51 protein-coding genes (1 of these 51 running past the window's edge) are annotated in these 56,798 nt (G+C 62.0%); 25 read left to right on the top strand and 26 right to left on the bottom strand.

The features are described 5' to 3' along the window. A protein-coding gene (minC, locus tag F6S08_RS21970; RefSeq protein WP_027603909.1) for a septum site-determining protein MinC crosses the window boundary here: on the bottom strand, window positions 1–375 show its 5' portion. 363 nt of this gene lie to the left of the window's left edge; the window shows 375 of its 738 coding nt (coding positions 1–375); the start codon lies at window positions 373–375; its stop codon lies beyond the left edge, outside the window. Between the two features lie 119 nt (window positions 376–494). On the opposite strand from minC, the gene F6S08_RS21965 reads away from it, so the two are divergent. Together F6S08_RS21965 and F6S08_RS21960 are read left to right on the top strand one after the other, a co-directional pair. Further along, a complete protein-coding gene (locus F6S08_RS21965) occupies window positions 495–1,430 on the top strand; it encodes a lipid A biosynthesis lauroyl acyltransferase (RefSeq protein WP_315872344.1) in 936 nt (311 codons plus the stop codon). 31 nt (window positions 1,431–1,461) lie between these two features. Further along, on the top strand, window positions 1,462–2,604 hold the full coding sequence (locus F6S08_RS21960; protein ID WP_065927235.1) for a patatin-like phospholipase family protein: 1,143 nt from the start codon (window positions 1,462–1,464) through the stop codon (window positions 2,602–2,604). A gap of 109 nt (window positions 2,605–2,713) precedes the next feature. Here the strand turns inward: F6S08_RS21960 and F6S08_RS21955 are convergent, their stop codons facing one another. The 7 genes from F6S08_RS21955 to puuE form a co-directional block, all read right to left on the bottom strand. Beyond that, window positions 2,714–3,499, bottom strand: a complete 786-nt coding sequence (locus F6S08_RS21955; RefSeq protein WP_065927236.1) for an outer membrane protein OmpK — start codon at window positions 3,497–3,499, stop codon at window positions 2,714–2,716. Between the two features lie 230 nt (window positions 3,500–3,729). Further along, on the bottom strand, window positions 3,730–5,079 hold the full coding sequence (locus F6S08_RS21950; protein WP_065948615.1) for a nucleobase:cation symporter-2 family protein: 1,350 nt from the start codon (window positions 5,077–5,079) through the stop codon (window positions 3,730–3,732). Between the two features lie 115 nt (window positions 5,080–5,194). Further along, the gene (locus tag F6S08_RS21945; protein ID WP_065927238.1) at window positions 5,195–6,484 is read right to left on the bottom strand and encodes a urate hydroxylase PuuD; all 1,290 of its coding nucleotides are present in this window, start codon (window positions 6,482–6,484) and stop codon (window positions 5,195–5,197) included. Window positions 6,485–6,535: 51 nt separating this feature from the next. Continuing rightward, window positions 6,536–7,039, bottom strand: a complete 504-nt coding sequence (locus tag F6S08_RS21940) for an ureidoglycolate lyase (RefSeq protein WP_027603915.1) — start codon at window positions 7,037–7,039, stop codon at window positions 6,536–6,538. Window positions 7,040–7,191: 152 nt separating this feature from the next. Beyond that, window positions 7,192–8,187, bottom strand: coding sequence for an allantoicase (gene alc, locus F6S08_RS21935; RefSeq protein WP_315872343.1), 996 nt, complete (start codon window positions 8,185–8,187; stop codon window positions 7,192–7,194). Window positions 8,188–8,228: 41 nt separating this feature from the next. Continuing rightward, on the bottom strand, window positions 8,229–8,744 hold the full coding sequence (gene uraD, locus F6S08_RS21930; RefSeq protein WP_137212758.1) for a 2-oxo-4-hydroxy-4-carboxy-5-ureidoimidazoline decarboxylase: 516 nt from the start codon (window positions 8,742–8,744) through the stop codon (window positions 8,229–8,231). After that, a complete protein-coding gene (gene puuE, locus F6S08_RS21925) occupies window positions 8,741–9,667 on the bottom strand; it encodes an allantoinase PuuE (protein WP_315872342.1) in 927 nt (308 codons plus the stop codon). The genes uraD and puuE overlap by 4 nt, the downstream gene beginning before the upstream one ends. A 379-nt stretch (window positions 9,668–10,046) precedes the next feature. On the opposite strand from puuE, the gene uraH reads away from it, so the two are divergent. Together uraH and F6S08_RS21915 are read left to right on the top strand one after the other, a co-directional pair. Then, window positions 10,047–10,400 (top strand): hydroxyisourate hydrolase, encoded by a 354-nt coding sequence (gene uraH, locus F6S08_RS21920; protein WP_065927242.1) that lies wholly within the window; start codon window positions 10,047–10,049, stop codon window positions 10,398–10,400. A gap of 155 nt (window positions 10,401–10,555) precedes the next feature. Then, the gene (locus tag F6S08_RS21915) at window positions 10,556–15,625 is read left to right on the top strand and encodes a dermonecrotic toxin domain-containing protein (RefSeq protein ID WP_315872341.1); all 5,070 of its coding nucleotides are present in this window, start codon (window positions 10,556–10,558) and stop codon (window positions 15,623–15,625) included. 31 nt (window positions 15,626–15,656) lie between these two features. Here F6S08_RS21915 and F6S08_RS21910 read toward each other — a convergent pair whose 3' ends face one another. From F6S08_RS21910 to F6S08_RS21900, 3 genes are all read right to left on the bottom strand, one after another. Next, window positions 15,657–16,283 (bottom strand): LysE family translocator, encoded by a 627-nt coding sequence (locus F6S08_RS21910; protein ID WP_065926605.1) that lies wholly within the window; start codon window positions 16,281–16,283, stop codon window positions 15,657–15,659. A 14-nt stretch (window positions 16,284–16,297) separates the two neighbouring features. Next, on the bottom strand, window positions 16,298–17,644 hold the full coding sequence (locus F6S08_RS21905) for an NCS2 family permease (RefSeq protein ID WP_253491606.1): 1,347 nt from the start codon (window positions 17,642–17,644) through the stop codon (window positions 16,298–16,300). Window positions 17,645–17,835: 191 nt separating this feature from the next. Next, window positions 17,836–18,270, bottom strand: a complete 435-nt coding sequence (locus tag F6S08_RS21900; protein WP_065926607.1) for a MarR family winged helix-turn-helix transcriptional regulator — start codon at window positions 18,268–18,270, stop codon at window positions 17,836–17,838. An 81-nt stretch (window positions 18,271–18,351) separates the two neighbouring features. Here F6S08_RS21900 and F6S08_RS21895 point away from each other — a divergent pair, with 81 nt between their 5' ends. Further along, window positions 18,352–19,518 carry a PLP-dependent aminotransferase family protein gene (locus F6S08_RS21895; protein WP_315872340.1) on the top strand — a complete coding sequence of 389 codons (1,167 nt, stop codon included), beginning with the start codon at window positions 18,352–18,354 and terminating at the stop codon, window positions 19,516–19,518. A 10-nt stretch (window positions 19,519–19,528) separates the two neighbouring features. Continuing rightward, window positions 19,529–20,131 (top strand): glutathione S-transferase family protein, encoded by a 603-nt coding sequence (locus F6S08_RS21890; RefSeq protein WP_065926609.1) that lies wholly within the window; start codon window positions 19,529–19,531, stop codon window positions 20,129–20,131. Between the two features lie 60 nt (window positions 20,132–20,191). On the opposite strand, the gene F6S08_RS21885 is transcribed toward F6S08_RS21890, so the two are convergent. After that, window positions 20,192–21,088, bottom strand: a complete 897-nt coding sequence (locus F6S08_RS21885) for a LysR family transcriptional regulator (protein WP_065926610.1) — start codon at window positions 21,086–21,088, stop codon at window positions 20,192–20,194. Window positions 21,089–21,218: 130 nt separating this feature from the next. Here F6S08_RS21885 and F6S08_RS21880 point away from each other — a divergent pair, with 130 nt between their 5' ends. From F6S08_RS21880 to F6S08_RS21870, 3 genes are read left to right on the top strand one after another with little or no spacing between them, the layout of a single operon-like run. Next, window positions 21,219–22,511, top strand: coding sequence for a CitMHS family transporter (locus F6S08_RS21880; RefSeq protein WP_065926611.1), 1,293 nt, complete (start codon window positions 21,219–21,221; stop codon window positions 22,509–22,511). A gap of 1 nt (window position 22,512) precedes the next feature. Next, on the top strand, window positions 22,513–23,838 hold the full coding sequence (locus tag F6S08_RS21875) for an acyclic terpene utilization AtuA family protein (RefSeq protein WP_315872339.1): 1,326 nt from the start codon (window positions 22,513–22,515) through the stop codon (window positions 23,836–23,838). Continuing rightward, window positions 23,835–24,161, top strand: coding sequence for a hypothetical protein (locus tag F6S08_RS21870; RefSeq protein ID WP_065926613.1), 327 nt, complete (start codon window positions 23,835–23,837; stop codon window positions 24,159–24,161). The genes F6S08_RS21875 and F6S08_RS21870 overlap by 4 nt, the downstream gene beginning before the upstream one ends. A gap of 47 nt (window positions 24,162–24,208) precedes the next feature. Here F6S08_RS21870 and F6S08_RS21865 read toward each other — a convergent pair whose 3' ends face one another. Together F6S08_RS21865 and folE are read right to left on the bottom strand one after the other, a co-directional pair. Next, window positions 24,209–24,580 (bottom strand): glutathione S-transferase N-terminal domain-containing protein, encoded by a 372-nt coding sequence (locus tag F6S08_RS21865; RefSeq protein ID WP_065926614.1) that lies wholly within the window; start codon window positions 24,578–24,580, stop codon window positions 24,209–24,211. Window positions 24,581–24,681: 101 nt separating this feature from the next. Then, entirely contained in the window at window positions 24,682–25,227 is a 546-nt protein-coding gene (folE, locus tag F6S08_RS21860) for a GTP cyclohydrolase I FolE (RefSeq protein ID WP_019826593.1), read from the bottom strand. Window positions 25,228–25,403: 176 nt separating this feature from the next. Between folE and F6S08_RS21855 the strand changes: the two genes are divergently transcribed. Then, window positions 25,404–25,868, top strand: a complete 465-nt coding sequence (locus tag F6S08_RS21855) for a zeta toxin family protein (RefSeq protein WP_235865604.1) — start codon at window positions 25,404–25,406, stop codon at window positions 25,866–25,868. 156 nt (window positions 25,869–26,024) lie between these two features. Further along, window positions 26,025–26,213, top strand: coding sequence for a hypothetical protein (locus F6S08_RS21850; protein ID WP_065926615.1), 189 nt, complete (start codon window positions 26,025–26,027; stop codon window positions 26,211–26,213). 52 nt (window positions 26,214–26,265) lie between these two features. Here the strand turns inward: F6S08_RS21850 and F6S08_RS21845 are convergent, their stop codons facing one another. The 3 genes from F6S08_RS21845 to F6S08_RS21835 form a co-directional block, all read right to left on the bottom strand. Then, a complete protein-coding gene (locus F6S08_RS21845) occupies window positions 26,266–26,823 on the bottom strand; it encodes a Smr/MutS family protein (protein ID WP_016976371.1) in 558 nt (185 codons plus the stop codon). Between the two features lie 75 nt (window positions 26,824–26,898). Further along, the gene (locus F6S08_RS21840) at window positions 26,899–27,219 is read right to left on the bottom strand and encodes a hypothetical protein (RefSeq protein ID WP_027603931.1); all 321 of its coding nucleotides are present in this window, start codon (window positions 27,217–27,219) and stop codon (window positions 26,899–26,901) included. Window positions 27,220–27,360: 141 nt separating this feature from the next. After that, window positions 27,361–27,951 carry a cysteine hydrolase family protein gene (locus F6S08_RS21835; protein ID WP_315872338.1) on the bottom strand — a complete coding sequence of 197 codons (591 nt, stop codon included), beginning with the start codon at window positions 27,949–27,951 and terminating at the stop codon, window positions 27,361–27,363. Window positions 27,952–28,191: 240 nt separating this feature from the next. Here F6S08_RS21835 and prmB point away from each other — a divergent pair, with 240 nt between their 5' ends. After that, window positions 28,192–29,100 carry a 50S ribosomal protein L3 N(5)-glutamine methyltransferase gene (gene prmB, locus F6S08_RS21830; RefSeq protein WP_065926617.1) on the top strand — a complete coding sequence of 303 codons (909 nt, stop codon included), beginning with the start codon at window positions 28,192–28,194 and terminating at the stop codon, window positions 29,098–29,100. A 234-nt stretch (window positions 29,101–29,334) separates the two neighbouring features. Here prmB and F6S08_RS21825 read toward each other — a convergent pair whose 3' ends face one another. Together F6S08_RS21825 and F6S08_RS21820 are read right to left on the bottom strand one after the other, a co-directional pair. Then, complete coding sequence (locus tag F6S08_RS21825) at window positions 29,335–30,144, bottom strand: hypothetical protein (protein ID WP_027603934.1); 810 nt, start codon at window positions 30,142–30,144, stop codon at window positions 29,335–29,337. Between the two features lie 99 nt (window positions 30,145–30,243). Further along, complete coding sequence (locus tag F6S08_RS21820; protein WP_065948606.1) at window positions 30,244–31,206, bottom strand: alpha/beta hydrolase; 963 nt, start codon at window positions 31,204–31,206, stop codon at window positions 30,244–30,246. A gap of 143 nt (window positions 31,207–31,349) precedes the next feature. Here F6S08_RS21820 and aroC point away from each other — a divergent pair, with 143 nt between their 5' ends. From aroC to F6S08_RS21800, 4 genes are all read left to right on the top strand, one after another. Beyond that, complete coding sequence (gene aroC, locus F6S08_RS21815; protein ID WP_027603936.1) at window positions 31,350–32,441, top strand: chorismate synthase; 1,092 nt, start codon at window positions 31,350–31,352, stop codon at window positions 32,439–32,441. Window positions 32,442–32,451: 10 nt separating this feature from the next. Continuing rightward, window positions 32,452–33,612 (top strand): MFS transporter, encoded by a 1,161-nt coding sequence (locus F6S08_RS21810; protein WP_065926619.1) that lies wholly within the window; start codon window positions 32,452–32,454, stop codon window positions 33,610–33,612. Next, window positions 33,609–34,139 (top strand): 1,2-dihydroxy-3-keto-5-methylthiopentene dioxygenase, encoded by a 531-nt coding sequence (locus F6S08_RS21805; protein ID WP_065926620.1) that lies wholly within the window; start codon window positions 33,609–33,611, stop codon window positions 34,137–34,139. Before F6S08_RS21810 ends, F6S08_RS21805 begins: the two co-directional genes overlap by 4 nt. Before the next feature lie 209 nt (window positions 34,140–34,348). Further along, a complete protein-coding gene (locus F6S08_RS21800; protein ID WP_065926621.1) occupies window positions 34,349–34,618 on the top strand; it encodes a response regulator transcription factor in 270 nt (89 codons plus the stop codon). A gap of 62 nt (window positions 34,619–34,680) precedes the next feature. Here F6S08_RS21800 and F6S08_RS21795 read toward each other — a convergent pair whose 3' ends face one another. Beyond that, the gene (locus F6S08_RS21795; RefSeq protein ID WP_027603943.1) at window positions 34,681–34,959 is read right to left on the bottom strand and encodes a DUF3509 domain-containing protein; all 279 of its coding nucleotides are present in this window, start codon (window positions 34,957–34,959) and stop codon (window positions 34,681–34,683) included. Between the two features lie 395 nt (window positions 34,960–35,354). Here F6S08_RS21795 and F6S08_RS21790 point away from each other — a divergent pair, with 395 nt between their 5' ends. The 5 genes from F6S08_RS21790 to F6S08_RS21770 all read left to right on the top strand — a co-directional run bounded on the left by F6S08_RS21790 (window position 35,355) and on the right by F6S08_RS21770 (window position 41,059). Continuing rightward, window positions 35,355–37,181: a long-chain-acyl-CoA synthetase gene (locus F6S08_RS21790; protein WP_315872337.1), complete on the top strand. Its 1,827-nt coding sequence runs from the start codon at window positions 35,355–35,357 to the stop codon at window positions 37,179–37,181. A gap of 96 nt (window positions 37,182–37,277) precedes the next feature. Beyond that, on the top strand, window positions 37,278–37,793 hold the full coding sequence (locus F6S08_RS21785) for an ankyrin repeat domain-containing protein (protein WP_027603945.1): 516 nt from the start codon (window positions 37,278–37,280) through the stop codon (window positions 37,791–37,793). Between the two features lie 41 nt (window positions 37,794–37,834). Next, window positions 37,835–38,365 (top strand): hypothetical protein, encoded by a 531-nt coding sequence (locus F6S08_RS21780; RefSeq protein WP_065948604.1) that lies wholly within the window; start codon window positions 37,835–37,837, stop codon window positions 38,363–38,365. Between the two features lie 67 nt (window positions 38,366–38,432). Continuing rightward, a complete protein-coding gene (locus tag F6S08_RS21775) occupies window positions 38,433–38,624 on the top strand; it encodes a PLDc N-terminal domain-containing protein (protein WP_003172956.1) in 192 nt (63 codons plus the stop codon). A 347-nt stretch (window positions 38,625–38,971) separates the two neighbouring features. Continuing rightward, window positions 38,972–41,059: an LTA synthase family protein gene (locus tag F6S08_RS21770; protein ID WP_065926624.1), complete on the top strand. Its 2,088-nt coding sequence runs from the start codon at window positions 38,972–38,974 to the stop codon at window positions 41,057–41,059. Window positions 41,060–41,128: 69 nt separating this feature from the next. Here F6S08_RS21770 and F6S08_RS21765 read toward each other — a convergent pair whose 3' ends face one another. Then, the gene (locus F6S08_RS21765; protein WP_015885095.1) at window positions 41,129–41,281 is read right to left on the bottom strand and encodes a DUF3309 family protein; all 153 of its coding nucleotides are present in this window, start codon (window positions 41,279–41,281) and stop codon (window positions 41,129–41,131) included. A 328-nt stretch (window positions 41,282–41,609) separates the two neighbouring features. Here F6S08_RS21765 and F6S08_RS21760 point away from each other — a divergent pair, with 328 nt between their 5' ends. Both F6S08_RS21760 and csrA read left to right on the top strand, forming a co-directional pair. Beyond that, on the top strand, window positions 41,610–42,425 hold the full coding sequence (locus F6S08_RS21760; RefSeq protein WP_065926625.1) for an SDR family oxidoreductase: 816 nt from the start codon (window positions 41,610–41,612) through the stop codon (window positions 42,423–42,425). A 127-nt stretch (window positions 42,426–42,552) separates the two neighbouring features. After that, complete coding sequence (gene csrA / locus F6S08_RS21755) at window positions 42,553–42,750, top strand: carbon storage regulator CsrA (RefSeq protein WP_315872336.1); 198 nt, start codon at window positions 42,553–42,555, stop codon at window positions 42,748–42,750. Window position 42,751: 1 nt separating this feature from the next. On the opposite strand, the gene F6S08_RS21750 is transcribed toward csrA, so the two are convergent. The 4 genes from F6S08_RS21750 to F6S08_RS21735 form a co-directional block, all read right to left on the bottom strand. Further along, complete coding sequence (locus F6S08_RS21750; protein WP_003236706.1) at window positions 42,752–42,979, bottom strand: YheU family protein; 228 nt, start codon at window positions 42,977–42,979, stop codon at window positions 42,752–42,754. Window positions 42,980–43,038: 59 nt separating this feature from the next. Further along, window positions 43,039–44,223, bottom strand: a complete 1,185-nt coding sequence (locus F6S08_RS21745; protein WP_065926627.1) for an osmoprotectant NAGGN system M42 family peptidase — start codon at window positions 44,221–44,223, stop codon at window positions 43,039–43,041. Between the two features lie 110 nt (window positions 44,224–44,333). Further along, window positions 44,334–46,070, bottom strand: a complete 1,737-nt coding sequence (gene ngg, locus F6S08_RS21740; protein WP_315872335.1) for an N-acetylglutaminylglutamine synthetase — start codon at window positions 46,068–46,070, stop codon at window positions 44,334–44,336. A gap of 3 nt (window positions 46,071–46,073) precedes the next feature. Beyond that, window positions 46,074–47,846 (bottom strand): N-acetylglutaminylglutamine amidotransferase, encoded by a 1,773-nt coding sequence (locus F6S08_RS21735; RefSeq protein ID WP_065926629.1) that lies wholly within the window; start codon window positions 47,844–47,846, stop codon window positions 46,074–46,076. Between the two features lie 310 nt (window positions 47,847–48,156). Here F6S08_RS21735 and F6S08_RS21730 point away from each other — a divergent pair, with 310 nt between their 5' ends. Next, window positions 48,157–52,977 (top strand): NEL-type E3 ubiquitin ligase domain-containing protein, encoded by a 4,821-nt coding sequence (locus tag F6S08_RS21730; protein WP_315872334.1) that lies wholly within the window; start codon window positions 48,157–48,159, stop codon window positions 52,975–52,977. A gap of 8 nt (window positions 52,978–52,985) precedes the next feature. On the opposite strand, the gene mnmC is transcribed toward F6S08_RS21730, so the two are convergent. Next, window positions 52,986–54,980 (bottom strand): bifunctional tRNA (5-methylaminomethyl-2-thiouridine)(34)-methyltransferase MnmD/FAD-dependent 5-carboxymethylaminomethyl-2-thiouridine(34) oxidoreductase MnmC, encoded by a 1,995-nt coding sequence (mnmC, locus tag F6S08_RS21725; RefSeq protein ID WP_315872333.1) that lies wholly within the window; start codon window positions 54,978–54,980, stop codon window positions 52,986–52,988. Between the two features lie 141 nt (window positions 54,981–55,121). On the opposite strand from mnmC, the gene pap reads away from it, so the two are divergent. Then, on the top strand, window positions 55,122–56,636 hold the full coding sequence (pap, locus tag F6S08_RS21720; protein ID WP_315872332.1) for a polyphosphate:AMP phosphotransferase: 1,515 nt from the start codon (window positions 55,122–55,124) through the stop codon (window positions 56,634–56,636). Window positions 56,637–56,798: the final 162 nt, after the last annotated feature.

Below are 56,798 nucleotides of genomic sequence, written 5' to 3'. Positions count from 1 at the left end.
CTGCACTTCGCCGACCAAAGGTTCCAGTGGACGCTCACGCGCGCCGGAGGGTGGCAGTACTGGCAGTTCAATGGCGATGGCTGCGGCAATGTCTTCGATGCGGCTGGCACGAATCGCCAGGGTTCGCAGGCCATGGGAGCGGCACACGCGCATCAGGCCGGGCAGGTCGATGCTGCCCTGGCCGGCCGGCAGTTTGTCCAGGGCCAGTACCAGCGGGGCGTTGTTGAAGAAGTTCGGCGCCAGGGCAACCTTGGCGGCGAGCTGGCGGTCCAGGGCGTCGAGGTCGTTGCGGGCCAGTTCCAGCACGGTGATGGCGAGCATGCTGCCTTTCAGCTGGAACACGGGATCTTGGTCTAGCGGTTCGGTTTGGCTCATGGTCGGCAAAAAGCGGCTTGTCACGAAAAGTGTCGAGACTTATAACGAGAACACTCACTGGCCGCAAGCCGAGTCGAACCGTTGTAGAATGCGCGGCCCTGTCTTTCCCGGAATCTGTAATGGATCGCCCGCGTTTTCGAGCTGTATTTTTTCACCCGCGCTTTTGGCTGTTATGGCTGGGACTCGGCCTGCTCTGGCTGGTGACCCAACTGCCGTACCCTGCGCTGCTGACCATTGGTCGCCTGCTGGGTGCAGGCATGTACCGTGTGGCCGGCGAACGTCGCCGCATCGCCGCACGCAACCTGGAACTGTGCTTCCCGGAAAAAACCGCCGCAGAGCGCAAGAAGCTGCTCAAGGAAAACTTTGCCTCCACCGGCATTGCCTTCTTTGAAATGGCCATGAGCTGGTGGTGGTCGCGCCAGCGCCTGGCGCGCCTGGCCCATGTCGAAGGCCTGGAACACCTCAAGCAGGCCCAACTGGATGGCAAGGGCGTGATCCTCATGGCCCTGCACTTCACCACCCTGGAAATCGGTGCGGCCCTGCTGGGGCAGAAGCACACCATCGACGGCATGTACCGCGAGCACGGCAACCCGCTGTTCGACTATATCCAGCGACGTGGCCGCGAGCGGCATAACCTCGACTCCCTGGCGGTCGAGCGCGAAGACGTGCGCGGCATGCTCAAGCTGCTGCGTGCCGGTCGCGCCATCTGGTATGCACCGGACCAGGACTACGGCGCCAAGCAAAGTCTCTTCGTGCCGTTGTTCGGCATCCAGGCCGCCACCGTGCCTGCCACCAGCAAGTTCGCCAAGCTGGGCAAGGCGCTGGTGGTGCCGTTCACCCAGGAGCGCCTGGCGGACGGCAGCGGTTACCGCCTGGTCATCCACCCGCCGTTGACCGACTTCCCCGGCGAAAGCGATGAAGTCGACTGCCTGCGCATCAACCAGTGGGTCGAAGCCTCGGTGCGTGAATGTCCCGAGCAATACCTGTGGACCCATCGCCGCTTCAAGAGCCGGCCACCGGGCGAACCCAAGCTGTACGAAAAACGTCGTCGCTAAGACCGACTTTCCCCCCACGTGGAGTGATGCAATGCGCGCAGCTGAACCGGTTACAGGCTTGATTCTTTCCGGCGGCGGGGCGCGAGCGGCGTATCAGGTGGGGGTATTGGCGGCGATTGCCGAGCTGTTGCCGCCGGGGGCGCCCAATCCGTTTCCGGTGATCGTCGGCACGTCGGCCGGTGCGATCAATGCGGTGAGCCTGGCCAGCGGTGCGATGGACTTCACGGCGGCCATCCAGCGCCTGACCGCGTTCTGGCAGGGGTTTCGCAGCCACCTGGTATTGCGCAGCGATTGGCCGGGGGTGGTGCGCCAGGCGAGTCGCTTCTTTACCCACAGCTTGCTGGGCCTGGGCCGGCAGTTACCGGTGGCGCTGCTCAACAGCTCGCCGCTGCGGGACTTGTTGCAGGACAAACTGCATTTGGCAGGTATCGACGAGGCCATCCGCCAACAGCACCTGCATGCGGTCGCCGTCACGGCCTTCGGCTATGAATCCGGGCAGGCGGTGACCTTCTATCAGGGCGGCGGCACCATCGACGCCTGGTTGCGCCATCGGCGTATCGGTGTGCCGACGCAACTCACGGTTGAACACCTGCTGGCCAGTTCGGCGATCCCCTTGCTGTTTGCCCCGGTGAAGCTCGACCAGGAATACTTCGGCGACGGCGCGGTGCGCCAGTCGGCGCCCATCAGCCCGGCGCTGCACCTGGGGGCGACCCGGGTGCTGGTGGTGGGTGTCAGCGGTAACCCGCGGGGCAATGAACCGATGGCGCAACGCACCTATACCGGCCAGGAGCCGACGTTGGCCCAGATCGGCGGGCATATGCTCAACAGCACGTTCATCGACAGCCTGGAAAGCGATATCGAACTGCTGGAGCGTCTGAACCAGTTCAGCCATCACCAGCCAGCCGACAGTGCGGCCCGTGGCCTGGCGCCGGTGGAAGTACTGGTGATTGCGCCAAGCCAGCCGATCGACGAAATCGCCGCAAGGCATCGGCAGGAATTGCCGGCGGCATTGCGTCTGTTCCTGCGTGGGCCGGGGGCGACCAAGACGAGCGGGGCAGGGGTGCTGAGTTACTTGCTGTTCGAGGCGGGGTATTGCAGCGAGTTGATTGAGTTGGGCAGGAAGGATGCGCTGGCCAAGCGTGAAGAGATCATGCGGTTCCTGGGCTTGGCATGAACCCTTGTAGGAGCGAGCTTGCTCGCGAAGAACCCATAGGCACCGCTTTTGTTCTGAATAAACGCGGTGATCTCTGGTTTTTCGCGAGCAAGCTCGCTCCTACAGGGGGTCAGAAGTGGTACTTGACCAGGAAGCTCGCCGTGTCCTGGGTCGTCTTGAACGCGCCGGAATCCTCGATCCCGTACTTGTTCTTCCAGTAGTCGTATTCAAAGCCCACGTACAACTGCTTGTCGCCCCAATGCAGTGCCTTGCCCAAGTCGTATTTGACCTGCGGGTTGAAGTGCAGGTTGGCGTGGTAAGTGCCACGGGCGTTCTTGTCGTTGTCCACCACCCAATCCATAAAGCCGTCGATCAGGATGTCGGAGTTGCCCACCGGCAGGGTGTACGACCATACCGGGGTGATCTGCCATACACCGTCGCCTGGGCGATTGCCTTCGGTCTGGCGCTGGTAGAAGTTCAGCTGGAAGTAGTCGAAGCCCGGGATGTTCAGGTCGAAGCCAGGGCCGAGCAGGTACGACTCGTTGTCGCCTTCGCCGAACTCATACGTGAAGGCCAGCAACACATCCTTGATCGGGCCGAAGGACAGGTCCTGGTCGAAAATCTTACCGAACGACAGTCGCGGGCTGATCTCACCGTAGTACGTGCTTGGGCCGACGTTGCCGTCTTCCTTGCCGTTGTAAAAGATGCGGTCGACGAAGACGAAGTTGTCGCCGTACTTCCAGGCATCGGCATGTTCGAACGTGACGGTTTGCTGGATCTGTGGGTTGACGGTAAAGCTCTTGCCCCACAGATACGTCAGGCTGTTGTTCTGCCACTGCAACAAGTCACCGGCCACGGCCTGGCCGCCGGCCAGCAGGGATCCCGCCAGCATCAGGCCTTTGAACAGAGGTTTCATTCGGTTGCTCCCGAGTTAAAGTTTTATGGTTTTTCTTCTACACAAGCGCTCTGGTGCGGCGCCTTTGGTGGTTACAAAAGTGGTCTGAATGGTCAGCTTTATTGCTACAGCAAGACCCGCGCCAAGGCGGCAAACAACCGTCGATTCAAGCGGGCGCGGAGAATACTGGCTCCCACGTCAGGGCTCAAGTGCGCCGTTACAGCGCGCACAGGGCGACAATGGGGCATGTGTCAGGTGTGGGCGGGGTCGACTACGGGGCGTTCGGCCCCGCCGAGAATGTTGAACAGGATATTCAGCGACAGTGCGCTGAGGGTCGCCATGGCGATGCCGCTGTGGGTGATCGGGCTCATCCACACGGGCAACTGTGCGAAGAACTCCGGGCGCACCACGGGGATCAGGCCCATGCCGATGCTCACCGCCACCAGCAACTGGTTGCGACGGTCGGCGATATCGGCCTCCTGGAGGATCTTGATGCCGGTGGCCGCCACCATGCCGAACATGGCGATCGCCGCCCCGCCGAGCACCGCCGGGGGAATCGACGCCACCAGGTACGCGGCCTTGGGCAACAGGCTGAGCACAATCAGGAAGGCACCGGCCATCATTGTCACCGAACGGCAACGCACGCCGGTCATCTGCACCAGGCCGATGTTCTGCGCGAAGGAGGAGTGGGTGAAGGTGTTGAAGAAACCGGCGAAGAACGACGCACCGGCATCACACAGCAAGCCACGGCGCAGCATTTTCGGCGTGACGTCCTGGCCGGTGATCTTGCCCAGCGCCAGGAACATTCCGGTGGATTCGACAAAGATGATCACCACCACCAGGCACATCGACAGGATCGGCGCCAACTCGAACTTCGGCATGCCAAAGTGCAGCGGCGTCACCACTTGCACCCACGGCGCCCGGGCCAGGCCGCTGAGGTCGACCATGCCGATGGCCCCGCACAAGGCGTAACCCAGGCCCATGCCGATCAGCACCGAGATATTCACCCAGAAGCCGCGCATGAAACGGTTGATCAGCAGGATGGTGGTCAGTACCAGGGCGGCAATTGCCAGGTAAATCGGTGAGCCGAAGGTGGCGGCTGCGCTGCCGCCGCCGGCCCAGTTCACGGCCACGGGGAATAGCGACAGGCCGATGGCGGTGATCACGGTGCCGGTCACCAGCGGCGGAAAAAAGCGCACGATCCTGGACATGAACGGTGCGATCAGCATGCCGAAGAACCCGGCGGCGATGGTGGCGCCGAAGATTCCCTGCAGGCCGATACCGGGCATGCCGGCCATGGCGACCATGCTGCCGACAGCGGCGAAACTGGCGCCCATCATCACCGGCATACGGATGCCCACCGGGCCGATGCCGAATGACTGCACCAGGGTGGCGATGCCGGCTACCAGCAGGTCGGCGTTGATCAGAAAGGCGATTTCTTCACGGCTCAGGCCGGCGGCCTGGCCAATGATCAGGGGGACGGCGACGGCTCCGCCGTACATCAGCAAGACGTGTTGCAGGCCTACCAGAATCAGTTGCAAGAGGGGCAGCCGCACCATGGCGGGCGCGGCAGGAATCTGCGGTTCGACTAACTCGGTCATGCAACACCTCGGATCTTTTTTATTTTTGTGTTGTGTGGAACGCAATCTTCAAAACACTGCAGGTCCAAATGTGGGAGGGGGCAAGCCCCTCCCACATTGGAACTATGTGAATCTGTTAGTTGGTACGCGCCCCCTGATTGATCCATGTGCCAATCAAATCCCGCTCCTGCTGGGTCATCTGGGTGATGTTGCCCAACGGCATGATCTGGCTCGCCACCGCCTGCGCCTGGATGCGCGCCGCCTGTTGCTGGATCTGCGCCGGGGTATCGAACATCACCCCGGCCGGTGCGGTGCTGAACAGCGGGCTGGTGGGTTTGGCCGAATGGCACACGGCGCAACGCTCCTGTATCACCCCGTGGACCTTGTCGAAATCAACCGTCGCCTGGGCAGGCGCAGGTGCAGCCGCGGGTTCGGTCGCCGCAGGCGCGGCGGGTTTCAGGCCACCCCCCAATGCGGTTTCCGGCAACGGTTGGTACTCGATGGCCGCAGGTGCCTTGGCAATCGGTTCGGCCGGCTTGGGCCCGGTCACATACGCCAGGCAAATCATCGCCAGTGCGCCCACCGGCAAGGTCCACGCATACTTCTGGCTGTTATGCCGCGTGTTGAAGTAGTGCCGCACCAACACCGCCGCCACCGCGATCCCCGCCAGGATCAGCCAGTTGTATTGGCTGCCGTAGGTGCTCGGGAAGTGGTTGCTGATCATGATGAACAGCACCGGCAGGGTGAAGTAGTTGTTGTGCCGTGAGCGCAGCAGACCCTTGGCCGGCAGGGCCGGATCGGGGGTGCGGTTCTCGGCGATCGCCGCCACCAGCGCGCGCTGCGCCGGCATGATGATGCGGAACACGTTACCGACCATGATGGTGCCGATCACCGCGCCCACGTGCAGATACGCACCCCGGCCGCTGAACACTTTGCTGAAGCCGTACGCGGCGGCAATCAACAGCACGAACAGGATCAAGCCGAGCAGGGCAGGGCGTTTGCCCAGGGCCGAGTCGCAGAGGAAGGAGTAGATGAACCAGCCGGCGAACAGTGAGCCGATGCCCAGCAAGACGCCTTCGCTGCCACTGAGGCTGCTGCCGGGGGCGAGCAGGTACAGCGTCGGGTTGAGGTAGAACACCACGCACAGCAGCGCGACGCCCGACATCCAGGTGAAATAGGCTTCCCATTTGAACCAGTGCAGGTTGTCCGGCATGGTCGGCGGGGCCAGTTTGTATTTTTCCAGGTGGTAGATACCGCCACCGTGGATCGCCCACAAGTCACCGGACAGGCCGTCCTTGGGGTTGACGCGGTTGAGGTTGTTTTCCAGCCAGACGAAGTAGAACGAAGCGCCGATCCAGGCGACGCCAGTGATCATATGAACCCAGCGCACGCTGAGGTTCAGCCATTCCAACAGATGTGCTTCCACAGTCTTTACCTCTCGCCTGTCACCCTTGTTGTCGGGTGATCCGGCCTTCTCTTATTGGTGGGGGGCGAGGATCAACCGCTCATCCTCTTTGAAAAAATGCTCATCGCAGTTATTGCCTGTGCCACTGCGATCAACCACCAGGAAGTCATCCCGCTTTTCGATCGTCAGCACCGGGTGGTGCCAGACGCCGCGATGGTAATTGATGCCCTGCCTGCCGTTGGTGACGAAGGCGCGGACCAAGCCTGATACAGGTGCATCGCCAAGTGGCGCGACCACGATCAGAAAGGGGTTGCCGAGCAGCGGAATGAAGGCCTGGCTGCCCAGCGGGTGTCTCTCCAGCATGCACACGGTCAGCGGCATATCCAGCGCGTCGGCGCGGAAGATGCTGATGATCGCGTTGTCTTCAGGCTGTGCGGTTTCTACCGTTGCCAGCTTGTGAAAGCGCATGGTCGACCCGTTGTTGATCATGAAGTGATCGCTGCCATCGGTTTCGATAACGTCTCCGAAAGGGGCGAAGGCTTCTTTGGTCAGGGGTTCGATCATCAGTGTGCGCATGGCTGTCTTCTTTTCCGAATGCTGTGTTGTTTGATCTGCTTGTTTTTGTAGTGAGCGGGCTTGCCCCGCGCTGGGCTGCGTAGCAGCCCCAAAAGACAGGGCCGCTTCGCGCCCCAGCGCGGGGCAAGCCCGCTCACCACAGGGTTCACCGCTTACTTGGCTACTTTGCCCAAAACCCGCAGGCGGCTCACACCGCCATCCGGGAACACGTTCAGGCGGATGTGGGTGATCGGGCCCAGTGCCTTGATCTGCTCGGCGAAGGTGTGTTCGGCGTGCATTTCCAGTTTCTGCGCCGGCAGCAGTTCGCGCCAGAACAGCGATTGGGTTTCGATCTGGCTGTCGGTGCCGCCCTTCACGAAGGCGCCCTGGATCGAGCAGGTGTCCGGGTAGTTGCCCTTGAAGTGCAGGGTGTCGACGATGATTTTCTCGATTTCGCCGGGGTGGCCCAGGGCGACGATCACCCAGTCATTGCCTGGCGTGCGACGGCGGGCGGTTTCCCAGCCATCGCCCATGTTGACGCCACGGCCTGGGTTGAGAATGTTGCTCATGCGCCCGAAGTGTTCATCGGAACACGCCAGTGCGCGGCCACCGTTCAATGCGGCAGCCAGGTCGATCTGTTCGTTGTCGCCCACTGCCGACCAGTCGCGGAACGGCACGCCGTACACACGCAGACGGGCCACGCCGCCATCCGGGTAGATGTTGAAACGCAGGTGGCTGAACGCCTGGTCGTTGCTGATCTCGTGGTAGTGGTGGCTGTTGCCTTGCAACTCGACGGCCGACAGGACTTCTACCCACTGGGTGTCGTCGTCAGGCTCGCCCGAGGCCAGGAAGCAGGCTTCCAGGGACGCCGACGGCGGATAGTTGCCGGTGAAGAATGACGTGTCGATGTCCACGCCCTTGATCGAACCCGGTACGCCCAGGCGGATCACTGCGCTGTCGTAGCCTTCGAAGCGCTTGCGGCGTGACTCCCAGCCGTCCATCCACTTGCCGTTGTCATCGAAAACGCCCTCCTTCCACACGGCCGGGGTCGGCTGGAACAGGCGGTTGGCGTCGGCGAACCAGTCATCTGTCACGGAGATGATCTTGGTGCCCAGGCGGGCGTCGGCCAGGTTGACGAACTTTTCGAAAGGTACGGGTTGCGCTTTCATTCTTCTTGTCTGCCTTAAATAGAGTGGCTGGGGATGGTGGTTTAGAGGGTCAGTAAACGGAACAACGCGATCTTGTTGATCTCGTCCAACGCGCACTTGAACTCGGCATCCACCGAGTTGTGAATGCGCGTTTCGAACGCGGCGAGAATCTGGTGCCGGTTGCTGCCTTTTACCGCCATGATGAAGGGAAATTTGAACTTGGCCTTGTAGGCATCGTTCAGCTCGGTGAAGCGTGAGAACTCTTCGGCCGTGCAGTGGTGAATCCCCGCGCCAGCTTGCTCATCGGTGCTGGCTTGGGTGAGTTGGCCCTGGACGGCCGCTTTGCCGGCCAGGTCCGGGTGAGCGTTGATCAGGGCCAGTTGGCTTTGATGATCAGCACTCAACAGGATGTCGCTCATGCGCTGGTGCAGGGTTTCGATCTGGTCGATCGAGGCGTCCTGGCCCAGGTCGAAGGCCTTTTCGGCCACCCATGGCGAGTGTTCGTAGATGTCGGCGAAGGCGTGGACGAAAGCGTCACGGCTCAAGGTCGAGGGTTTCAGCGTCTGGAAGGTGCTCATTTGGCCGCTCCCGGGAACGGGTGGGTGGCGTGCCAGTGGCGGGCGATGTCGACGCGGCGGGTGAACCACACCTGGTCATGGCCCTTGGCGTATTCGATAAAACGCTTCAACGAGGCCAGGCGCGCCGGGCGGCCGATCAGGCGGCAGTGCAGGCCGATGGACAACATCTTCGGAGCCTCGGCGCCTTCGGCATACAGCACGTCGAACGCGTCCTTGAGGTACTCGAAAAAGTCATCGCCCTTGTTGAAGCCCTGCACCTGGGTGAAGCGCATATCGTTGGTGTCCAGGGTGTAGGGGATCACCAGGTGCGGCTTGCCGGTGGGGGTGTTGGGTTCCCAGTAGGGCAGGTCGTCGTCGTAGGTGTCGCAGTCGTAGAGGAAGCCGCCTTCCTCCATCACCAGCCGTCGCGTGTTGGGGCCGGTGCGCCCGGTGTACCAGCCCAACGGACGCTCGCCGGTCAGTTCGGTGAGGATGCGGATGGCTTCGAGCATATGCTCGCGCTCCTGGGCCTCGTCCATGTATTGGTAGTCGATCCAGCGGTAGCCGTGGCTGCAGATCTCGTGGCCGGCGTCGACCATGGCGCGGATCACATCCGGGTGGCGCTGGGCAGCCATGGCCACGGCGAAGATGGTCAGCGGAATGTCGAATGCCTTGAACAGCTTGAGGATGCGCCACACGCCGGCACGGCTGCCGTATTCGTACAGCGACTCCATGCTCATGTTGCGCTCGCCCTGCAGCGGCTGGGCCGAGACCATTTCTGAAAGGAAGGCTTCGGACTCTTTGTCACCGTGCAGGATGTTGCGCTCGCCGCCTTCTTCGTAGTTGAGTACGAACGACAAGGCGATGCGTGCCTTGCCCGGCCAGTGGGGGTGAGGAGGGTTACTGCCGTAACCGATCAGGTCGCGTGGGTAGTCAGCGCTCACTGCAGTCTTCCTTCTTGTTCGTGGTAGCAAGTGTGTGGCGGCCAGCGGAAAGACTGGGTGGCGTCACAGCGATGGGCTGATTGTATACAACTTAATGGTCACTTTGTAAGCCTGTATTTCCGCATTTTTTCCGTGGAGTTGCCGCCGTTCAGCGCTGCAAGAAACTTGCCCGATTGGTCAGTAAACGGACAAAAGGTCTTTTAAAAGCAAGGCTTGCTGGGAAATTCCGTTGAGGATCGAGACGTCGCAGCGTGTGCGAAACTTTGTGATTTTTATTGTGTACAATTTTTATTAAAAGTGTCTTAATCGGCCCATCAGCGGCTTTTTGATGCCCCGTAAAGGTGCAGCCTATTTCACTTCATGCAAGGGAGCCCGCCCCATGGGACGACTGACGACACACGTACTCGACGCAGCCCACGGCTGCCCCGGCAGCGCCATCCAGGTTGAGCTGTACCGCGTCGACGGCGCGCAGCTGGAACTGGTCGCCACTGCGCTGACCAACAGCGATGGCCGCTGCGACGCGCCGTTACTGCAAGGTGATGACTACCGCAGCGGTGTCTACCAATTGCAATTCAGCGCCGGCGATTACTACCGCGCCCGTGGCGTGCAATTGCCGGAGCCGGCCTTCCTCGACGTCGTGGTGCTGCGCTTTGGCATCAGTGCCGAACAGGATCACTACCACGTGCCTCTGCTGATTTCGCCTTACAGCTACTCCACTTATCGCGGTAGCTGAGTCGTCAGCTCGCTTCACACCCCCAAAGCTCTTCGTTGGTTTCGCCCGCGCACACTGCGGGCTTTTTTTTGCCTGCCGGTTTTGCGCTCAACTATGTAGCGCCGCAGTGGTCCGTCCGTTGCCTAGCCTTTTCCTTCCATATACAGGGAGGCGATATGAGCACGGTAACGGACAATCAGTTGGACCCCATCAGAGCCGGGTTGACCCGGCGTATCAACGCAACGGCGCAACCGAGCCGGGTCATCAATGAACTGCACAATGCGGGCCTGCGCTGCGAGGTCACGGCCAAGGGCCTTGGGCAGTTGCTCGACCGTGCGCCACGGATTGGCTCGATCATTCGCCAGGCCTTGCGCGACGCATTCGGTGTCGACCCCGACACCCAGTTGCTCAAGGTGCCCCTGGCGCTTGAGGGCATGCCCCACACGCGGGACTTGGTTGAGGCCAGCCTTGGGCTACTGGCGGCGCGGCAGCAGACGCCCCCGGCCCCCGTCCCGGATGATCGGGCCGGGCAGGCGCTGAGCCAAGCCTTAGGGCCGGACTGGCCCGGTCGCTTCGACACCGTAATGGCCCGCTACTGGGACGGCCTGGCCGCAGACTCATGGCGATCAAGGCGAGCCCGCTGGCATGAGTTGTATCAGGCCTTTCTTGCGAGCCAGGCCGTACTCGCCCATGGCGTGTTCGAGTTGTCGGATCATGGCCTGGACATGGTGCAAAGCCTGCTCGACGCGCCGACGGCCGAAGCGCGCCAACGGGCGGGCGGCGACTGGGCGAGCTTGAACGTATCGTCGCTGTACTGGCCACTGAAAGGCGCGACGCCCGTGGCCTTGAGCGGCGGGTTGCACCTGTACCGTGCGGGCCAGCGTCATCAGCGCCAAGTGATTTTTCTACCGGGGTTGGCCCAGGGATTTCACGAATTCGGCTCCTTGGTCCAATTGCAGGAGGCGTTGCCGGCATTGGTCAGTCGCTACCTGGACGGCTGGTGGCAGCGTTTGCCGCTGCGTCAACGACACGCGGTGCCGGACCTGTTCGTTGCTGAATTTCCCGGGTTCAGCCTGCAGCCGGCAGACCCCATTGAAGACGATGCACTGCAACAGGCCGCCGACGCTTTACTCGCCACCCAATGGCAAAACGAATGGGACACCGTGGCGCAGGTCAACCTGGCCTTGTTGTTTCCCCGGGACGCCATCCGCGGTACCCACGGCAGCCTCGTCGAGCGCTTACGCACGGTTGAGCGGCAGCGGCGGCAGTTGATCCCGCTGCGTCCGTCCTTGCATCGAGCGCTGGAGACTTTGCTGGGCTGGGACGCACACCGATGTCGTGATCACATCCACTTTGCCAGCCTGGCCCGCGAGCTGCCCAAGGGTGCCTGTGAACAGGCGGTGGCGCGTTATGAGCAAGGCTTGTTGGCGCTGCTGGACCCTGCCGATGCCAGCCAAGAGTCCCCAGCCTGGGCGCAGATGCAGGTGCTGCATCAGCAATGGCAAACCCATCAATCCCAGGCATTGGCGATGCTGGAGGCGCATGAAGCAAGCCTTGGCGACCTGGATTTCTGGAGTCGAAAAGTCGCGGGGCAACCGCCCAGGGGCGTCCTGTTATTGCGGGCCCGGCGCGGCGCGCTCGAGAGCGAGGCACGGTTGCAGTGCCACCTTAAATTGATCAGCGAGGGCCAGCAGCAACAGGTCGCGCAGGGCATGGTCAAGCCCGGCGCCACGTGGGTAACGGGGGTTGTGATTGAACACCAGCGCCTGCTGGGCGCGCTGGTTATCTGCACGGCTGAGGCCGTCCAGCAACCGGTGATGTTGTATGTGCCTGGACGGCAGGGAGGGCTTCAGGCGTTTGCATCGCTGGCAAGGTTGTCCGAAGCACTCAGCGCCAGCTTCAAGGCGATCGACCGTTCGCCGCTGTGGGATTGTCTGCATCGCACCCAGCGCAGTGCCGTCCTGGCCAAGGTCCGAGCGTTGAAGGTCGACGAGCCGGTGAGCGTCGAGTATCCGCAGATCGACGGCGACGGCTTGCTGCTGGCGATCAAAGAGCAGATTAAGGGCTTCAATCAGCTCGACCATCTGTTGGCAGCCGGCGAGCCCGTGTTCAGCGAAGTCAGTGATCCGTCGTTCGCCAGGCTGGCGCTGGCGGATGAGGCGGTCAACAGTCTGCAGGTGCCACCTTGCGAGGCGTTTGAACAGGCCCTCGCCAGCGTGCAACTACTGCGGCTTGCCGCTGCCGAGCGCAAGCGGCTTCCAGCCTGGCTGGAGACCGCGCAGGCTTGGCCGCGCAAGCGTTATCGGCGCCTACAGGCGTCATCCCTGCGCAGTTGGCAGGCGCTGGAGTCAGGCGTATTCGAGCGTTTGCCGGCACTGACGGTGTTTGCCCGCGACGCGTTGATCAAGCGGCTGCAAGATGACGGTTTTTACCCTGGGTTGGATATTGACCAGCCGCTGTTGGACATGCCCGATGATGTCAGCGCCCATTGGGTGGGGCATCCAGAGCGGGCGGTGGGGGAGTCCGGCGCGAAAATCGTGGTCAGCCAGGAGCGGCAGACCTACAGCCTGTTGCAATTGGCGTTGCATAACCTTGATGCGAAAGCGCCCTGGGCACGTTGGCGGCTGCAGAAGGCCCATTATCTGCAGCCAGCCTGGAAGGATCGCCTCAGCCCCGACTACTTGCTGGCCACGCTATCGAGGCTGGACCTCGCACAGCGCTATGCCCAACAGATTCGCCAGGCGTTTTATGGCGACCCCCACAGCGACGATCCACAGACCCTGCGACCAGCATTGCTGCGTGCGTTCAAGCAGGCGGCGCAGTGGCATCTGTTCAGCGCCGCCAACAGTGGCCTGAGCGCGCCCGGCCAGCGTTTGTTCGCGCTGGCATTGGCGGCGCAGAGCCGTGCCGATCTTGAGCGTGACGGCCACAGCGTGCAGTTGTGCACGGTCAGGCTGGAGGCGCTGACACTGCCGGCGCCACGGCATATCGCCGGCGTGGTGGTGATCATTGACGAGGTGGATGATCGCTGCGTGCTCTATTGGCCTGACAGCCCTGAACAACCGAGCATTACCGAATACAGCGGCCTGGCAGAGGCCCGCACGGCGTTGATCGGGCTGGCCTCGACGCCGGGCGCAAAGGCTGCGCTGGCCCAAGGGGTTGCCCCGGGGTGGGAGGCTGATGGCCTCGCGGGGTACCCGAACGACCTGCGTGTTGAGGTCGGTTGGATGGAAGGGCTGCTCCGTTATGCCCTGGGTTCCGACGTGTTTCATCTGGCGCGCTGGTTTAACCGCAGTCGAGTGTTTCCGGCCAAAGACTTGAGTGCGATTGAGGCGGAAATTGACGAGCAGCGCACTCATTCCCCAGACAATTGGTTAGGCATCACTCCCACCGAGGGCAATCACCTGCTTGAGCTACTCGCCCACTCCCGCGTATTGACGGCGCAACGCCAGGCTTATAGCCAGTGCAACTCCGATGACGAATTGAAGGTGTACCGCGCGTGGCGTCTCGGCGAGCAGGCCGATACACGGTGGCGAGGGCTGTTGTCATTCGTGCCGGTGCTGGGGTTGGGGATCAAGCTGTATGAAGTGTTATTGGCTGCGCGGCGGCTTCATCAGCAGCATTCACCTGAAGGAATTTTCGAGTTGGTGACCAGCGTGCATATGTTCGTGCTCGAAGTGGCCATGACGTTGCTCCCCGTGCGGGGTTCCCGAGCCGGCGCCAAGCCGCAGGCGCCCAATATGAGCCGGGTCTTGCAAAGGCTGCATCGTCAGCAGCACTTGGCGGCCGGCGGCAGTTTTTTCATGCGTACCTCATTGCCCGCCAAACGGTTCAAGGGCTTGGAAGGCTACCGCAGTCCGAGCGCAGCAGGCGATGGCATCGCGCTAGGCGGGCGCAACAAAGGCAGCTACCTTAAGGATGGCGAACAATTTGTGGTGGACGGCAGGGACCACTATCCCGTTTATCGTCGGCCGGGTGAGTCTGCTTTGCGTCTGAAAAACCGACAACGCCCAGGAGAAAATGAATGGCTGCTGCAGATCGACGAACCTCGACAGTGGCTGCTGGGCGCCGATGCTCCCGAACCGCAGCCGGGGCCCAGTACGGCGTTGTTCCGGCCCTGGGAGGGGCCTGCACCCGGCACGTTCTGGGCTGTTCGCTCACGCCCGACGGCGGAGCGCGTACGCAGCCAGCCGGTGTTGACCGAGAGCTATTGGCAGGCCTGGGGGCACGAGGTGCCCGGAGTCTCGCCGCAGGTGTTGTCGGCGTCCAAACGCTTGTACCGGGTGTATGGCGAGGCGCCTTTCGATGCCGTGAAGCTGGGGGAGAACTACTTCGAGATAGTGCCCGGTGGCCTGCACGCGCCCCATGATGTGGTCTTTGTAAAAAGCCCCAGGGCCCTGGCCCATAACGCAATGGATGACCTTGACCGCTGGTTGGGCGTCAGTCTGGGTGAACAGCCCATTCCCTTCGTCTATGGCGCAGACGGCCGCTGGACGCCTCATCAACCCCTGTTCAATCGCCCCTTGGCGGAGTCGGTCGGGGCTGTTTTTCCAGGCCTGACCCAGGGGAGTCGGCGTTTCGCCGTGCAGCGTCTGGTGGAAGTGGCCGACAGCAGCCGCTCGATGACAGCGACGCGGTTGTTGAACCTGCGCACCACGCTCGACGATTGGCTGCCCGCCGTGCCGCGAGCGGCGGGGTACACCGATGACTTGCTGAAAATGCTCCGGCCGATCGAGTTAGAGGGCAAGTTCAGTGTGAATATCAGCGTAGATGGCTTAGGGCCTGGGTTTGAGCGGGTGGACTTCCTGGTGCCTTTTAGGCTGGAGCCGCGTCTGCTGGACAAGCGCACAGCGCCGGCCTCAAGCAAGATCATCGTTGCTCAGAATGCAGTCAGGCAGGTGTTGGAGCGTCAGGGGTTTCACCTGGAAACGGTGCCCAAGGGCAATCGCGGCGACTTGAACAACTTTATCGTCACGCACCCTAAATCCAACAACGTATATTTCATCCTTACGCGTTGGACGGATTCGAGCAGCATTCCGTTGTCGTCCAATAGGATCTTGCAGTTATCTGACGTGTGGTTCGACCGCAAGCTCGCCAGCCGGGGCAGCCAACGCAGTGTGCAATACGAAACCGTCAAGAAGGCCATCAAAGAACGTCGCCTGGTCCGGCTGGTGGGGGGCATTCAGCAGGACACGCGCGGGTCGACGTTCACGGTGTTTTTCAGCCGCGTGGCCGGGTTGGACTGACCCCGACGCACCCGCGCTGGGGCTGGCAGGCTCAGCGGCTCAATAGCGAGGCCGCGCCCGCACCACTGAACAGCCCGGCGCTGATGCGGTTGAACCAGCTCTGGCCTTTGCCGCTGCGCAGGTAGCGCGCGGCACCGTGGGCACCCAGGCCGTAGGCCAGCTTGCACAACAGGTCGAGCACGGTCCAGGTGGCGATCATTATCAGCAACTGCGGCAGGAACGGCTGCTGGCTGCTGAGGAACTGCGGCAGGAACGCGGCAAAAAACAGGATGTCCTTGGGGTTGCTGGCGCCCAGCACGAAGGCGCGGCCGAACAGCGCGCGAAAACGCGGCACCGGCGCCGCCTCCGGGACGGTCGCGCCGTGGGACGGCTGGCGCGATTGCTGCCAGCTCTGCCAGGCGAGGTAGAACAAATAGAGCGCGCCGACGATCTTCAACGCGCTGAAGAGTTGTTCCGAAGCGAGCAGCAATGCGCCCAGACCCAGGGCCGACGCGCTCAACAGGCAGATCGAGGCAATCACCCCGCCGAGAAATGCCGGGTACGAGCGGCGCAGGCCGTAGTTCAGGCTGTTGCTGATCATCAGCAACGACAGCGGCCCCGGGATCAGGATCACCACCAGCGCAGCGCCGCTGAACAGCAGCCAGGTTTCCAGACTCATTGCATGCTCCTTTTCTATAGAAAGACGAACTTGGCGATAAAGATCGCGCACAACACCCACAGGCTTACGGAAATCTCGCGGTACTTACCGGTGCCGGCCTTGAGCGCCACATAAGTGATAAAGCCCAGGGCGATACCGTCGGCGACCGAGAAGGTCAACGGCATCATGATCGCGGTGACAATCGCCGGGATGCTGTCGGTGGCCTCATCCCAGTTGATATGGGCCATGCTCGCCATCATCAGCATCGCCACATAGATCAGCGCGCCGGCGGTGGCATACGCCGGGATCATGCCCGCCAACGGTGCGAAGAACATGGCCGCCACAAACAACACGCCGACCGTCACCGCCGTCAACCCGGTACGGCCGCCTGCGGCCACACCGGCAGCGCTTTCCACATAACTGGTTACCGGCGGCACGCCCACCATGGCACCGAACACACTCGAAGCGCTGTCGGCCTTCAGGGCGCGGGACAGGTTATCGATCTTGCCGTCGGCGTTGACCAGCCCGGCGCGTTGCGCAACGCCCATCAGTGTACCCGCAGTGTCAAACATGTGCACAAACAGGAAAGCAAATACCACGCTGATCATGCTGACATTGAATACACCTTTTATGTCCATGGCCATCCAGGTCGGCGCCAGGCTCGGTGGCGTGGAGAGAATGCCGTTGTAGTGCACCAGGTCGAGGCCCCACCCAGCCAGGGTCACGGCGATGATGCTGATGAGGATCGCGCCGAACACCCGGTGGTAGCTGAGGATGGCGATCAGCAGGAAACACACCGCCGCCAGCAGTGGCGCCGGCTCGTGCAGCGAACCGAGCTTGATCAGCGTGGCCGGGCTGTCGACGATGATGCCGGCGGTTTTCAGGCCGATCACCCCGAGGAACAGTCCGACGCCGGCGCCCATGGCGTGGCGCAGGCTCACCGGAATGCTGTTGAGCAGCCATTCGCGCACCCTCGAAAGGGTCAGGCCCATGAACAGCACGCCGGAAATAAACACCGCACCCAGCGCGGTTTCCCAGTGGTAGCCCATGGTGCCGACCACGGTGTAGGTGAAAAACGCATTCAGGCCCATGCCCGGCGCCAGGCCCACCGGCCAGTTGGCGTACAGCCCCATCAACAGGCACCCCAGCGCGGCGGCGATGCAGGTGGCGACAAACGCCGCGCCGTGATCGATACCGGCGTCGGCCATGATGTTGGGGTTGACGAAGATGATGTAGGCCATGGTGATGAAGGTGGTGAGCCCGGCGATCAGCTCGGTCTTCACTGTGGTGCCATGCAGGCGCAGTTTGAACAGGCGTTCGAGCCAGCCGTTCTGTGAGGGGGCAAGGTCCAGCGGCGAGGCTTCGGATTTGCGGCTATCCACAGCGAGTACTCCTCAAGCATTTTATTGTTATGTCCAGCGCGGGGCGCTGTGAGGTACTGGCGGGTTTTGTTGACCAATAGGTCAGGAACTCGCACGAAGCGAATTATGCTTTTGTATACAAAGAAAGCAAATAATGTTTTCTATTTTCTGCGTGAAAAGGATGAAAGGCAAAGCCAGGGCGCCACCGAGGATCAAGGCTGGCCTGCAAGTGCCTGGTTGACTGCGAGCCAACCGTTTACCGCTTCTTCGCCCGCTTCGGCGAAGGCGCGCTGCAACAACTTCACCTGTTCACGGCGCAGCGATTGCTCGAAACGCTGGCCTTCTTCGGTCAATTCCAACAGGCGTTTGCGCTTGTCGGTCTCGGACGCAACGCTGTCCACCAGGTGCATCTCCTGCAATTGGCGCAGCGGCATATTCAGCGCCTGCTTGCTCACACCGAGCAATTCCAGCAGTTCCTTGACGCTCAACGCCGGGTAGCGTGCGATAAAAAACACGATGCGCTGATGCACCCGGCTCAGCCCACGGCGCTCAAGCATTTCATCGGCCTTGGCAGTGAACGCCTGGTAACCGAAGAAGAACGCTTCCATGGCTTGTTGCTGGCTGCTTTGGTTTTTAAGGTCAAGCATATTGACGTATCCACTCAAGCTGTCGTAATTTCGGTCAACCAGTTTGACGTATTTCCAACAGGCTTCGCTAGCGGTGACCTTATGGCCTTCTCTGAACGTGTTACTCGCCTCAAAAGCTCCTTGATCCGTGAAATCCTCGCGGCCGCCCAGCGCCCGGAAGTGATGTCGTTTGCCGGTGGCCTGCCGGCCGAAGCCATGCTGCCGGCGCTGGACTGGGATGATATGCCGCTGAACATCGGCCAATACGGCATGAGCGAAGGCGAGCCGCAGTTGCGTGAACTGCTCGCCGCCGAGGCACGTGCGTTGGGTGTGCCGTGCCAGGCCAGCCAGGTGCTGGTGGTCAGCGGTTCCCAGCAAACCCTGGACCTGGCGGCCAAGCTGTATATCGACAAAGGCACCAGGATCCTGCTGGAGGGGCCGACCTACCTGGCCGCCCTACAGATCTTCCAGCTGTTCGGCGCCGACTGCCTTACCGTGCAACTGGAAGCCGATGGTCCCGACCTGACCAGCCTGCGCGCCAACCTCGAGCGCCATCGCCCAGCATTCGTCTACCTGATCCCGACGTTCCAGAACCCTTCGGCCGTGCGTTACAGCGAAGCCAAGCGCGAGGCCGTCGCCGCCTTGCTCGATGAGTTCGGTGTGACCCTGATCGAAGACGAACCCTATCGCGAGCTGACCTTCGACGGCGGCAGTGCGCAGCCCATCGTCGGCCGCTTGAAAAAAGCCAGCTGGATCTACACCGGCACGGTCTCCAAGACCCTGCTGCCCGGCCTGCGCGTGGGTTACCTGATCGCCAGCCCGGACCTGTTCCCGCACCTGCTCAAGCTCAAACAATCGGCGGACCTGCACACCAATCGCGTCGGCCAGTGGCAGGCCATGCAGTGGATAGGCACGCAGAAATACCAGCAGCACCTGGTGGAACTGCGCGGTTTCTACCGTGAGCGCCGCGACGCATTCCAGTCTGCGCTGGCGCGTCACTTCGCCGATCTGGCCGACTGGCAAGTGCCCCAGGGCGGATTATTCTTCTGGCTGACCTTGAAACAGCCGCTCGATACCCGCACCTTGTTGGCACCTGCGCTCGATCAGGACGTCGCGTTCATGCCCGGTGAACCGTTCTTTTCCGAGCCGGACCAGCATTTAGGCTCACTGCGACTCAATTTCAGCCATATCGACCCGGCCCGCCTGGACGAAGGGCTCAAACGCCTGGCCGCGGTGGTCCGTCAAGCACAGCACGCGCAAGCGGCATAAGGGGAGCCCCATGTACAAGGTTTATGGCGATTACAAGTCGGGCAACTGCTACAAGGTCAAATTGATGCTCAACCTGCTGGGCATCCCGTATCAATGGGTGGATATCGACATCCTCAACGGCGATACCGAGACCCCTGAATTCCTGGCCAAGAACCCCAACGGCAAGATCCCGGTGCTGGAACTGGAAGACGGCACCTGCCTGTGGGAGTCCAACGCGATCCTCAACTTCCTTGCCGATGGCAGCGAATTCCTGCCCACCGAACCGCGCCTGCGCACACAAGTGCTGCAATGGCAGTTCTTCGAGCAGTACAGCCACGAGCCTTACATTGCGGTGGCGCGGTTTATCCAGTTCTACCTGAACATGCCGGAAGATCGCCTGGAGGAATACAAGACCACCCACAAGCGCGGTTACAAGGCCCTGAAGGTCATGGAGCGTCAGCTGCAAACCACGCCATACCTGGTGGGCGAGCAGTATTCGATTGCCGATATTGCGCTGTATGCCTACACCCATGTGGCCCATGAAGGTGGGTTTGACCTGACGCCTTACCCGGCCGTGCAGGCCTGGTTGAAGCGCGTGGCCAGCCATCCCAGGCATGTGGGCATGCTCGACTGATCACCGCGGTGAAAAAATGTGGGAGGGCGGTGCGACGATTCGACTTGCCCCCTCCCACATTCAGCTCGATGCCGTGCCAGATAATTCATCGTTCAGCAGGTCGAAACAGCGCTGTGCCGCCGGGCTCAATCCCATCCCGCTACGACTGATCAAGCCGATCTCGCGGTTCACCCCGGGATGATCGATGTGGATGCGCTTCAACCCCTCCAGACTGTCCGCCGCCGACTCCGGCAGTACGCTGATCCCCAGGCCCTGACGCACCAGCGCCAGCACCGTCGACATGTAGTTGGCCTCCATCCCGGCGTTCATCGTCAGCCGCGTCTCATCGAACAGCGCATCCACTTGCTCGCGTACGCTGCTGTCGCGGCCGGTGAGGATGATCGGCTGGTCCGCCAGTTGCTCCAGGGTCAATTGGCGATGGTGGGCGAGGGGGTGATCCAGGGGGACGAACGCACACAATCGATCATTCAGCACCGGCACGAACTCCAGGCCATGGCTTAGCCGCGCCCGTACGCCAATACCGAAATCCACTTCGCCTGCGCGGACCTGGGCATGAATGCGATGGGCCACCAGGTCCTGCAGGCGCACTTCGATCCCGGCAAAACGCTCGCGAAACAGGCGCAAGGCCGGGGGCAGGGCGCCGGCGCAGACCGACGGCAGGGCCGCGAGGGTGACCACACCACGGCGCAAGGCCGCGAGGTCGCGGGAGCCGGTGACGATGTTGTCCAGGTCCAGCAGCAGTTTTTCCATCGGCCCGCGCGCGTCCTGGCCGGCAGCGGTGATGCTCACATGCCGGGGGCTGCGGTCGAGCAGGGCGACGCCGAGCCAGTCTTCCAGTTGTTGCACCTGCACGGTGAGTGCCGAAGGCGAAAGATGCAGCTCATGGGCGGCCTTGATAAAGCTGCCGGTGCGGGCCACCGCAAGGAACGCCTGAATGTGCTGGATCGAATTTTTCATTGTTGTTGTTCTCGAGCGTTTTGTTTTTACGAACATGACTGGCTGAACATTCCAATTTACAAAGAGTAACGCGCTTCCAATACTCCAGGGAAAACAATAACCGGCCACCAAGGCCGCTCTGGAGTAACCCATGCTCGCAACCCTGGGTGTCATTACCATCCTGTGCCTGCTCGCTGCCGTCATGAGCAAACGCCTTTCGCCACTGGTGGCTCTGATCGCATTGCCGATCATCGCCGCGCTGCTCGGTGGATTCGGCCTGCAAACCAGCGCCTTCATCATTACCGGCATCAAGAACGTCGCCCCCGTGGTGGGCATGTTCGTGTTCGCGATCCTGTTTTTCGGGATCATGACCGATGCCGGTATGCTCGATCCCATCATTGATCGCATCCTGCGCACGGTAGGGACACGTCCTACACGGATTGTCGTTGGGACTGCGACCCTCGCCCTGTTGGTGCACCTGGACGGTTCCGGTGCCGTGACCTTTCTGGTGACGGTGCCGGCGATGCTGCCGTTATATACGCGGCTGGGCATCGACAAACGCATCCTCGCCTGTGTCTGCGCGATGGCCGCCGGGGTCAATTTCCTGCCGTGGACCGGCCCGGTGTTGCGCTCTTCGGCGGCCTTGCACGTGCCGGTGGCGGACCTGTTCCAGCCACTGATCCCGGTGCAGATCGTCGGCCTGATGTTCGTCTTCGCCTGCGCCTGGTGGCTCGGCCGGCGAGAAGAAAAACGCCTTGGCCTGGGCGCCGGCTCCAGCGTGGACGCCGTGCCGCAACGGGTGCTCAGCGACGACGACATCAAGCTGCGCCGCCCCCGCCTGTTCTGGGTCAACCTGATCCTGACCGTGCTGGTCATGGTGGTGATGATCGCCGGCTGGGTCGACCCGGTGGTGATGTTCATGCTCGGCACCGTGGTAGCGCTGTGCATCAACTACCCGAACGTGGACGCCCAACGCGCACGCATCGATGCCCATGCGAAAACCGCCCTGACCATGGCCAGTATCCTGCTCGCCGCCGGGGTGTTCACCGGCATCATGCAAGGCACCGGCATGCTCAAGGCCATCGCTGAAGTGGCGGTGGCGCAGATTCCGGCGGGCCACGGCAAGTTGATTCCGGCGGTGGTGGGCTTTTTGTCCATGCCGCTGAGCATGCTGTTCGACCCCGATTCCTATTATTTCGGCGTGATGCCGGTGATCGCCGAAGTCGGCAAGGCCCTGGGCGTCGACCCGCTGCAAGTGGCCCAGGCGTCGTTACTGGGCGTGCACACCACCGGTTTCCCGGTCAGCCCGCTGACCCCGGCGACCTTCCTGTTGGTGGGCCTGTGCAAGATCGAATTGGCCGATCACCAGCGCTTCACCATCCCTTTTCTGTTTGCCGCGTCGGTGTTGATGACCCTGACGGCGTTGCTCTTGGGAGTGATTTGAAATGAAAACCTTGCGCATCGGTTCCGGCGCCGGCTACTCCGGCGACCGCATCGAACCTGCCGTGGAACTGGCCGAGCTGGGCGACCTGGATTACCTGGTGTTCGAGTGCCTGGCCGAACGCACCATCGCTTTGGCGCAACAGGCGCGAATCAGTGACCCGCAGGGGGGGTATGACCCGCTGCTCAGCGAGCGCATGCGCCGGGTGTTGCCCTTTGTCGGCCAGCATGAGGGGCGCCGTCGCCTGCGGGTGATCACCAATATGGGCGCGGCCAACCCGGTGTCGGCGGCGCTCGAAGTGCGGCGGATTGCCCATGAGCTGGGCCTGGGCCTCAAGGTGGTGGCGGTGGTCGGCGATGACGTGCTGGACGTCTTGCGCCCCGAGCAGGTACTGGATAACGGCCGAACCCTGGGTTCACTGGGCGCGCGACTGATTTCCGCGAATGTCTACCTGGGCGTCGACGGCATTCTTGATGCCTTGCGCGCCGACGCCGATGTGGTGATCACCGGGCGGGTGGCCGACCCGTCGCTGTTCCTCGCCCCGCAGGTGTTTGAATTCGGCTGGGCGATGGACGACTGGCAGCGCCTGGGGCGCGGCACGTTGGTCGGGCATCTGCTGGAGTGTGCCGGGCAGGTCAGCGGCGGCTATTTTGCCGATCCCGGTTTCAAGGATGTGGATGACCTCGCACGCCTGGGTTTCCCGTTGGCTGAAATCGATGCTGAGGGTGAGGCCGTGATCACCAAGGTTGCAGGCTCCGGTGGGCGGGTCAGTCGCGCCACCTGCACCGAGCAATTGATCTACGAAGTGCATGATCCTGCGGCGTATCTCACCCCGGACGTGACCGCCGATTTTTCCCAGGTGGGGTTTGACGAGGAGGGCGTTGATCGGGTGCGTGCCCACGGTGCTGCTGGCCGCGCACGGCCCGAGCAGTTGAAGGTGAGCGTCGGTTACCTGGATGGCTGGATTGGCGAAGGGCAGATGTCCTACGGCGGCCCCGGCGCGGTAGCACGGGCGCAGTTGGCGCGGGATGTCGTACTCAAGCGTTTGCAACTGATGGGTGTGAAGATGCAGGACGTACGCGCCGAACTGATCGGCATGGACTCGCTGCACGGTCCGCGCAGCAGCGTAGAGCCCTGGGAAGTGCGCCTGCGCGTGGCGGCCCGCTGTGAAGACCGCAGTGAAGCGGTGCGGGTCGGCAATGAAGTGGAAACCCTCTACACCAACGGCCCGTCCGGCGGCGGCGGTGCCAGCAAGAGCGTACGGCAGGTGGTGGCGGTGGCGTCATTGCTGCTGCCCCGTGACGCGGTCAACCCGAGGATCGAAGCATGAAACTGCACACGCTGGCCCATTCCCGTACCGGCGATAAGGGCGACACCTCGAACATTTCGATCATTGCTTACCGAGCCGAGGATTATCTGCTGTTGTGTGAACAGCTTACCGCCGAGCGCGTGGCCGACTTTTTTGCCGGCCTGCTGGAGCCTTACGCTGCCCCGGTGCGGCGCTATGAACTGCCGAATGTGCAGGCGCTGAACTTCGTACTGCCGGGGATATTGCGCGGCGGCGTAACCCGCTCGCTGGCACTGGATGCCCATGGCAAGTGCCTCGGCTCGGCGTTGCTGGAGCTGGACCTGGATTTGCCAACACCGAACTGAATGTGGGGGGGGCAAACTCCCTCCCACATTGGATCTCAGCAGGTCTGTCAGACCGCAGCGAAACGCTTGTCCAGGTAATCGATGATCACCTTGGAGTCATACATCCAGGTGGTCTGGCCATTCTCTTCGATACGCAGGCACGGCACTTTGATCTTGCCGCCTTGCTCCAGCAGGGTCTGGCGGTCCTGCTCGTTGTTCTTCGCATCCTTCAGCGCCACCGGCACATTCAGGCGGTGCAGGGTGCGGCGGGTCTTCACGCAGAACGGGCAGGCGTGGAATTGATACAGGGTCAGGTCCTTGGCCGCTGCGTTCACCTGTGCCTGTTGTTCGGCAGGGCGCTGCTTTTTACGCGGACGGGTAAGTAAGTCGCCGGCGATGATGACGTGGCCGAGGCCCACTCGAAGTGCTTTGACGAACATGGCTGAAACCTCTTGCCCATGAAGAAGGGGCCGCAGCTTACCTTAATTCTGCAGGCGAAAAAAAACCGGCGATGAACGCCGGTCTTTTCCTACGCAGCCTGTTACTTGATCAGGCTGAGGAATTCACTGCGGGTGGCCGCGTTTTCGCGGAACTCACCCAGCATCACCGACGTGATCATCGACGAATTCTGTTTCTCCACACCGCGCATCATCATGCACATGTGCTTGGCTTCGATCACCACGGCCACGCCCAAGGCGCCGGTCACTTGCATCACCGCGTCGGCGATCTGGCGGCTGAGGTTTTCCTGGATCTGCAGGCGGCGCGCATACATGTCGACAATCCGCGCGACCTTCGACAGGCCCAGCACTTTGCCGCTTGGGATATACGCCACATGCGCCTTGCCGATAAACGGCAGCAGGTGGTGTTCGCACAGCGAGTACAGCTCGATGTCCTTGACCAGCACCATTTCGCTGTTGTCGGAGCTGAACAAGGCACCGTTGGTGACTTCTTCGAGTGTCTGTTCATAGCCGCGGCAAAGGTACTGCATCGCCTTGGCGGCACGCTTGGGCGTGTCGAGCAGGCCCTCGCGGGAGACGTCCTCGCCGAGTTGGCCGAGGATCGCGGTGTAGTTTTGTTCCAATGTCACAGGACTGTTTCCGTATGGGTTTCAGAACGGTACGGTGTATGCCTGTACCAATGTGAAGCGCTGCCCGGCGCGCAACAGCGGCGGGTGATGTGGCGCACATAGTAGCGTAGGTGCGCCGACAGTTGTATTCCCGGACGATACCGATGTTAGAGTCGGCCTCCGTTGAGGAGGACGTGATGACCCCGCTGGAGCGAAGTATTTCTGAGCGCGCCCTGATCTTTGCCAAAGCAAATCGGACCCGCATTGCCCGTGAACTTGCCTGCCTGACTAAGTACCCAGGTGAAAATTATCCGGTTTCAGTGTTTATGGCGGGCTCGCCTGGCGCCGGCAAGACAGAAGTGTCCAAATCATTTATTCGCTTGATGGAGGAGGGGGGATCCAGTGCATTGCGAATCGACCCCGATGACTTCAGGGAATACTTTCCTGATTACACAGGCGCAAACTCCAGTCTTTTTCAACGTGGCGTAACTGCTATGGTGGAGAGGACTGTCGACCTCGTTTATCAGCAGCGCCAGTCTTTCCTGTTGGACGGAACGCTGGCCAACTTTGCCGTGGCTCGGAAAAATATCCAGCGCGCCCTTGATAAGGAAAACCGGTCTGCACAGGTTATCTACGTCTACCAGAAGCCTGAGCTGGCGTGAGTTTCTGGGGCGTCTTCAAGTCGATGTGCTCATCAAGGACACTGATGGCGGGGAGTCATACATCGGCATCGACCTATCGGCTGAGGAAATTGATGAACTCGTTATACAGCCCTACCATCCTGATCAACTTGAGCAAATTTTGACCGGAGTAGCCTTATGAAAGGTGAAATTACGGAAGTTGTAGAAAAATATTCATCCACCACCATGTCAGATTTTTTTCGAAGTGGTTCGGTAGAAGAAAAACGTGCTGTTTACAGAAGCGCAGCCGATACTGCGATCACCATGCAAAAGGCAGTGATCTCGCTGGCGAAAGAGAAAAAAGCGAAAGAGCTTTTCGACAACTGACGTTACTGGCAATACCACAATAGCCCAGCTCAATTGCTGGGCTTTTTATTACTTACTCGTCGCGCCCTTCCATCATCGTGCGCTTGAGCATCACATACACCGCACCCGCGCCCCCATGACGGGCCTGGCACGAGGTAAAGCCGAGCACCTGGGCATGCTGGCGCAGCCAGGTGTTGACGTGGCTCTTGATCATCGGCCGCTTGCCGTCCAAGCGCACCGCCTTGCCATGGGTGACGCGCACGCAGCGAATTTCGAACTTGGTGGCTTCGGCGAGGAAGGCCCACAGGGTTTCCCGGGCTTTTTCCACGTTCATGCCGTGCAGGTCGAGGCTGCCTTCGAACGGGATCTGACCGGCCTTGAGCTTGCGCATCTGGCTTTCCTGTACGCCGTCGCGGGCCCACATCAGCTCGTCTTCGGGGCCGACGTCGATCACGAACTGGTCTGACAGGCCATCCACGGTGGTGGCATCGGTGCGCACGGTAGCAGCCTGGCGCAGCTTGGCGATCTGTGCGCGGTCGGCCTTGGGTTTGCCGGTGTCGGCGCGGTCGTGCTTGATCGGCTTGACGCCGCGCAGCTCGTTTTTGAACAGGGAAAAATCGTCGTCTTGCATGTCAGCCTCCGCGAAGGGCGGGCAGTTTACCTAAATCGCGGCGGCCGGGGCGCAGGAAACGCTATCCAAGCGCCATCAGTCGTGCTTTTTCATCAGGTGCGAGGCGATGTTCAGTGACAACGGCTGGCGCATCTTCCGACGGCTGCGGCGCCACAGCCACACGCCCAGCCACAGCACCAGCAGCCCGATCCCCAACAGAATCGCCGAGCCGCCAGGGCTGGCATTCAGTTCGCCAAGGGCCGGCGAGTGGCCAAACAAACCGGCGCCACCAGCGCCGGTCAACAGCAAACCTACTACCGCCAGCAGCGCGGCAATGCCGGCCACCAGGCGCAGACGCCAGTTGCTCGGGCCCTTGGGGCGCAAGCGACGAGCGTCAAAACCATCGGATATCTTCATTCCGACCTTTCCTCCAGGGTATCGGCCCTTCGACCGGAAGATACACAGGTTGTTCCTGTACCCGAGGTAAATGCGCCAAATGAGAGGGCTTTGCGGATGAGCGGGACCTTCAACAGGCCGCACCGCTCACCCGAAGGGCGATCAGATCAGGTCTATAGTCAGTGCGAGAGTGGCAAAATTGTCAGCCATGATGGCCATCTCGGTCTGCTGCACATGCTCGGCGCTCAGGATGCCACCTTTGTAAGGCAGGTCGCGGGTGGCACAGGCGTCTTCCACCAGGGTGCAGCGAAAGCCCAGGTTCTTCGCGGCACGCACGGTGGTGCTGACGCTGGAGTGGCTCATGAAGCCGCAGACGATCAGGTCCAGGGAACCGAGGTCCTGCAGGTGTTTTTCCAGGCCGGTGCCGTGGAAGGCGCTGGGCAGCAGCTTGCCGATGATGGTTTCGTCACCTTGAGGTTCGAGGCCGGGGATGAACTCACCGCGCTCGCCCTGGGGGTCAAACAGGCCGCCCACGGTACCCAGGTGGCGCACGTGCACGATCGGGCGCCCGGCGTTGCGCGCGGCGGCGACCAGTTGCTTGATATTGCCGACCGCCGCGTCCATGCCGGAGAGGGCGAGCGGGCCACTGAGGTATTCCTTTTGAGCGTCGATGATCACGAGGGTCGCATGGCCAAGGTTGGCAGCTGCGTAACCACGACCGCTGAGTTGAAACATCGTCTTTGGAACGGACATTCTGGGGCTCCTGTGAGGGGGGCTTTTGCGTCATTGTCCACTGGCTGAGCGGTTCTGTGAATCGCTACTATCGTAAGGTACGCCGTTGCTGGCGTGCAGCCATGTCAAGTGGCGGCGATGTTTAACCTAATGATGGCGATTTGGATGAAATCCGACGTATGGCAACAGCTTTTCGTACATCGTCGGTACAGGCGAAGGCTGTTAGAATCGCCAGTCGTTTTTTCCAGGAGTCTGCCCCCCGTGATCACATCTCGCCTGCGCACCTTGCGCGACCACATCCGTTGGGCCGTCAGCCGTTTCCATGGGGAAGACCTGTTTTTTGGCCATGGCACCGACAATGCCTGGGACGAAGCCCGGCAGTTGGTGCTCGGCGCTTTGCACCTGCCATGGGAAATTGCCGACAGCTACCTCGATTGCAACCTGGAAGAAGAGGAAATCTCTCACGTACAGCGTTTGTTGCATCGCCGTATTCATGAGCGGGTGCCCACGGCCTACCTGTTGAAAGAGGCGTGGTTCTGTGGCATGTCGTTTATCGTTGACGAGCGCGTGCTGATCCCGCGTTCACCCATCGGCGAGTTGATCGAAAACCGCTTCGAGCCTTGGTTGGCCCAACCGCCGGCGCGCATCCTCGACCTGTGCACCGGCTCCGGTTGCATCGGCATTGCCTGCGCCTACGAGTTCCAGGACGCCGAAGTGGTACTCGGCGACCTGTCCTTCGAAGCCCTGGAGGTGGCCAACCAGAATATCGAGCGCCATGGTGTCGACGAGCGCGTGTACACCGTGCAGGGCGACGGTTTCGACGGCCTGCCGGGCCAGCGCTTTGACCTGATCGTGTCGAACCCGCCGTATGTGGATGCCGAAGACTTTGCCGACATGCCGGACGAATACCAGCACGAGCCGGAGCTGGGCCTGGCCTGCGGCGACGATGGCCTGAACCTGGTGCGACGCATGCTGGCCGAGGCGGCGGACCACCTGACCGAGAAGGGTTTGCTGATTGTCGAGGTGGGCAACAGCCAAGTGCATGTTGACGCGCTGTACCCGGAAGTGGACTTCGCCTGGCTGGATTTCCAGCGGGGTGGGCATGGGGTGTTCATGCTCACGGCCGAACAGTGCCGGGAACACCAGGCAATCTTCGCCGCTCGGGTTTAACCAACCTTAGGGTAGAAAATGTGGGAGGGGGCAAGCCCTAATGCCAGTCAGTTAAGCGTACATCGCCTCCTGTAGGAGCGAGCTTGCTCGCGAAAAACGTCAACGATAACGCGTGCTTCCTGAATGAGCGCGGCGCCTGTGAGTTTTTCGCGAGCAAGCTCGCTCCTACAAAAAGCCTTAACTGACTGGCATTAGGGGCAAGCCCCTCCCGCATTTCGATGGCTTTCCAGCCGGCTAGCGGTGCGTGGCAATCCAGATCAACAGCCCCGCCTGAAACACGGTGAACGCCACCAGGCAGGTGATGGTAAAGCGCAACCCGCTGTCCTCACGCTTGAACTTGGTGACCTTTTCTTCTTCCTTGCGCAGTTTCACTTCCTGCTCCAACAGGTTGTGCTCGGCCTGTTGCAGCATCTGCGCGGCTTCAAGGATCTCCACGAACTGCACCTTCTCGGTGTTCCAACTGTCCAGTACATCGCTGACCTTGCCCGGCTGCACGTTGCCTTTGAGGTGCTGCACATCGGCGTAGGCCACATCGAAACCCTGGACGCGCAGGAAGTGATCGCGGCGCAGGCGTGTGGCTTCGTTGAGTGCGTCCTTGTTGGCCAGGTCCACGCCGTCGACGCGGTAGCTTGACCATTTTTTCTTCGCCCACGCGGCGCCCTGGGCCACCAGGAAGCGACCGATGCCGCGGTTGGCCGGTTCGATTTCCAGGCTGTTGCCCGGGCCGAAGTGCACGCGGTGTTTATCGTGATCCACCCAGATATCCAGATGGTTCTGTTCGCGGCGCACCCGCTGCCCCGGTAATTGGATCACCATGCGCAACAGGCTGTGGTGTTTGTCATGGCGCTCGGCATAGCCGAACTGTACGAACCGCAGCGGCCTCAGGCCGGTGGCGCGGTCGGTGGCCAGCGGTGCCAGGCGCAGCATCTTGAAATGCTCGGCCTGAACATCCGCCCACGGCAGGGGCGCCGCCGTGTCGATAGCCTCGGTTTTTTCAGCCGGGGTGTCGGCGGTCGGTTCCGGTGTTGCTTCAGTGGTTGTCATGCGGTGCGATCCTGTCCAAGCCCTGCCAGTCGACAGTCTTTTTGCTGTCGACTCTGGGCTTATCGGCCGCTTTTTGCAGGACTGGAGGCAAATTGTCGCTTAACGGGGTTGAAGTCCGTCGATAAAGCCTGCCAAGCGGGTGCCCAGCTCAGCGGCGAGCGGCAATTGCGGGTCATTGTAGGAGGCCAATTGTTGCTTTACGTCGTTGGGCACGATGCGCATCACGTGGTTCATGCCTTCGATCACCGCCAGTTCGGCATCGGGCTTGGCCCTTTTGAGTTGCTCGGCGTCGCCCACACCGACCTGAATATCGTTGGTGCCCTGGATGATCAATGCCGGCATGCGCAGTTTTGCAAACGCCGCTGAAGGGTCGGCGCGAAACAGGCTGATCAGATACGGCTGCACGCTGGGTCGGAAAATGCCCTCCAGCGGGCCTGGCACATCGGCATCCACCTGGCCGGCCTTGAGGTGATCGAGGATTTCATTGCTGCGCAGCAGCAGGGCAGGGGGCAGGTGATCGGCCAGTTGCTGGCGGATCACCTGGTCGACCGGACGGGCGCTGCCGGACAGGGAAATCACCCCGGCCGGGTCGAGTTGCGGTGCGGCCAGTGCCGCCACCAGCGCGCCTTCGCTGTGGCCCAGCACAATCAGCGGGCCCATGCGTGTGTCGGCCTTGAGCAATTTGCCCCAGGCCACCGCGTCGGCCACGTAGGCCTCCAGGGTCAGGTTGCGTTCGTCGGGCGTGGCGGCGAGGCTGGCGGCCACACCGCGCTTGTCGTAGCGCACGCTGGCGATGTTGTGCCGGGCCAGCACCCAGGCCAGGCGCTTGAGGCTGTCATTGCGAGCGCCGTCGGCGCTGTTGCCGTTGCGGTCGGTGGGGCCGGAGCCGGCGATGATCAACACCACCGGCACCGGTTTATCGGACTGCGGCAGCAGCAGCGAGCCAAACAGTTCGCCGCTGCCGGTGTCCAGGCTGATCGGGCGTTGCAGTACGACAGGGGAGGCGGCGTCGGCCACGGCGGTAAACAGGGTCAGGGTAAACAGAAGAACTCGCAGCATCATCGCGCCATCATGAGGAAGGTGCCGGTTGGACCAAGGTCTACCGGTAAGGTTTCGAGGATGAACTAGTCGGTTAGCCTGCGTATACTGGCCGCCTTAAGTTATTACGGTTGACTTGATTCAACTGATTTCACGGAGCGCCCTGCATGTCCGGCAATACCTTCGGCAAGCTGTTCACTGTCACCACCGCGGGCGAAAGCCATGGCCCGGCGTTGGTCGCCATTGTCGACGGCTGCCCGCCCGGCCTCGAGCTGTCCCTGGAAGACCTGCAGCGTGACCTCGACCGCCGCAAGCCCGGCACCAGCCGCCACACCACCCAGCGCCAGGAGCCCGATGAAGTCGAGATCCTTTCCGGGGTGTTCGAGGGCCGTACCACCGGGTGCGCCATCGGCCTGCTGATTCGCAACACCGACCAGAAGTCCAAGGACTACTCGGCGATCAAGGATCTGTTCCGCCCGGCCCATGCCGACTACACCTACCACCATAAATACGGCGAACGCGACTACCGTGGCGGCGGCCGCAGCTCGGCGCGCGAAACGGCCATGCGCGTGGCAGCCGGGGCCATCGCCAAGAAATACCTGGCGACCCAGGGCATCGTCATCCGTGGCTACATGAGCCAGTTGGGCCCGATTGAAATCCCGTTCAAGACCTGGGACAGCGTTGAAGACAACGCCTTTTTCTGCCCTGACCCGGACAAAGTGCCGGAGCTGGAAGCCTACATGGACCAGCTGCGCCGCGACCAGGATTCGGTCGGCGCCAAGATCACCGTGGTCGCCGAAGGCGTCAAGCCGGGCCTGGGCGAGCCGATTTTCGATCGCCTCGACGCCGAACTGGCCCATGCGCTGATGAGCATCAATGCGGTGAAAGGCGTGGAAATCGGCGCCGGGTTCGCCTGCGTGTCCCAGCGTGGCACCGAGCACCGCGATGAACTGACGCCGGAAGGTTTCCTCAGCAACAACGCGGGCGGCATCCTCGGCGGTATTTCCTCCGGCCAGCCGATTGTTGCGCACCTGGCACTCAAGGCCACCTCGAGCATCACCACCCCGGGCCGTTCGATCGATGTACACGGCAACCCGGTGGACGTGATCACCAAGGGCCGTCACGACCCGTGCGTGGGCATCCGGGCCACGCCGATTGCCGAAGCGATGATGGCCATCGTGTTGATGGACCATCTGTTGCGCAATCGCGGGCAAAATGCCGATGTGCGCGTGAGTACCCCGGTGCTGGGCCAGCTGTGACGGCGCGGCGGTGACAGCCCTCCCGTACTGGCGCCTCTCCAGCTTCTACCTGTTCTACTTCGCCCTGCTCGGGGCGACGGCGCCGTTCCTGGCGCTGTACTTCGACCACCTGGGGTTCTCCAGCGCGCGCATCGGCGAGCTGGTGGCCATCCCCATGCTGATGCGCTGCGTGGCGCCCAACCTGTGGGGCTGGCTGGGCGACTACAGCGGCCGACGCCTGGCAATCGTGCGCTTCGGCGCGGTGTGCACCCTGCTGAGTTTTTCCCTGATCTTCGTCAGTCACACCTACGCCTGGCTGGCCCTGGTGATGGCCCTGCATGCGTTCTTCTGGCACGCGGTGCTGCCGCAGTTTGAAGTGATCACCCTGGCCCACCTGCAAAAACAGACCTCGCGCTATAGCCAGGTGCGCCTGTGGGGCTCCATCGGTTTTATCCTCACCGTGGTGATCATGGGCCGCCTGTTCGACTGGCTGAGCCTGGATATCTACCCGGTGGTGGTCGTGGTGATCATGGCCGGCATCATCGGTGCCAGCCTGTGGGTGCCGAATGCGCAGCCCGCCAGCCACGGCAATCGCCTGGCCGCTGATGGTTTCCTCAAACAGCTGCGCAGCCCCGGCGTACTGGCGTTTTACGCCTGCGTGGCGCTGATGCAAATGAGCCATGGCCCGTATTACACCTTCCTGACCCTGCACCTGGAACACCTTGGCTACAGCCGTGGCATGATCGGCATGCTGTGGGCCCTGGGGGTGGTGGCGGAAGTGCTGATGTTCCTGGGCATGAGCCGCATCCTCACACGTTTTTCGGTACGCCGGGTGCTGCTGGCCAGTTTCCTGCTGGCGGCCCTGCGCTGGCTGTTGCTGGGCTCGTTTGCCGAACTGCTGTGGGTGCTGTTGCTGGCGCAGGTCATGCACGCTGCCACGTTCGGCAGTTTTCACGCCGCAGCGATTGCCTTTGTGCAGCGCAGCTTTGGCGATAAGCAACAAGGCCAGGGCCAGGCGCTGTACGCCGCCCTGGCCGGCACCGGCGGTGCGCTGGGTGCGCTGTATTCCGGCTACAGCTGGAACCTGCTGGGGCCGACCTTCACCTTTAGTATTGCCAGCGTCGCCGCCCTGGCCGCGGCCGCTATCATCGGTTTTCGATTGCAAGAGCAGAACCAAGGAACCCTTCAATGAGTTATGTCGCCGTCTACCCCGTCGCTTCACCGGATACCCCGAACAAGGTCCTGACCCATGTCGACGACATCGCCGCTACCCTGGCCGAGCACGGTGTGCGGTTCGAGCGCTGGCAGCCTGCCCTGATCGAGAGGGGCGCCAGCGACGCTGAGATGATTGCCGCCTATCAGCCGCAGATCGATGCCCTCGGCTACGGTGCGGTGGCGGTGCTCAGTGTCACCAGCGACCACCCGCAAAAAGCCGAATGGCGTGCCCGGTTCCTGGATGAACGCCGCTACAGCGAAGACGAAGTGCGTTTTTTCATCGCCGGCCAGGGCTTGTTCAACCTGCATGTTGGCGACTACGTGTATGCCGTGCGTTGTGAGAAAAACGACCTGCTGGTGATCCCGGCTGGCATGGCGCACTGGTTTGATATGGGCGAGAACCCCCACTTGGTCATGCTGCACTTGTTCAACACCGCGCAGGGGTGTGTACCGACGTTCACCGGCGACGATGTTGCCAGCCATTTCCCAGGTTTGGACGATTGAACTCAGGTAATTGGAATCTTCAACCCCGGCGAGTTGGAAGTTGTTGTGGGAATAAGCTTAGTTACGCGTAGGGTTTGGCTGTTTATCCAGGGCAATGCGCACTGAAACCATTCGTTATGTAACTCTCTGCGTCGCCAGTGTTTGTGCCACCTGTCAATAGGAGGAATCCGAATGGTGGTAGGGCATCAGCCAATAAAAGGAGAGATGTAATGAATGGCCCAGAGGAGTCGTGTCCGCCGCCGTGTGTCGTAACCAATGCTGTCAGGAGACGCCTGAGCCTGTCCGGTAAGCCCCTGACTCCAGCGGAATTGGAGATCTTACGCTGGGCCTCGGAGGGCAAGACTGTTTGGGAAATCAGCCAGATTCGTGCCACGTCCGAAGCCACCGTCAAATTCCACCTGCGCAATATCTACGGCAAGCTGGAAGTCACTAACCGCGTGCAGGCGATGAATGAGGCGGCTCGCCAAGGCCTGTGCTGACACACATCAATAAAAAGGCCGCGACGCTCAATAGCGTCGCGGCCTTTTCATGACTGCGGTATTTACGCCGAGTGGTAGGTCGGCAGGGCAAAGCGGTTCTGGCTTTGCAGCATGGAAATTTGCGGCAATTCACTGGCTTGTTCGGCCAAGTCGCGACGAATCGCGCTGATCACCCAGGTCAATTGATCGGCGGTGTGCAACTGCTGGTAAGAGATCGAACGCTTGACCTGCTTGCCGTCACTGTTGCGCAGGGTCAACAGGATGCCGCCGTCGGGACGTGGCTGGGTGGTGACATCGTAGTTGGAGAATACTGAAGCGAATTTATCTTGGATCAGGCTCATGTCTATCAGCTCCGTTGGCTCAAGTTGGCAAGCATGGAGTGATAGGTGCAGTGATTGTGCCAGCTCATGATTTATAAAAATATCGTTATAAATCAACAGATTGAAAATGTCTTGGATTTTCGATTTCGTGCAATTTGCATGAATGGCCATCATGCATCCTGCATTTTGCGCTACTCGATAGGGTGGGATGGGCGCGTCGATACTCGTAAAGACTGTTTCTGCGCAGCTAAATTCCTTTTTTGAGGGCATGCCGGTTGGGATACAAAACTTTTCAAATCCCGCGTGTACAGCCGAAGAACGGCTGACGTATTTTCCTGCAATGCATTCGGCCTTCCGCTTACGGAGGTATCGGTGCTTTTGGATCAGACGAAGAATAAGAAAAAGGACGTTCCTCCATGAGTCACCCGCACAACGACATGATCACCTGGGGCAAGCTGCTGAGTAAGGTGCCGGCCATCGTCCGTGCCTTGCCGCGCGTAGTGCGTGGCATGCGTGCCGCCAATGTCACCGACCCCGCGCAGCCTTGCGGGCTGGGCTGGCACTTTGAGCAAGCCACCCTGCGCAACCCCGACGGCAACGCGTTGCTGTACGGCGACCGTGTGCTCAGCTACACCGACGCCAACCAGCGTGCCAACCGTATTGCCCATCACCTGCAAGCCCAGGGCATCGGCAAGGGTGACGTGGTGGCGCTGTTTATCGAAAACCGCCCCGAATTACTCTTGAACGTGCTGGCCGTGGCCAAGCTGGGTGGCATCTGCGCGATGCTCAATACCGCGCAAACCCAGGCGACGCTGGTGCACAGCCTGACCCTGGTGAGCCCGGCAGCCATTATTGTCGGCGCGGAACTGGTGGCCCCCTATGACGTGGTGCGCGATCAGGTGGCCATCGCGGCTGATCGAACCTGGTTCGTCGCCGATCAACCGTCCAGCCTGGTACCGCAGGGATATATCGACCTGGTGGCTGCGAGCGCCGAGTGCCCGGTGGACAACCCTGCCAGCACTGCGCAGATCTTCTTTAACGACCCTTGCTTCTATATCTACACCTCCGGCACCACCGGCCTGCCGAAGGCCGGCATCATGAAACATGGCCGCTGGACCAAAACTGCCGTCAGCTTCGGCAGCATCGCGCTGGACATGGGCCCTGACGACGTCCTGTATTGCACTTTGCCGCTGTACCACGCCACCGGCCTTTGCGTGTGTTGGGGCTCGGCGATTGTCGGGGCATCGGGCTTCGCCATTCGCCGCAAGTTCAGCGCCAGCCAGTTCTGGGACGATGCGCGCCGATTCAAGGCGACCACCCTCGGCTACGTCGGTGAGTTGTGTCGTTACCTGCTCGACCAGCCACCCGGTGAAAACGACCTTGATAACCGCGTGACCAAGATGGTTGGCAATGGCTTGCGCCCCGGCGTGTGGGCGCAGTTCAAGGCACGCTATGGCGTGGAGCATATCTGCGAGCTGTACGCGGCCAGTGACGGCAATATCGGTTTTACCAACGTGCTGAATTTCGACAACACCATCGGTTTCTGTCTCCAGCACTGGGCGCTGGTGGACTACGCCCATGACAACGGCGAGCCGCTGCGTGGCAGCGACGGTTTTATGCGTAAAGTCCCCACGGGCGGGCAGGGCCTATTACTGGCCAGGATCGATGAAAAATCGCCCTTCGACGGCTACACCGACCCGGAAAAGAATCGCCGGGTGGTACTCACCGACGTGTTTGAAAAAGGTGATCGCTACTTCAATACCGGCGATTTGTTGCGCAGCATCGGCTTTGGCCATGCGCAATTTGTGGATCGTCTGGGGGATACCTATCGCTGGAAAGGTGAAAACGTGTCCACCACCGAGGTCGAGAACGTCCTGCTGCAACACCCGCAGATCGCCGAAGTGGTGGCTTATGGCGTCGAGATCGAAAACACCAATGGCCGTGCGGGCATGGTCGCCATCACCCCGAGTGAGTCCCTGGCCTCGCTGGACATGCGCGAGCTGCTGCAATTCGCCCACGGCCAGTTGCCCCACTATGCGGTGCCGCTCTTCCTGCGGATCAAGGTCAAGATGGAAACCACCGGTACCTTTAAGTACCAGAAGGTCAAGCTCAAGGAAGAGGCCTTTGATCCGGACAAGGCCGGCAATGACCCGGTGTATGCCTGGTTGCCGGGGTCGGACTGCTATGTGCCGGTCACCGGGCAACTGTTGGCGCAGATCCAGGGTGGCCAGTTCCGCTATTGATTCTGTCTATGGCCGCTTTTGGTAAAAAGGGCATGACAGTGGGGAACTCCCTCGCGACACTGGCGGCCTATAAAGCACCAGACAAGGAGCCCCCACATGTCAGACCACGCCAAACAAATGACTGAAGACGAAGCCGCCGAATTTGCCGAGCAGGTCTTCGACGTCGCCCGCAAAGGCGACGCCGCCATGCTCGCCGCGCTCCTGGCCAAAGGCTTGCCGGCCAACTTTCGCAATCACAATGGCGATACCTTGCTGATGCTGTCTGCCTACCACGGCCATGCCGAAGCGGTAAAAGTGCTGCTGGAGTTCAAGGCCGACCCGCTGATCGCCAATGACAAGAACCAGCTGCCCATCGCCGGCGCGGCGTTCAAGGGCCACTTGCCGGTGGTCAAGGCGCTGATTGAAGGGGGCACGCCGATCGAGGCCGCCTCGTCCGACGGTCGTACTGCGTTGATGATGGCCGCCATGTTCAACCGCGTCGACATGGTCGACTACCTGCTCAGCCAAGGCGCCAACCCCAAGGCCACCGATGCCCAGGGCGCGACTGCGCTGGCGGCGGCGCAGACCATGGGGGCGAAGGACACGGCGGCGCAGCTGGAGAAACTGGTGTAGGCTGTGCGCCCTCAAAAACCAGCCCGCTACAGGATCACCCCATGAAAACCGCCCTCGTCGAACTTATCAGCAAAATCAGCGCCGGGGTCATGGGCGAGGATGAGGTGGCGCGCATCGCCGAAGAGGCCGCCCAGGCCTACGCCGACCCGGCGGCCTTCCTGGCCGCCAACCCGGATATCAACTACGACGACAGCTTTCCGATCCCGCTGGGGGAGTGGGTGGTGGTCGGCAGCCTGCCGGATACCGTGCTGTTCCAGGCCGATACCTATGGCGACCTGTTTGCGCAGATCGTCGCGTCGTTCGGCCCGGGTGTGGCGTTCAACCTCAAACCCAAGCAACTGGCCAAGACTGACGGCCTCACCGCCCTGAACCGTATCCAGATCCAGATGAGCGCCCTGAGCCCGGAAGACGGCGGTTATGTGCTGCTCAACTTCAGCCAGTTGCTGGACGACGAGATCCAGGCGGTGCTGGTGTTCGGCAATGACCTGCCGCGCGTGCTGGCGTTGTGCGCCGAAGTCGGCATCCAGGCCGAGCCGTCCCTGGAAGCGCTGAAGGTTGCCGTGCACGTCTGAAATAAAACGGAACCCCGGCCAGGGCTGGCTATCCTACAAGGGCATGCCCTCACTTAGGAGCGACACCATGGGTTCCACTTTCAACGGTCTGATCGGGCTGATCATCCTGGCGCTGGATATCTGGGCGATCATCAATGTGTTCAAAAGCGGCGCAAGCACCGGGGCCAAGGTGTTGTGGATCCTGTTGATCCTGCTGCTGCCGGTACTGGGCCTGATCATCTGGGCTATCGCCGGGCCGCGCGGCAACGTGCGGATCTGACCCTCGCTCCCTCCTTGTAGCAGCTGCCGAGCCTTGGCGAGGCTGCGTCAGCGGTGTATCAGACACACCGCACACGCAGCCTCGCCAAGGCTCGGCAGCTGCTACGGTACTTGCTCGTTTCTTCGCTGCATTTTGTGTATCGAAATATTCGCTGCACACAATTTTCACATCTTATCCAAGACAATCCGCCGGCTCTATCTCTCCCTGCCAAGGCCCTGCCTCAGGTGCTTTTAAAGGCGGCGCAGCGGTGCTCGTTCAGTAATTAATAGCCTTGATGCCGTTGATCGGGCACCATTCGCGCCACTGCACTACTTCGTCACTAAACTTCCAATGGGTCCTGAAACGACATGGCAAACCCGGACGCCCTGAGTCAGCAGCGAGCTTCTAATCGCCTGCTGCAACCGACCGTCAAATCCCATCTGGCGTACACGCTGCTCTGCGCACTGGTCATGATGGTGATGCTCTCCCTGCTGCGCCTGGCGCTGCTGGTCTACAACCGCGAGATGATCCTCGACACGCCGGCCTCGACCTTCCTTGAAGCGTTCGCCAACGGCCTGCGTTTTGACATCCGCCTGGTGGTCTACCTGCTGATCCCGCTGCTGCTGGCACTGTTCAGCGTACGGGCCATGGCCGCGCGTGGGTTCTTCCGCTTCTGGCTGACCCTTGCGTCCAGCATCGCCCTGTTCCTGGGCTTGATGGAGATGGACTTCTACCGCGAGTTCCACCAGCGCCTCAACGGCCTGGTCTTCCAGTATGTGAAGGAAGACCCGAAAACCGTGATGAGCATGCTCTGGTACGGTTTCCCAGTGGTGCGCTACCTGCTGGCCTGGGCCGTGGGCACGCTGATCCTGAGCATCGCGTTCAAAGGTGCCGACCGCGCCACGCGCCCACGTGGTCCGTTCAGTGGTGGCAGCATCGGCACGCGCCAGGTGGCGCCGTGGTACAGCCGCATCGCGGTGTTCGTGGTATGCCTGCTGATCGCCGTGGTTGCCGCCCGTGGCACCCTGCGCCAGGGCCCGCCGCTGCGTTGGGGTGATGTGTACACCACCGATTCGAACTTCGCCAACCAGTTGGGCCTCAATGGCACCTTGTCGCTGATCGCGGCGGCCAAGGCCCGGTTCGGTGAAGACCGCTCCAATGTCTGGAAGGCGACCCTGGACCAGCCGCTGGCCACCCAGACCGTGCGTGACATGCTGGTGCTGCCACAGGAAAAACTGGTCGATACCGACATCGCCGCCGTGCGCCGCGACTACACGCCGCCGGCCGAGAAGACCCTGCCGATCAAGAACGTGGTCGTGATCCTGATGGAAAGCTTCGCCGGTCACTCGGTAGGCGCCTTGGGGCGTCCCGGCAATATCACGCCGTACTTCGACAAACTCTCCAAGGAAGGCCTGCTGTTCGACCGTTTCTTCTCCAACGGCACCCATACCCACCAGGGTATGTTCGCCACCATGGCCTGCTTCCCGAACCTGCCAGGCTTTGAATACCTGATGCAGACCCCGGAAGGCAGCCACAAGCTGTCGGGCCTGCCGCAGTTGCTCAGCGCCCGTGATTTCAACGACGTGTATGTCTATAACGGCGACTTCGCCTGGGACAACCAGTCGGGCTTCTTCAGCAACCAGGGCATGACCAACTTCATCGGCCGCAACGACTTCGTCGACCCGGTGTTCTCCGACCCGACGTGGGGCGTGTCCGACCAGGACATGTTCAACCGTGGCCTGGAAGAGTTGAAGGCCCGTGAAGGCGGCAAGCCGTTCTACGCACTCCTGCAAACCCTGTCCAACCACACGCCGTACGCATTGCCGACGCCGTTGCCGGTGGAGAAAGTCACTGACCGTGGCAGTCTCAACGAGCATTTGACGGCCATGCGTTACTCCGACTGGGCCCTGGGCCAGTTCTTTGAAAAGGCCCGCAAGGAGCCGTACTTCAAGGAAACCCTGTTCGTGATCGTGGGCGACCATGGCTTCGGCAACGAACAGCAGATCACCGAGATGGACCTGGGTCGCTTCAACGTACCGATGCTGATGATTGCACCGGGTGTGCAGGAGAAGTTCGGCGAGCGTGACCACACCGTGGGCACCCAGATCGACATCGTGCCGACCATCATGGGCCGCCTGGGTGGCGACACCCTGCACCAATGCTGGGGCCGCGACCTGCTGAACCTGCCGGAAGGCGACAAGGGCTTTGGCGTGATCAAGCCATCGGGCAGCGACCAGACCGTGGCCTTGGTCACCGCAGACCGCATTCTGGTACTGCCCAAGGAAATGCCACCGAAGCTGTGGCAATACGAACTGGGCGCCAACCCGAGCGGTAAGGTGATTGCCGAATCGCCGGACGAGGCTGCGCTCAAGCAGAAACTCGAAGCGTTCCTGCAAACCGCGACCAAGAGTTTGCTGGATAACACCGCAGGTGTTGTAAACGGTAAGCCGGACTAATTAACCGGCAATAAAAAAGAGGCCTTTTTCAAGGCCTCTTTTTTTTGCTTCGTTATTACCGCGGGGCGGTTATATCCGGCCCAGCAACAACAGGACCAGCAGTACCACCAGCACTACACCGAGGATACCCGACGGGCCATAACCCCAATTACGCGAGTGCGGGAATACCGGCAGGCCGCCGACCAGCAGGAGGATCAAGATAATGATCAGAATGAGGCTCATGGTTTTTTCCTTATTGTCTTTCTGCAAAGACCGGTTGTTTAACGATAGGCCTGCAGAGTTAATTACAGACGCCTTAACTACTCCGACTCTGGTGCTTCGCAGAAAATTCCATGTTTTTTTAAAGCATTTCGATCACTCGTTTATTTCTTTTGATTCGCGCTCATCCAGCACTTATTAGTTGAAAAACATTGAACTTAGGCGGACGGCAGGCATCCGACCCGGCCCACGGTTTGCCTGGGGCATTCATCACTCTGATGGTGCGTGGGTGCAGGAAAAACCTTCGCTACACTGCCGATCACTTCTTCTGTGAACCACAAGGCTACTTCCTATGCAAAATCGCATGATGATCACTGGCGCCGGGTCCGGCCTGGGTCGTGAAATCGCTCTGCGCTGGGCCCGTGAGGGTTGGCAGTTGGCCTTGTCGGACGTCAGCGAGCCAGGCTTGCAGGACACCCTGAAGGGAGTGCGTGAAGCCGGTGGCGATGGCTTTATCCAGCGCTGCGACGTGCGCGACTACAGCCAGCTCACGGCGTTTGCCCAGGCCTGCGAAGTGAAGCTGGGCGGCATCGATGTGATCGTCAACAACGCCGGCGTAGCCTCGGGCGGCTTCTTTGCCGAGCTATCGCTGGAGGACTGGGACTGGCAGATCGCAATCAACCTGATGGGCGTGGTCAAGGGCTGCAAGGCGTTCCTGCCGCTGCTGGAAAAGAGCAAGGGCCGCATCATCAACATCGCCTCGATGGCGGCCCTGATGCAGGGGCCGGCCATGAGCAACTACAACGTGGCCAAGGCCGGTGTGGTGGCGCTGTCGGAGAGTTTGCTGGTGGAACTCAAGCAGCAGGAAGTCGGCGTGCATGTGGTGTGCCCGTCGTTCTTCCAGACCAACCTGTTGGACTCGTTCCGTGGGCCCACACCGGCGATGAAGGCGCAGGTAGGCAAGCTGTTGGAGAGTTCGCCGATCTCGGCGGCGGACATTGCCGACTACATCTACCAGCGTGTGGCGCAGGGCGAATTCATGATCCTGCCCCATGAGCAGGGGCGGATGGCCTGGGCCCTGAAGCAGAAGAACCCGCAGTTGCTCTATGACGAAATGACCACCATGGCCGACAGGATGCGCGCCAAGGCACAGGCTGTTAAGGGCTGATCAGGCAGTAGTCTGTCAGGCAATTTACCTGCATGGGTAGGCATTGCCTGATTTTGCCGCGAGGCATTGCTGCGCCCACACCCAGCGCGCATGGTCGGGGTCCTGTCATTCAATAAGGACAACCGCCATGCTGGTCTTAAGCCGCGCCGTAGGCGAAATCATCGCCATCGGTGATGACATCACCGTGCGCATTCTCGAGCTGAACGGTAATCAGGTGAAATTTGGTGTTGTTGCGCCCGTCGGGGTGCATGTCCATCGCGCCGAGGTGTACCAAAAGATCCTCAAGCGTCAAACCCCGCAATCCCAAACCGCCACCAACCCCTGAGTCAGTCGAACAGATGCTTGGGCACATCGTGCTTGAGCATCAACTGGCACTGCTCGCTGTCCGGGTCGAACACAATCAGCGCCTGGCCCTTGGTCAGCGCCTGGCGCACCCGCAGCACGCGGGTTTCCAGGGGCGTGTCGTCACCATTGTCGGTGCCGTCGCGGGTCACGAAGTCTTCGATAAGGCGGGTCAGGGTGTCGACTTCAAGTGCGTCGTAGGGAATCAGCATACAAGCCTCAGATGATGGATCCCGGCGATCCTACTGCGCCGGGACCGCAGTTGCCAGCGTCAGGACTTCTGGCCGACCAGGCTGTCCACCGATGGCACACGCGTGTCGCTCTCCATCTGCGTTTCGTGCTCGATCTGATGGCTGAACCGATCCAGTGAGCCCTGGGCCGGTTGTGCGTCACTGGCGAACACCGGCGGGCTGAGGATATACGCGCCCAACAGCCGGCTCAGTGCTGCCAGGCTGTCGATATGGGTGCGCTCATAACCATGGGTCGCATCGCAACCGAACGCCAGCAGCGCCGTGCGGATGTCGTGGCCGGCCGTCACCGCCGAGTGGGCATCGCTGAAGTAATAGCGGAACAGGTCGCGGCGCACGGGCAAGTCGTTATCCGAAGCCAGGCGCAGCAGGTGGCGGGAGAGGTGATAGTCATACGGCCCGCCGGAATCCTGCATGGCCACACTGACCGCGTGCTCGCTGGAGTGCTGGCCGGGAGCGACCGGGGCGATATCGATACCGACAAATTCACTCACATCCCAGGGCAGGGCCGCCGCAGCGCCGCTGCCGGTTTCCTCGGTGATGGTGAACAGCGGGTGGCAGTCGATCAGCAGCGGTTCGCCGCTGTCGACGATGGCCTTGAGTGCGGCCAACAGTGCGGCGACGCCGGCTTTGTCGTCCAAGTGGCGGGCACTGATATGCCCGCTTTCGGTGAACTCGGGCAACGGGTCGAACGCCACATAGTCACCGATGCCGATCCCCAGGGAATCGCAATCGGCGCGGGTGGCGCAGTAGGCATCCAGGCGCAATTCTACATGGTCCCAGCTCACCGGCATTTCATCCACGGCGGTGTTGAACGCGTGCCCGGAAGCCATCAACGGCAACACGCTGCCACGGATCACCCCGTTGTCGGTAAACAGACTGACGCGGCTGCCTTCGGCAAAGCGGCTTGACCAGCAGCCAACCGGGGCGAGGGTCAGGCGGCCATTGTCCTTGATCGCACGCACGGCGGCGCCAATGGTGTCCAGGTGCGCCGACACCGCGCGGTCGGGGCTGTTTTTCTGGCCCTTGAGGGTGGCGCGAATGGTCCCGCGCCGGGTCATTTCAAACGGGATGCCCAGCTCTTCCAGGCGCTCGGCGACGTAGCGCACGATGGTGTCGGTAAACCCGGTGGGGCTGGGAATGGCGAGCATTTCCAGCAGGACTTTTTGCAGGTAGTTGAGATCCGGTTCGGGGATGGTTCGGGTCATAAAAGTTTCCTTTAGTTGCAAGCTTTGAGCTGCAAGCTTCAAGTTAAAAGCGGTATCTGAGGCTTGCCGGCATTGCTCTAGGCTTGAGGCTTGCAGCTTGTAACTTGAGGCTATCCACTGTGGGGGAATAGCAGGTCCACAAACTTCTCCGCCGTCGGCTGCGGTTCATGGTTGGCCAGGCCGGCCCGTTCGTTGGCTTCGATAAACACGTACTCGGGCTGATCGGCAGCGGCCACCATCAGGTCCAGGCCGACCATGGGGATATCCAGGGCGCGTGCGGCGCGCACGGCGGCGTCCACCAGCGTGGGGTGGAGGATCGCCGTGACGTCTTCCAGGCAACCGCCGGTGTGCAGGTTGGCGGTACGGCGCACGGCCAGGGTCTGGCCCCGGGGCAGGATGCTGCTGTAGTCGTAGCCGGCGGCGTGCAGGGTGCGTTCGGTTTCTGCATCCACGGGGATTTTGCTTTCGCCGTCGGTGGCCGCCTGACGGCGTCGGCTCTGGGCTTCGATCAGCGCGCCGATGGAATGCTGGCCGTCACCGGTCACTTCGGCGGGGCGGCGGATCGCGGCGGCGACCACCTCGAAACCGATCACCAGGATGCGCAGGTCCAGGCCTTCGTGAAAGCTTTCGAGCAATACGCGGCTGTCGAACTGCCGCGCGGCTTCGATTGCCTGCTGCACCTCTTCGATGCTCTGCAGATCCACCGCCACGCCCTGGCCTTGCTCGCCATCGAGCGGCTTGACCACGACGCGCTGGTGTTCGTCGAGGAACTCCAGATTGTCATCGGCGCTGCCCGCCAGTTGTTGCGCAGGCAGTTTCAAGCCCGCCGCTTTCAACACCTTGTGGGTGAGGCTCTTGTCCTGGCACAGGGTCATGCTGATCGCGCTGGTCAGGTCGCTCAGCGACTCGCGGCAGCGCACGCGGCGGCCACCATGGCTGAGGGTGAACAAACCGGCATCGGCGTCATCCACCTGCACATCGATGCCGCGTCGATGGGCCTCTTCGACAATGATCCGCGCATACGGGTTGAACCCCGCCTGCGGGCCGGGGCCGAGGAACAGCGGTTGGTTGATACCGTTCTTGCGCTTGATCGCAAAGGTGGTCAGCGCACGGAAGCCGAGCTTGGCGTAGAGGTTCTTGGCCTGGCGATTATCGTGCAGCACAGACAGGTCGAGATAGCTCAGGCCACGGCTCATAAAGTGCTCCACCAAGTGGCGTACCAACACTTCGCCCACGCCGGGGCGTGTGCACAGCGGGTCGACCGCCAGGCACCACAGGCTGCAACCGTTTTCCGGGTCGTGGAAGGCTTTCTGGTGATTGAGGCCCATCACGCTGCCGATCACCGCTCCACTGTCTTCGTCCTCGGCCAGCCAGTACACCGGGCCGCCTTCATGGCGCGGTGTCAGGCGTTCGGCGTCGACCGGCAGCATGCCGCGGCCTTGATACAACTGGTTGACCGCCAGCCAATCGGCCTCGCTCTGCACCCGGCGAATGCGGAAACCGCGAAACACGCGGGTGGACGGGCGATAGTCGCTGAACCACAGGCGCAGGGTGTCGGATGGGTCGAGGAATAACTGCTGCGGATCAATCCCGAGGATCTGCTGGGGCGCGGCCACATACAGCGCGATATCGCGCTCGCCGGGCAGTTCGTTGAGCAGCTCCTGGGCCAGGCTGGCCGGGTCCGGGAAGGTATGGCCGATCAATAGCCGGCCCCAGCCGCATTGCACCGCAATCGGCTCGGCGGCCAGCGGGCTGCCATCTTCGGCCAGGCGCGCTTGCAGGCGCTCGTAGGTCGGCGCCTGGCCCTTTAACAAGCGTTGGCTGTAAGCCGCTGCATGGGGTTTCATCAATCAGATTCCTTGTTCGCTGAGCCACAGGTTCAACGCGGCCAGTTGCCACAGCTTCGAGCCGCGCAACGGGGTCAATTGACCTTGCGGGTCGGTGAGCAGGCGGTCGAGCATGGCCGGGTTGAACAGGCCGCGATCCTGGCTTGGGTCCAGCAGCAGTTCGCGCACCCAATTCAGGGTGTCGCCCTGCAAATGCTTAAGGCCCGGCACCGGGAAGTAGCCTTTCTTGCGGTCGATGACTTCGCTCGGAATCACCCGGCGCGCGGCCTCTTTCAACACTTGCTTGCCACCGTCGGGCAATTTGAATTTGCCCGGCACGCGCGCCGACAGTTCCACCAGGCGGTAGTCGAGGAACGGCGTGCGCGCTTCCAGGCCCCAGGCCATGGTCATGTTGTCGACGCGTTTGACCGGGTCATCTACCAGCATCACCGTGCTGTCCAGGCGCAGGGCCTTGTCCACGGCGGCGTCCGCGCCGGGCATCGCAAAATGCTCGCGCACGAAGTCGCCGGCGGCGTCGTTGGCGGTCAGCCATTTCGGTGCGACGGTGGCGGCGTAGTCATCGTAGCTGCGATCGAAGAACGCCTCGCGGTAGGCGGCATACGGGTCGCTGGCGCCATCCACCTGCGGGTACCAGTGGTAACCGGCGAACAGCTCATCGGCGCCCTGGCCGCTCTGCACCACCTTGCAATGCTTGGCCACTTCCCGCGACAGCAGGTAGAAGGCGATGCAGTCATGGCTGACCATCGGTTCGCTCATGGCGCGGAACGCCGCCGGCAGTTGTTCGATGATCTCGCTTTCGGCAATGCGCAGTTGGTGGTGACGGGTGCCGTAGTGCTTGGCGATCAGGTCCGAATACTGGAACTCGTCGCCGCGCTCGCCGCCGGCGTCTTCAAAGCCGATGGAGAAAGTCGACAGGTCCTGCACGCCGACTTCACGCAGCAGGCCGACGAGCATGCTCGAGTCGACGCCGCCGGAAAGCAGCACACCGACATCCACGGCCGCCCGTTGACGAATGGCCACGGCTTCGCGGGTGCTGTCCAACACGCGGTCGGTCCAGTCTTCCAGGCTCAGGTTTTTTTCATCTTCATGGGGGCCGTAGGGCAGCGTCCACCAGGTTTTCTGCTCGGTGTTGCCTTCGGCATCGATGCGCATCCAGGAGGCCGGCGGCAGTTTTTCAATGCCCGCCAGCAGCGTGCGCGGAGCGGGCACGACGGCATGGAAATTCAAGTAGTGATTGAGCGCCACCGGATCGAGGATCGGGTTGATATCACCGCCCTTGAGCAGCGCCGGCAGGGCCGAGGCAAAGCGCAGGCGCTGACCGGTGCGCGACAGGTACAACGGCTTCACGCCGAGACGGTCACGGGCGATGAACAGGCGCTGGGCATCGCGCTCCCAGACGGCAAAGGCAAACATGCCGTTGAGCTTGGGCAGCAGTGCTTCGCCCCAGGCGTGGTAGCCCTTGAGCAGCACTTCGGTGTCGCCGCCGGAATAGAAGGCGTAACCCAGGGCTTCAAGCTCCTGGCGCAATTCCGGGAAGTTGTAGATCGCGCCGTTGAATGCCAGGGACAGGCCCAGTTGGGCGTCGACCATCGGTTGGGCGGAGCCGTCCGACAGGTCCATGATTTTCAGGCGTCGATGGCCCAGGGCAATCGGCCCTTGGGCATGGAAGCCCCACGCGTCAGGGCCGCGGGGTGCCAAGTGATGGGTAATTCGCTCCACCGCTGCGAGGTCTGCAGGTTGGTGATCGAAACGTAACTCGCCAGCTAATCCGCACATAGGTTCCTTACCGGTTTTTCCGTTGGGGAGGGATAGAAAGACCCGCACCAAAATGGCGGGTACCTAGGGACTGACCCGAGGCTATACGCGGAGTTTTAGATCAATAAGTTATATGGCAAACCGCCGCCCCCCATTCGGAACACCCCTGCAGCCTGTGCGGCGTGGGTGAAAGGGGCGGTAATTAAGTCGAGGCGAGATGCAAAAAATCGACGCTTGCGCGGGCTGAACCTGCAGCTATTTGAACCCTTTTGCGCGGTCGCAGCGCTTATCGTCTGGCGTCATTGTTCAACGCGATAAAGGAACATTGCGAATGACGCAAACCACTGATTTGACCCAGGCGCTCGAGCCGGTGCCCCACGACCAATTGATGGCGGCGCTGCTGAATATCACCGGCGACCTGGATAAAGCGCAGGTCTTGCATGACACGCTGCCGGCCTGGTTGGTCAAGGCTGACTCCCACGTATTGCAGGCCATCGAGCAGGCGTATGCCGACAGCGAGCGCCCCCGTGAAACCCTGCACCGGGTGCTGAACCGTCTGCAACCGCTGGATAAATTCTGTGCCGAACGGCTCAAGGTTTTCCTGGACGGCAAGGGGCATGGGGGCCTCGACATCGAAAACGACACCCTGGAAATCCCCCGGCGCTCGTTCAGCGGTGTCAGCCAGGACCTGGGCGGCCAGGTGGTCGAGACCGTTACCCTGGAGAAGCACAGCCTGCTGCAAGCGGCCATGCAGAATTTCTCCCAGGCGGCTGCCGAGCCTGGCGGCTCGCCGACCACTGCCGTGGTGCGCATCGGCCCCAGGCGCCGAATTGCGCAAACCCTCAGCGCTCAGGCCTTTATCGGCTACTGCCGCGAGCTGAACCTGGGAGAGGCCTATCAGACCCATGTGCGCGAAGTGTTCAACCTGGTGGCGCCCGACCAGGACTTCAATCCTTCGGTGACGCAGGTCGGCCAATCCCGTTGCGTGGACATGCAGATCGACCTGCATCTGGCCCATGCCAAGGGCGATATCGATGCACCGACCCGCGCGTTGCTGCTGGGCCTGGTCAAGGCGGATATGCCCGCCGGTGACATCCGGCAATTGTGGTTCAACCAGCAGCCGCTGACCTGGCAAGGCCTGAACATCGACGGCGCCTGCCTGTGGGGGGTATTGGTGTTTTCCAGTGCATCGGCCGAAGGGTTCTCCAGCGGCCCGATCGTGGTGTATATGCCCAACGAGCCCGTGCGGCCGTGGTACCGCTATGAATCACTGGAGCATTTCAAGCTCTACCTCACCCTCAAGCTTCACGTCAGTACCTATCGTGATTTCTTCAAGGGTTACCTGGACGAGTCCGAGCGTTTCGGTTTTTTCGAGCGTTTTGACCAGGAGGCCATCGTCGTGCGGGTGGCGCCGCTCCCGGTCACAGACAAGTTGTCGACATTCTTTTTCAATGCCTGCGTTGGCAAGATCCAGCTGGATGCGCAGGTATTGGCGGTTCCCAATGCCCAGGCCGATGACGACGCGCGTCGCAAGCGTATCCAGGATTACCTGGATGTCGGCTTGACGGTGCTCAACGTCGCCGGGTTCGTGGTACCGGTGGTGGGCCAACTGATGACCGGTGTGGCCATTGGGCAATTGCTTGGCGAGATGTTCGAGGGGGTGGATGACTGGCTGCACCATGACAAGCTCGGCGCCCTCAGGCACCTGACGAACATCGCGGAAAACCTCGCTGCCATGGCGTTGTTCGCCGCGGGTACAAAAGTCGTGGGCCGGCTGTGGCGAACCACACCGTCGGCGGCGGGGTTCTACGACAGCCTCGAAGCCGTGCGGCTGCCCGACACGTCCACGCGCTTGTGGCGCAGTCGTACCGAGCCGTATCGTCACACCGTCTCGCTCGAAGGCACAGTGGCCAGCCCGCGTGGGGTCTATCAGCTCAATGGCCAGTCCTATGTGAATGTCGACGGGGCGCTGTATTCGATTGTCTTTGACGCCCGCACCGGGCGCTGGCGAGCCCGGCATCCGCAGCGGGATTCGGCCTATCGGCCACCCTTGACCCACAACTACCAGGGCGGCTGGCAGTTCTCGTTCGAGCAGGCGGATGAATGGCGCAGCCCTGACTATATCCTGAGGCGGCTGGACCCCAGTCTCAGCGCCTTACCGGCCGGACACCTGCAGGAGATCGCCGCTATCACCGGCTCGACCTTACCGCGCTTGCAGCAACTGGCCAGGCAGAACCTGCCGCTGCCGGAGCGGCTGCGCGACTGTGCGCTGCGGTTCAAGCTGAACCAGGGGGTTCGCGACCTGATCTGGCAAATGGAGCATCAAGCACCGCTCGATGCGGCCACCACCCGTGTGCAGATGCTGGCCCTGCCACTGATGGACGGGTGGCCCCGTGGGCGTTTTTTCGAACTGCTCGACGACGAGGGCTACCTGCTTGAGCGCCATCCAGACACCGCGCCGTTCGATTACGAGGACTTGAGCATCCACCTCACCACGCAACAACTGCGGAACGGACAGATCCTGCCTACCCTGCTGGCCGCACTCGATTCCGAAGAAACCGCGCAATTGCTCGGCGGCACCTTCCACGCCGATGAAGCGCAAGCGGTACTGGTGCGGCGTCTCACCGCCTCGCTCAAGACCACGCATCAGGCGGTCTATGAGCGGCTGCGCATGGATGCCGATTTCATCGATCAGACCGATCACGGCCAGCTCAAGCAGCGCTTGCCGCAATTGCCGATCCGGGTGGCCTGGGAGGTCATGACCCAGGCCTCCACGGCCGAGCGCTGGCACTTGCGCCATACCGGGCGTGTGCCGCTGCGGGTCAGTCAGTGGGCCCGGGAAGCCCTGGAAGCGTTGGAGGAAGACGACGCGCTGGCCGGCCTGTATTTGCCGGAGCTGGCCACCGATGCGACACGGCGCGTGGCCACCGGCTTGCTGCAACGGGTTCCAGGCTGGCCCGAGGATCTGTTCTTGCAGGTGCGCCGCGAAAGCGTACAGGGCGCTGTCCTGGGACAGGTGGGCGACCCAGGCGCTGATATCAGTCGTTTCGTAGTGCAGTCGGCCAAGGGCTTTCGCGCCCACGATGGGCAAGGTAAGGCCTTGGGCGCGCTGGCCGACGGGCCGGAAGGTTTCTACGAGGCGTTGCTCAACAGTTTGTCTGCCGCCCAACTCGACGCGCTGCGCCTGACCGCGAGCGGCAGGGCCAGCCAGTTGCGGCATGCATTGATTGGCAAGGCCCAGGATGAACGCAATCGCATCGGCCGTTACTTATGGCCCGAGCGCGCGGTACCCGAGGAGCCGGCCCTGTCGTGTGTGCAAGGCTCGCCGCCTGCGCTGCCTCCACAGCCTGCGGGCCTGATGCGCAAAGCTCGCAAACTCTTCCCGTTATTCGATGACCGGCGCCTGTCGACCTTCCTGCAGGACTTGGGCACCGATCACCTGTCCCGGGCCAAAGCCGTGCGCACCCTTGAGCAGCACTATGAGGCACTGCAGCGGGCGCTGAGGCTGTGGGCCAAGGGCAAACCGGCGCAGCCACACTCGGACGTCGCGCTGCAAGACTACCGCCTGGCTCGACACCAGGCCGCACGGGCCATCGAGCGCAGTTGGCAATATGCGTCGCTGGCGCCGGATGAACACCATCGGCAAGTGCCGAGCCTGTCCCTGGACGGCATGGCCATCGGGGCGTTGCCGACCTTGCCGGCGCACGTGCAGTTCGAGCATGTCCGGCAATTGTCATTGAAACGCATGGGGCTCAACGATGACGTTGCGTATTTCCTCAAGCACTTCAAGGGGCTGCGCAGCCTGGAGTTGAACGGTAATCGGCTGACGCGGCTGCCGGAAGTGCTCCAGCACATGCCGTGGCTCAGGCAGCTGTACATGGCCGATAACCACCTGCAACTGACCGAGTACACCCGCACCAAACTTGCGGACCTGAAGAGCCTGGTCGTGCTCGACCTGAGCAACAATCCCCTGGTGGACCCGCCGGTCGTCAACAAGATGTTCGAGTTGCGCAACCTGATGCTGCGCAACTGCCGGCTGACCAGTCTGCCCACCGGCTTTACCCGCGTTCCGTACCTGGAGCAACTCGACCTGCGGGACAATGACATCGCCAGTTTGCCGGCATGGTTGTTCAATGCGCCGCGCGAGCACACCGAAGTCATCAATGTGCGGCATAACCCTTTGGACGCCAGCACTCGTCAGGCCTTGAACCGTTACCGGGACACCATCGGCGTGGGCATGGGCTTCGTGGAGGATGACATTGCGCGACTCAACGAGCAGACCGCACGTGAGCTGTGGCTGGGCGATGAGCGCGCGACGCACTTCGCCGAAAAGGCCGAGACCTGGCTGGGGCTCAAGGATGAACCCGGCTCCGACGGCCTGTTCAAATTATTGGCCGGCCTGGGCGGAGCCGCCGACACCAGCCACGTGCGCGAGGACATGAACCGCCGCATCTGGCGCGTGCTGGATGCCGCCGCAGGCGATACCCGACTGCGTGCCGAGATTTTCGAGCGCGCGGCCACGCCGTTGAACTGTGATGACGCCGCTGCCGTGAGCTTCAGTAGCCTGGAGGTGCTGGTTGAAATCCACGAGGCCGCGCAGCGGGTGGAGGGCGGCAGGGTCACGGCCAAGCCGCTGCTCAGGTTGGCCAGGGGCTTGTTTCGCCTCGACCGCCTGGAGTCCATGGCCAGCCGGCACAGCGCCGAGCATCCGACGCTCGATCCGCTGGAGGTCAGCCTGGCTTATCGCACCGGGCTGGTGGAGCGCTTTCATTTGCCCGGGCAGCCCCGGCATATGCGCTTCGCCAGCCTGGCTGGGGTAACCGAGCATATGCTGGAGGTTGCCGAAGCGCAGTTGAAGGAGGCCGAGCTTTCCCCGCAACTGCTGAACTATATGGTGAAGCTGCCATTCTGGAGCAGTTACCTGAGGCGCACCCATGGCGGTTCGTTCGACACCCTGACCCAGCCCTTTGGCGAGCGCATGGAAGCGGTGTGGGCGCAAAGGGAAAGCTTGGGTGACGCTGACTATCACACCCAGATGGGCGCGATCCAGCGCGCGCGGGAAAGCGCCGAGCTCGTCGAGCTCAAACGCCTGACCCAGGAGGCGTTGAGGTTCGATGCGCTGGGCACCTGCGAATTATCCCCGGCGGGTTGAAGCGCCGCCTACGGGGTCGTTTTTGCAGCGTTGCTGCGAATCAACCCGCGCACCGCAAAGCGATTCGGGTGACAGGCCTCGGCCACGCTGCGGGGCAGGGGCAGCGGTTCGTTGTCCAGCCATGCCGCCAGCAACTCGCCGGACAGCGGCGCGGTGATCAGGCCCCGGGAGCCGTGGCCGCTGTTGATGTACAGGCCGTCCAGCCACGGGCAAGTGGCCTGTGGCGTGTGGCGGGCATCTTTGCGCAGCACGTCGTAGGCCTGGGCGAATGCCAGGCTGTCGGCCAGCGGCCCGACAATCGGCAAGTAGTCCGGGCTGGTGCAGCGGAAGGCGGCGCGGCCCTCCAGGGTCTCTGCGGCAAGGTCGGCGGCGTGCAGGCGCTGGGCCAGGTCCGGGGAAATCTCTTGCAGCAGCTCAAGGTTACCGGCGTGCTCGGCGGCGGTAGGGGTGAGGTCATCGTTGTTGAAATCAAAGCTGGCCCCCAGGGTGTGTTCGCCCAGGCGAGCCGGCGCCACGTAGCCCTCGGCACACACCACCGTGGCCAGGGCCTGGCTGGCGGCGGTCTGGGGCAGGCGGGTGATCTGCCCGCGAATCCGCTTGAGGGGCAACTCGGCGCCGGCGGCAAATCGTTTGACCTCAGCGGCCCCGGCCAGCACCACCACGGGGGCGCTGGCCAGCAGCCGATCACCGTCCCAGGCCTGCCAGTGGCCGTCGACTTTGCGCAGGTCCAGCACCTCATGATGGGCCAGCACCTCGATACCTGGCTGGCGCGCCTGCCATTGGCACAGCGCGGGGGGATGCACCCAGCCGCCTTCGGGGAAAAACAGCCCGCCCTGTTCCAGGCCCACCCCGGCGCGATCCTGGGCTTGAGCCTTATCCAGCAGATGCAGCAGCTGCGGGGCGAATGCCTGGGCCAGTTGCGCCTGGCGTTCGGCCTCCTTGGCATTGAAGGCCAGTTGCAGCACGCCGCAGCCGTCCCAATCCACCCCGCGTTGCAGGTGCTCCAGCAGGCGCCGGGTGTACCCGAACCCGCTGACGATCATCTGCGACAACGCCGTGCCGTGTGCCGACAGCTTGAGATAAAGCACCCCTTGCGGATTGCCGGAGGCCTCCTGGGCGAGGCCGCCATGGCGCTCCAACAGGCTGACCTGCCAGCCCCGCGCCGCCAGGCTGGCCGCGCTGGCGCAGCCGGCCAGGCCGCCGCCGATCACCAGGGCGTGGCGCTCGCCAGTGGGCATGGTCGGGCGGGCGAACCAGGGTTTGGCGGCGGCCGCTGCCGGCGTGTCGGTCGGCCAGCCGAGAAACTCCCCGCGCAGGATTTCCCACTTGTGGCCGATGCCCGGCGTACGCTTCATCTTGAAACCGGCGGCGTTGATCAGGCGGCGCACCCAGCCGGTGCTGGTGAAGGTGCTGATGGTCGAGCCCGGGGCCGCCAGGCGTGCCAGCTCGGCAAACAGTTCGGCGCTCCACATCTCGGGGTTTTTCGCCGGGGCGAAGCCGTCGAGAAACCACGCGTCGATCTGCGCATCCAGTTGCGGCAACTGTTCCAGGGCATCGCCGATCAGCAGCGTGAGGGTGACGCGGCCGTTGTCCAGCACCAGGCGCTGGAAGCCTTGGTGGATGGCGATGTAGTGCGCCAGCAGTTGCTCGGCGAACGGCGCCAGCTCGGGCCAGAGGGCGAGGGCGCGTTGCAGGTCGGCGTGGCTCAGGGGGTACTTTTCCACGCTGACAAAATGCAGGCGCGCACCGGCCACGGCGTGTTGCTCGAACAACTGCCAGGCGCAGAGGAAATTCAGGCCGGTGCCGAAGCCGGTTTCGCCAATCACCAGACGCCCGCCCGCCGGCAGGGCGGCGAAGCGCTCCTGCAAGCGGTTCTGTTGCAGGAACACATAGCGGGTTTCGGCCAGGCCCGATTGGTCGGAGAAATACACGTCGTCGAACACCCGCGAGTGCGGGCGACCTTGATCATCCCAGTCGAGCTGGGCGTGGGTTACGGGGTTCATGGGCGGCTCGGTAAAGGCAAGGCGGCCATTCTAGCCGATCAACAGGCTTTGAATTGACCCACGGCAAGCCCCGGTGGAATTTCCTCCCGCGCGTTGTTGCCCAATCCGCTAGTCTTGCTCACTTCTGGAACGGAGCCGCCCATGTTCGAATCTGCCGAAATCGGTCACGCCATCGACAAAGACACCTTTGAGGCCGAAGTGCCCGCCCTGCGCGAGGCTTTGCTGGAGGTGCAGTACGAGTTGCAACAGCAAAAGCGCTTCCCGGTGATCATCCTGATCAACGGCATCGAAGGCGCCGGTAAAGGTGAGACGGTCAAACTGCTGAATGAATGGATGGACCCGCGCCTGATCGAGGTGCGCACCTTCGACCAGCAGACCGACGAAGAACTGGCCCGCCCCCCGGCCTGGCGCTACTGGCGCCAACTGCCTGCCAAAGGCCGCATGGGCATTTTTTTCGGCAACTGGTACAGCCAGATGCTGCAAGGCCGGGTGCACGGCGAGATCAAGGATGCGCGGCTCGACCAGGCCATCGCCGGCGCCGAGCGCCTGGAGAAGATGCTCTGCGATGAAGGCGCGCTGATCTTCAAGTTCTGGTTTCACCTGTCCAAGAAGCAAATGAAGGCACGGCTCAAGGCCCTGGCCGACGACCCGTTGCACAGTTGGCGCATCAGCCCGCTGGACTGGCAGCAATCCGAGACCTACGACAAGTTCGTGCATTTCGGCGAGCGCATCCTGCGCCGTACCAGCCGCGATTACGCGCCCTGGCATGTGATTGAAGGCGTCGACGCCAACTACCGCAGCCTCACCGTGGGCAAGATCCTGCTCGAAGGCCTGCAGAATGCCCTGAAGCTGCCCAAGGGCAAGGCCAGCGGGATGAACCCGGCGCCGTTGCCCTCGGCCATCGACCAGATGAGCCTGCTCAACAGCCTCGACATGACCCTGAGCCTGGACAAGGACGATTACGAAGAACAGCTGATTACCGAGCAGGCGCGCTTCTCCGGCCTGATGCGCGACAAACGCATGCGCAAGCACGCGCTGGTGACGGTCTTCGAAGGTAACGACGCGGCGGGCAAGGGCGGGGCGATCCGTCGGGTGGCGGCCGCGCTCGACCCGCGCCAGTACCACATCGTGCCGATTGCCGCGCCCACCGAGGATGAACGGGCCCAGCCGTACCTGTGGCGGTTCTGGCAGAAGATCCCGGCGCGGGGCAAATTCACCGTGTTCGACCGCTCGTGGTACGGCCGCGTGCTGGTGGAGCGTATCGAGGGCTTCTGCACCACGGCCGACTGGATGCGCGCCTATGGCGAGATCAATGACTTCGAGGAGCAACTGCGCGACGCCGGTGTGATCGTGGTCAAGTTCTGGCTGGCCATCGACAAGCAGACCCAACTGGAACGCTTCCAGGCCCGTGAGGAAATCCCTTTCAAGCGCTTCAAGATCACCGAAGACGACTGGCGCAACCGCGACAAATGGGACGACTACCGCGCCGCCGTGGGCGATATGGTCGACCGCACCAGCACCGAGGTTTCGCCGTGGACGCTGGTGGAGGCCAACGACAAGCGCTGGGCGCGGGTCAAGGTGTTGCGCACCATCAACCTTGCCCTGGAGGAAGCGTTCGCCAAGTCCGACAAGCGCGACAAGAAGAAAAAGAAATAACCACTGGCCTGGTGTTGTTCAGGATGCAGCCCTCTGTGGTGAGCGGGCGTGTTGTGGTGAGCGGGCCGGTTGTGGTGAGCGGGCCTGTTTTGGTGAATGGGCCTGTTGTGGTGAGTGGGCTTGTTGTGGTGAGCGGGCTTGCCCCGCGCTGGGCTGCGAAGC

The organism is Pseudomonas sp. JV449 (assembly GCF_032424295.1).
Lineage (GTDB): Bacteria > Pseudomonadota > Gammaproteobacteria > Pseudomonadales > Pseudomonadaceae > Aquipseudomonas > Aquipseudomonas marginalis.
The sequence above is the reverse complement of the archived record's forward strand: the minus strand, read 5'-3'. Positions and strand labels throughout refer to the sequence as shown.

Bases quoted from the DNA above. Each gene is read 5' to 3' on its own strand.
- F6S08_RS21780 (WP_065948604.1), top strand. From the start codon at position 37,835: ATGAAAACCGCCCTCGTCGAACTTATCAGCAAAATCAGCGCCGGGGTC.
- F6S08_RS21805 (WP_065926620.1), top strand. From the start codon at position 33,609: ATGAGTTATGTCGCCGTCTACCCCGTCGCTTCACCGGATACCCCGAAC.
- F6S08_RS21850 (WP_065926615.1), top strand. From the start codon at position 26,025: ATGAAAGGTGAAATTACGGAAGTTGTAGAAAAATATTCATCCACCACC.
- F6S08_RS21825 (WP_027603934.1), bottom strand. From the start codon at position 30,144: ATGACAACCACTGAAGCAACACCGGAACCGACCGCCGACACCCCGGCT.
- F6S08_RS21880 (WP_065926611.1), top strand. From the start codon at position 21,219: ATGCTCGCAACCCTGGGTGTCATTACCATCCTGTGCCTGCTCGCTGCC.
- F6S08_RS21865 (WP_065926614.1), bottom strand. From the start codon at position 24,580: ATGTTCGTCAAAGCACTTCGAGTGGGCCTCGGCCACGTCATCATCGCC.
- F6S08_RS21835 (WP_315872338.1), bottom strand. From the start codon at position 27,951: ATGTCCGTTCCAAAGACGATGTTTCAACTCAGCGGTCGTGGTTACGCA.
- F6S08_RS21765 (WP_015885095.1), bottom strand. From the start codon at position 41,281: ATGAGCCTCATTCTGATCATTATCTTGATCCTCCTGCTGGTCGGCGGC.
- uraD (WP_137212758.1), bottom strand. From the start codon at position 8,744: ATGAGCACCTTCCAGACGCTGAAACCCTCGACCTTGAGCCGTGACGCT.
- F6S08_RS21950 (WP_065948615.1), bottom strand. From the start codon at position 5,079: ATGACCGAGTTAGTCGAACCGCAGATTCCTGCCGCGCCCGCCATGGTG.
- csrA (WP_315872336.1), top strand. From the start codon at position 42,553: ATGCTGGTCTTAAGCCGCGCCGTAGGCGAAATCATCGCCATCGGTGAT.
- F6S08_RS21775 (WP_003172956.1), top strand. From the start codon at position 38,433: ATGGGTTCCACTTTCAACGGTCTGATCGGGCTGATCATCCTGGCGCTG.
- F6S08_RS21745 (WP_065926627.1), bottom strand. From the start codon at position 44,223: ATGACCCGAACCATCCCCGAACCGGATCTCAACTACCTGCAAAAAGTC.
- F6S08_RS21845 (WP_016976371.1), bottom strand. From the start codon at position 26,823: ATGCAAGACGACGATTTTTCCCTGTTCAAAAACGAGCTGCGCGGCGTC.
- F6S08_RS21895 (WP_315872340.1), top strand. From the start codon at position 18,352: ATGGCCTTCTCTGAACGTGTTACTCGCCTCAAAAGCTCCTTGATCCGT.
- pap (WP_315872332.1), top strand. From the start codon at position 55,122: ATGTTCGAATCTGCCGAAATCGGTCACGCCATCGACAAAGACACCTTT.
- mnmC (WP_315872333.1), bottom strand. From the start codon at position 54,980: ATGAACCCCGTAACCCACGCCCAGCTCGACTGGGATGATCAAGGTCGC.
- F6S08_RS21840 (WP_027603931.1), bottom strand. From the start codon at position 27,219: ATGAAGATATCCGATGGTTTTGACGCTCGTCGCTTGCGCCCCAAGGGC.
- F6S08_RS21750 (WP_003236706.1), bottom strand. From the start codon at position 42,979: ATGCTGATTCCCTACGACGCACTTGAAGTCGACACCCTGACCCGCCTT.
- F6S08_RS21820 (WP_065948606.1), bottom strand. From the start codon at position 31,206: ATGATGCTGCGAGTTCTTCTGTTTACCCTGACCCTGTTTACCGCCGTG.
- F6S08_RS21800 (WP_065926621.1), top strand. From the start codon at position 34,349: ATGAATGGCCCAGAGGAGTCGTGTCCGCCGCCGTGTGTCGTAACCAAT.
- F6S08_RS21795 (WP_027603943.1), bottom strand. From the start codon at position 34,959: ATGAGCCTGATCCAAGATAAATTCGCTTCAGTATTCTCCAACTACGAT.
- F6S08_RS21960 (WP_065927235.1), top strand. From the start codon at position 1,462: ATGCGCGCAGCTGAACCGGTTACAGGCTTGATTCTTTCCGGCGGCGGG.
- F6S08_RS21785 (WP_027603945.1), top strand. From the start codon at position 37,278: ATGTCAGACCACGCCAAACAAATGACTGAAGACGAAGCCGCCGAATTT.
- F6S08_RS21910 (WP_065926605.1), bottom strand. From the start codon at position 16,283: ATGAGTCTGGAAACCTGGCTGCTGTTCAGCGGCGCTGCGCTGGTGGTG.
- F6S08_RS21885 (WP_065926610.1), bottom strand. From the start codon at position 21,088: ATGAAAAATTCGATCCAGCACATTCAGGCGTTCCTTGCGGTGGCCCGC.
- F6S08_RS21770 (WP_065926624.1), top strand. From the start codon at position 38,972: ATGGCAAACCCGGACGCCCTGAGTCAGCAGCGAGCTTCTAATCGCCTG.
- uraH (WP_065927242.1), top strand. From the start codon at position 10,047: ATGGGACGACTGACGACACACGTACTCGACGCAGCCCACGGCTGCCCC.
- F6S08_RS21940 (WP_027603915.1), bottom strand. From the start codon at position 7,039: ATGCGCACACTGATGATCGAACCCCTGACCAAAGAAGCCTTCGCCCCT.
- F6S08_RS21955 (WP_065927236.1), bottom strand. From the start codon at position 3,499: ATGAAACCTCTGTTCAAAGGCCTGATGCTGGCGGGATCCCTGCTGGCC.
- aroC (WP_027603936.1), top strand. From the start codon at position 31,350: ATGTCCGGCAATACCTTCGGCAAGCTGTTCACTGTCACCACCGCGGGC.
- F6S08_RS21790 (WP_315872337.1), top strand. From the start codon at position 35,355: ATGAGTCACCCGCACAACGACATGATCACCTGGGGCAAGCTGCTGAGT.
- F6S08_RS21730 (WP_315872334.1), top strand. From the start codon at position 48,157: ATGACGCAAACCACTGATTTGACCCAGGCGCTCGAGCCGGTGCCCCAC.
- ngg (WP_315872335.1), bottom strand. From the start codon at position 46,070: ATGAAACCCCATGCAGCGGCTTACAGCCAACGCTTGTTAAAGGGCCAG.
- F6S08_RS21875 (WP_315872339.1), top strand. From the start codon at position 22,513: ATGAAAACCTTGCGCATCGGTTCCGGCGCCGGCTACTCCGGCGACCGC.
- F6S08_RS21900 (WP_065926607.1), bottom strand. From the start codon at position 18,270: ATGCTTGACCTTAAAAACCAAAGCAGCCAGCAACAAGCCATGGAAGCG.
- F6S08_RS21760 (WP_065926625.1), top strand. From the start codon at position 41,610: ATGCAAAATCGCATGATGATCACTGGCGCCGGGTCCGGCCTGGGTCGT.
- F6S08_RS21855 (WP_235865604.1), top strand. From the start codon at position 25,404: ATGACCCCGCTGGAGCGAAGTATTTCTGAGCGCGCCCTGATCTTTGCC.
- F6S08_RS21965 (WP_315872344.1), top strand. From the start codon at position 495: ATGGATCGCCCGCGTTTTCGAGCTGTATTTTTTCACCCGCGCTTTTGG.
- F6S08_RS21915 (WP_315872341.1), top strand. From the start codon at position 10,556: ATGAGCACGGTAACGGACAATCAGTTGGACCCCATCAGAGCCGGGTTG.
- F6S08_RS21890 (WP_065926609.1), top strand. From the start codon at position 19,529: ATGTACAAGGTTTATGGCGATTACAAGTCGGGCAACTGCTACAAGGTC.
- alc (WP_315872343.1), bottom strand. From the start codon at position 8,187: ATGAAAGCGCAACCCGTACCTTTCGAAAAGTTCGTCAACCTGGCCGAC.
- F6S08_RS21870 (WP_065926613.1), top strand. From the start codon at position 23,835: ATGAAACTGCACACGCTGGCCCATTCCCGTACCGGCGATAAGGGCGAC.
- F6S08_RS21735 (WP_065926629.1), bottom strand. From the start codon at position 47,846: ATGTGCGGATTAGCTGGCGAGTTACGTTTCGATCACCAACCTGCAGAC.